Here is a 57,671-nt window from a genome sequence, read left to right as displayed (position 1 = left end):
TGTGTATTAAAGTGATAAAGTCCTTCATCAGTCCCTAACCAAAGATTTCCATCTTCTGTAATTTTCATTTTTTTGACTTCCATCGAAAGCGGAAATACTGCTTCTAATTTTTTTGACTTGTAAGTATAAGTACAAATTCCAACATTACGTACATACACCCAACAGCCTGTTTTTTTTTGGTTTTCCTGAATGGCGGTTGCATCGTAATTATTGACGCTTACATTGTTTGATATTGCTTTTAGCGGAATATGAGTTCCGACAAATGATCCGTTTTCAAAAGCAATTAATCCGAGACTTTGAGAAGCAACCAGAACCAGTTTATTAGATACCGTGCCTATTTGATGTATAATATCTTTTAACACCTGCGGTTTTTTACCAGCGAAAGTATATTCTACAGAATGAAATGCAGCGGCGGTTTTGTCATAAATGCAAACTCCATTTGCTCCTCCTAACCAAATATTTTTTTGAGAGTCGCCTTCGATATTATAAATCGTATTGAACTGTAATGACTTTTTATCATTAATCCTATTCCGGAATACTTTAAAATTATAACCGTCATAGCGGTTTAATCCATCATAAGTTCCAAACCACATAAAGCCTTCCTTATCCTGATATATTGTGGTAACCGAATTGTTAGATAAGCCATCGGATATATCAAGGAATTTAACCGGATCATCTTGTGAATATCCGGAAGCAGGAATACACAGCAGTACGATAAGATATAGGCAGAAATGCTTCAAAATAACTTTTTTTATATTCTTGTAGAAAGTACAATTATAAGGTAATTTTATAAAATTTTAGAAAAATAAGGGTCAAAAGATACATTTTCATTTTCCATCATAAATACCCGAACTTCCCTATCTTTAAGAAAAATGTCCTGCTCAAAAAACAATTAAAACAACGATTTTTTATATCATACAGCCCATCCGGCTATTCTCTGCCTGCTTTCAATTTACAATCTATTTCAATGGTGTTAGGGTATAAGTCATCCCTTTTTGGGTTTCGAATACAGCAGTATAGCCTATAGAAGATTTCTCACTTTTAATATTTAGCTTTTTAATTATAAATGGTGATAAAGCCCTGACGGAACATTTGCCCCCCATATTCGAGCGTATTTTTGCCTGGCTCATTTTGCCATAATTCCATTTTATACCCACGGTAAAATTGCCTTTTGCCGAAATACCTTTTATTTCACCGTCTGTCCAGGAATCGGGAAGAGCCGGAAGCAAATGAATTTCATTATTCTGGCTTTGCATTAACATTTCTATTACACCAGCGGTTCCTGCAAAATTCCCATCTATTTGAAAAGGCGGATGCGCATCAAAGAGATTGGGATAACATCCTCCATGTCTGCTGTACTCCGGATCATTATCTTTTGTAAGTCTTAATTGATTTTTGAATAATCTGTAAGCATGATTCCCGTCTAAAAGTCTCGCCCACATATTGACTTTCCAGGCAAGACTCCATCCTGTACCATCGTCTCCCCTAAGTTCTAATGTTTTCTTTGCGGCTTCAGCCAGTTCCGGTGTTTTCAGGGGTGATATTAAATTGGCAGGATGTAAAGCATATAAATGGGAAGTATGCCTGTGATGCGGGTCTTCATCTTCAAAATCTTTATACCATTCCTGAAGCTGTCCTTTGCTGCCAATTTGAAAAGGAAGTAATTTGTCTGCCGCCTGGCTTACTGTTTGTCTGAATTCTAAATCGGTATTGAGCACTTTAGAGGCTTCTATTGTATTTTCAAATAAATCTTTTATGATTCCAATATCCATCGTCGAAGCAGTGGTGACAACACCTCCTTTTTTTCCATCATAAAAATATTTGTTTTCCGGTGATGTCGAAGGCATAGTTACCAGATAACCGTTCTTGTCTCTTTGAAGCCAGTCTAAACTAAATTCTGCTGCTCCTTTTATGATTGGATATACTTTTTTCAGATATGCTGTATCTCCTGTATATTGGTAATGCTCCCATAAATGTCTGCTCAGCCAGTTGGCTCCCATATACCAGTTGGCCCACATAGGGTCTCCTTTTCCAAAATCGCCTACAGGATTTGTTGTTGCCCATATATCTGAATTATGATGCAATACCCAGCCCTTAGCATGGTAAAAACTTTTGGCCGTTTCGGCTCCTGTTACGGAAACATTTTTAATGAATTCGTCAAGCGGAAAAAACAATTCAGATAAACTTCCTGATTCAACAGGCCAGTAATTCATCTGTAAATTAATATTTGTCGTGTAATTGCTGCTCCAGGGTGCGCGAAGTTTATTGTTCCATATACCCTGCAAGTTAGCTGGCGTATTGTGTGTACGCGAAGACGAAATTAATAAATAGCGTCCATATTGAAAGAACAAAGCCTCCAGCCCGGCATCTTTTTCTCCTTTTGCATATTGTTCTAATCTTGTATCTGTGGGCAGATTAGATTTATTGGTTTCTTTTTCGTTGAGTTTTAATGAAACCCTGTTAAAGAACTGCTGAAAATCTGCAATGTGCTCTTTTAATAAACTATCGTACTTTTGGACAGCCGCTTTTTTAAGAGGACTTTCAGCGAATTGATGTTCGTCTTTTCCCTGACTGTCCGGACATTTATCAAATCCGTTAAAACTGGTTGCCGCTGAAACGAAAAGTAAAATTTCAGATGCTTTTTTAATAATTATTTTATCTCCGTCATAACTGATCTCACCGTCTTTGATCACTGGTTTAATAATTAATTCAAAACGCATTCCCCTACAGCCTGTTACGTCATCATACACAATCGGTTCTTTATTGTAACCTATATAATTAGGGTCGGCATGTGAAGGTGCTTTTCCTTTTAAAACCAGTGATTGATTTTGTATTGATTTTTCATTTCTTAAAAGACTTGCGGCATCAATTACCACAGAAAGTTTTTTTATCTGATCTGCCGAAAGTTTAATGACAATACACTGTGCAGGTGCCGACGCAAATATTTCTCTTTGGTACTTCACGCCGCCAATAGTAAAAGTGGTCACCGCCAATCCGGTTTGTATGTCCAGGCTTCTTTTGTACAGACCGGGTTTCTTTCCATCAAAATCCTGTGTCAGGATCAGATCTCCCAACGGCATAAAACTTTCGCTGTAGGCGCCCTGCATATTCTTGGTCAAATCATAGGCTTTTTCGAAATTTTCATTCGTTAGCGCTTCCCTAATCAAAGCAAGATTTTTAAAAGCATCCGGATTTACATTTTTCTGCACGGGTCCGCCGCTCCACAAAGTAGCTTCATTCAATTGAATTAATTCAGCATCCACTCTTCCAAAAACCATTGCGCCAAGTGTACCGTTTCCTACAGGTAAAGCTTCTGTCCATTCAACAGCCGGCTGGTTGTATTGCAATTTTAAATCCTGTTGGGAATAGGAAGAAAATCCTGCTGTCATCAGCAGTAAAAAAAGACTTTTTTTAAGAGAATTGTACCCCATACATTTTTAATTTAATTTGAAAATAAACTTTTAAACCTATTGAATCCTTAAATCATTTTCATTTTTAAGACGGTTACCGAATAAGCCGGAAGACTTAATTGCTGTTTGCCTTTTGTTATTTTGTATTCCTTTTGTTTTGGAGTTATTTTTTCAGGGTCCGCAAAAGTATTTTCATCCTGAGTACCCGGACTTGCCAATGTTATAATCGTTCCTTTTGACCCTAACTTTGTTCCTTTTAAATCAATACTGGCCTCTTGCGCAGTTGCTGCGGTATTTACTAGTTTTATAATTATTTCTTTGCTGTTTGCGTCTTTTACTGCCGATGCATATAAATCGTTTTGTCCCGTTAAAGGTTTTCCATCTTTGGTAATGCTTAACAAATCTGTTCCTTTATTGGTTGAAAATAATTGCTGCACATAATAATTGGCGGAACCATAGGATTCTAAATTATTGAACCAAATCATGTCGGGAGTCCATTGCCAGGCATCTTCATGAGCCATCAAAGGTGCGTAAGAAGTTAAATGTACTACTTCTGCATTTCGTTCCAGTCCAGTCATAAAAGCAGCTTCTGAGAATGCGCATTCCCAATTGTTTCTGTTGTTCGGATTGGCTCCTGACACACTTTGTGCCGCATATTCTCCTGCAAATATTTTAGGGCCTTTTCTGTCATAATGATCATAACGTCCGGCGTTTTCCCTAAACCATTTTGGACTTTGATAATAATGTTCATCGACAAGTTCTGCATTTAGTTTTTTAAGTTCCTGCATCGCAAAATCAAAATGCTCGCCATCCGGAGAAGGCCCGCTTCCTGAAACAATAATGATATTCGGATATTTTGCTTTTATTGCTTTCTCAAAAACTTTATATCTGTCAATGTAATCCGGTCCCCATTGCTCGTTTCCAACACCTATATATTTTAGATTAAAGGATTTTGGATGTCCCATATCTGACCGGATTTTTCCCCAGCTTGTAGTGACAGCGCCATTTGCAAATTCAATCAGATCTAAAGCATCCTGCACATACGGATCAAGTTCGTTTAATGGCGTCAGTTCTCCTGTATTGTACTGACAGGCCATTCCGCAGCTCAGAATCGGAAGTGGTTCTGCCCCAATATCTTCTGAAAGCTGGAAATATTCAAAAAAGCCCAATCCAAAACTTTGAAAATAATCGGGCGTTAGTTTGTGATTGAATTCTACATTCCAACGGTTCATCATGGTTTTTCTTTCCTCTACATTACCAACTGATTTTTTCCATTGATAACGGTCTGATAAGGTTCTTCCTTCAACAATACAGCCGCCCGGAAAACGCAAAAAACCAGGTTTCATATCGTATAAAAGCTGCACCAGATCTTTACGAAGTCCGTTTTTTCTGTTCTTCCACGTATCTTCAGGAAAAAGTGAAATCATATCTAAATCTATAGTGCCTGTTCCTTCAAAAGTGATTCTAAGCTTTGCTTTTGCTTCGGTTTGGGTGGCTGTAATTTGTGCCGAATAAGTACTCCATTGCTCTGATTTTGGAACAATGCCAGTTTCTCCAATCACTTTTTGATCTTTATCAATAAGCTGAATTATAATCTTTTTAATAGCTGAATTATGATTGGCTGCTTTTAAAGAAAGATTGTATTTTGCATCCCTTTTCACGCCCATTCCCCTGAAACCTTCATTTACTAAAACAAAACCTTTATCATTATTGATTTCTACCCTGCAAAAATTAGTATTACTTGCCGATAAATTGATTGGCGTTGCACTACCTGATTCTTTGTTTAAAGAAGATCTTTTTGTATTGGGCTGATCCCATCCCATTAAAGGTTTATCAAATTCAAAAGATCTGTTTTTAATCATTTCAGCATATAATCCGCCATCTGCCGCAAAATTGATGTCTTCAAAAAACAAACCGAACATAGTAGGCTGGATTTTGGTAATAGTCTTTGTGGCATCAACTTCTAAGGTTGTCTTTTGAGCATTCACACAAAAACTGCCTAGCAGCAGACTGCAAATACTAAATTTGGTAAGGATATTATTTTTCATAGTTTTTGAAATGGAACTGATTATTTTTTTACTGCCTCTAATTTAGCAGGAAAAGCTGATTGTCCGTCTAAATTTGTTATAATTAATTCATCTACATTTTTACTTTCGACTGCATATTTAAAATAGTCGGGTTTATTTTTTCCCCATTGTACGGTACAATTCTGCACTTTAATACGTTCTGCGGAATCAAAATAAAACCCCGAAGTACTTCCTTTTACAAAACCTTCGACATTAGAAGGTCGTCTGTCATATACTCCACCCGGAAAAGAGGTGATTTTATCAATAAAAACACTCACATTATCAAAAACAATATTACTGATTTTATCTTTTGATTCTCCGCTTACAAACACGCCATTTTCTCCTGTGCACTGAATATTGGAAAAATAGATGTTTTTTATTTCGCCTACTTTTCCTTCTGTTGCTCCTTTTGGAAAACGCCAGTTGGCATCTTTATGATTTCCTTTGGCTCTTCTGAAAGCCGTTACATAAATTGGTTCTGCCTTTCCCCACCAGGTATCTGTCGTCAATTTACTTTCAATAATGATATTAGAAAAAATAACATCACTTACTGTTCCTTCATCTCTATTTTGAATTCCCAAAGCGCGATTGCTGTTTTTAATGATACAATTATTGAAAACCACTTGTCTGATTGCATCCATATTTTCGGAACCAATTTTAATTGCGCAGCTGCTGCTGGTCATCGTACAATTGGTCACTGTAATATTTTCGCAGGCACCAAATTCTTCAAACTCTCTTCTGTTTTTTAAACAGATACAATCGTCACCACTTTCGATATAACAATCGCTTATTCTCACATTTTTGGAATGATCCAAATCGATACCGTCACTGTTACGGACTTTTAGACTGTTCAATAAAGTAATGCCGCTTATGACGACATCGTTACAGCCAATCAAATGAATGGTCCAATAGGCCGAATTTCCGATATGAACATCTTTGATTCTTATATTTTTGCCTCCTGTAATTGTCAATACGTGCGGTCGTGGATCGAGCACGCTAAAAGGTTTTAAAACATAGGAATCTTCCAGTTCTTCCCCCATAAATGAAATTCCGTTTCCATCTATTTTTCCGCTTCCGCTAATGGTAAAATCCACTACATTTTCTCCTCCAATCCAAATTGTCCCTTCACCCGGATTGGTTCTGAAAGCGCTTTTTGTATATAGCTTTTCATCGGGACTTGCCAATAATTTAGCACCGGCTTCAATATGCAGCTCTACTTTTGATTTTACCTCAATTGGTCCGGCCAAAAAGGTAAACGGCGCCGGAATTAAAACTCTTCCGCCAGTTTTACTGCAGGCATCAATTGCTTTTTGAATGGCTGCCGCATCATTGGTTTTGCCATCTCCTTTGGCTCCGTATTTTTTAATGTCGTAAACATTCTGTGCCGAAACGGTCAGGGAAAGACAAAAAATCAGGATCGCGATTATAGATTTCTTTTTCATTACTTTTAATTATTTTAATCTCGCCAAAACTTTGATTGAGATGAATATCTAAGTTTCCACGGTTGAAACCGCGGGTTGTCTTATATTATGAAAATTTATTTTACAGTTTCCCATGGTTGAAACCGCGGGCTATCTTATATTGTGAAAATTTATTTTACAGTTTCCTACGGTTGAAACCGAGGGCTGTCTTATATTATGAAAATTTATTTTACAGTTTCCCACGGTTGAAACCGCGGGCTATCTTATATTGTGAAAATTTATTTTACAGGTAACTCAAATTTATTTTGTTCCGGTTCTGTTTTTCTTTTTAAAGATTCACTGTCCAGATTACTTGATAAAACATCTTTAAAAACAATTTGATTGATTTTATCCGAAGGCATATCAATCGCTTTCATCGTGAGATTTTTTACATCATCAAAAACAAAGGCGGGACGAAAATCTTCTTTCTCCAAAATCAGTTTTATATTCTTCATTTCGATTCCGTCGGCGTGACGCACATAAAATCCCCAGGAAGGCAATTCCCCAAACATGGTAAATTCAGGGTAACCGTTTATGTTTTCTTTTACATCTTTCAATCGGCTTAAAGGATGATACGCCATTCCTTTTGAAGCTCTTCCCGGATAGGTAATTTCAATATTTTCTAAAGTTACATTTTCGACAAGATGTCCCGGAATTCCGGCAATAGAAGCCGGAAACGGATTATGGAAATAGTCCACTTCCGGTCCGCGCAAATCATAATCTATATCCGGACGCCCAAAAGGAACCTGCACTTTTACATTTTTAATCGATACATTTTTGATATAACCCGGCTTGTCTCCATTTCTGTGGCCTAAACGGATCAATATTGCATTTCCTGTATTTACAGCCGTAATATTCGAAACTTTAATATTCTCAATCTCGGCTCCGTCTACAGATTCGATCGCGATTGCCGATCTAAAAGTATCATAGACCTCGATGTTTTCAACGGTTACGTTTTTGAAACTGCCATAAGAACCTGTACCAAATTTAACCGCATTGGCACTCGATCTGATCGTGCAGTTGGCGATGTAAATGTTATTATTCTGTAATCCGGGTGACTCCGATTTCAGACAAATACCGTCATCTGCCGCGTTTACATTGCAATTGGTGATCCGGACATTTTCGCATCCGTTAACATCAATTCCATCATTGTTCCAATAAGCCGTACTATTGACTTTCATCGAATCAATGACAATATTTTTGCATTCTGTAAAACACTGCACCCAGCCAGGACTGTTTTTTAATGTGATGTTGATCATGGTTATAGAATCGCATTTTACAAACGAAATCAATTTTCCTCTTCCGTCTTCGGGGCGCATTCTCCTGTAATTGTATTTGGGATCAATTCGAACTCCTGTATGATGCAGACTGTCAATTGCTAATGCCAGTTCTCTTCCCTGTCCATCTATGCTTCCTTTTCCGTTTACAGCAATATTTTTTGCTTCATTGGCTACAATCAATGCCCTTATCCCCTCATATTTCGGATAATCATCCGGATTGGTGCTCCCTAGCAAAACCGCTCCTTCTTCAAAAAACAATTCGACTCCGTTTTTTAAGACGATACTTCCCGATAAAAATCTGCCTTTAGAAAAAACAACTCTTCCTCCCTTATTTTTATTTGCGGCATCAATGGTTTTCTGAATTGCTTTTGTATTTAAAGTTTTGCCGTCTCCTATTGCACCAAAAGAGGTGACCAAATAGTCCTTTCTTTTAAAAGCATACATTTCTGAACTGAAGCTTAACTGTAAAATCAAAAACAAAATGATACAACTCCTGAAAACTTGTTTATGATAAATATCCATGTTTATTTTTTTTAAACTATTAATTTAAAATCACCAAAAAACAGTATATAAAGCGACTAATACTCCACTAATGATAAATGAGCCGACAATAAACTCTGAAGACACTTTAAACATAGCGTTATCTACTTCTATTTCATGGATTTGAGCCTCTTCTTGAGAGACTGGTTTTGCCAGACTAATACCGACCATTATGGATACAATTAAAAAGAAAACCATGGTCATTCTGTCTAAGAAAGGGTAATCCGGAAAAGCTCCATCTGTCCACATTGGAAGAAATTTTAATATTGCAGCGAGAGGAACTGTGAGTAATGCACCGGCAAGACCCGCTGATGGTGTTGTTTTTTTCCAAAACATTCCTAATAAAAAAACTGCTAAAACACCCGGAGAGAAGAATCCTACGTATTCCTGTATAAATTGATACGCCTGATCTAATGATTTTAATGCCGGCGCTACGATGGCGGCAATAATCATACAGACAACCACACACCATCTGCCGGTACGTACCAGCTTTTTTTCTGTTGCCTGAGAATTAAAATATTTTTTATAAATATCTAAAGAAAAAATAGTCGAAATACTATTTGCTTTTCCGGCCAAAGAAGCTACAATCGCTGCTGTAAGAGCCGCTAGAGCTACACCTTTTAATCCGGCAGGAAGCAAATTCATTAAAGTGGGATAGGCATGATCTGGCTTTAAAACTCCTGCTGCATCTGCCATTTCCTGTTGAAACATTCCGTTCGAATGCATTACAAACATTGCAATACCCGGTAAAACAGCAATGATTGGTACTAATAATTTTAGGAAAGCGGCAAATAAAATTCCTTTACGGGCCGTTTTTAAATCGGCTCCCAAAGCTCTCTGAACGATATATTGATTGCATCCCCAATACGCCAGATTATTGATCAACATACCCCCAACCAAAACAGACATCCCCGGCAATTCATTATAATGCGGATTTGTCTTGTCTAATATCATGTGTAAATGTCCTGGCGCTTCATCCCCAATAATGGCAAGTCCCTTTAAAATATCTTTTCCAAAACCAAACTGCTCTGAAAGTAAAGTCAATGCCAGATAAGTTGTTACTAATCCTCCCAGAATTAAAACGATAACCTGAAACATATCGGTGTATCCGATCACCTTCATTCCTCCTAAAGTAACGATCACAGAGAATAAACTCAGTGCAATAACACAAAACTGAAAGCTGACCGGCGCAATAGATGAAATAGCCAGAGCGCCTAAGTAAATTATAGAAGTAAGATTTACAAATACATAAATTAACAGCCAGATAATGGCCATAATAGTACTTACGGTTCCGCTGTATCTTTTGGCCAGAAACTGCGGCATGGTAAATATTTTATTTTTAAGGTAAATCGGCAGGATAAACATCGCCACGATAATTAATGTGGCAGCAGACATCCATTCGTAGGAAGCAATTGCAAGTCCGATAGCGAAACCTGAACCGCTCATGCCAATAAAATGTTCTGCTGAAATATTGGAAGCAATCAATGAAGCTCCAATGGCCCACCAGGTAAGTGATCCTTCGGCTAAAAAATATTCGTTGGAGCTTGTTGCTGCAGTTTTCTTGCTTCTGTAAATATACATTCCATAAGCGGTGACTATGACAAAGTAAATAAAGAAAACAATATAATCTGCGGTTTGTAATACATTCATAATGCGTGGTTATTGTGTGGTTAGTTAGTAAAATGTATTTAAAATTTAATCTCTTAAATTTTAAGAAACCATTTCCTTTTATATAGAAAATAAAGTAAAAGGAGCTGTATGACAGTTACTGATAAAGCGGCAAATACAGGCTGCCAAATGAGCGGCAGAAAATTTATAAGTCCGCCAAAGACATAATCTGCCGTATGTTTAAAATCTACTAAGCCTTCAGCAGCTATATAAATTAAAATAGAATTTGAACCGATTAAGATTAAAGGAAATGCCCATTTATGAAAACCAAAAAGGTCAATTATCAAATAGAAAAAGACAAAAAACAAAATACTGAACCCTCCGACAAAACATACAAATGAACTTGTCCATAAATGTTTATTGATGGGGAAATTAATATCCCAAATCAAGCCTCCAATAATAAGAAGCACAGCCGTTAGAGCCATTAAAAGCAATTTTACTTCTACCGAAAAAAGATATTTTGCTTTTAAAAATGTTCCTGTAAAAACGCCCAATAACGCTGTAGCAATTGCAGGTATGGTAGAAAGTATTCCTTCCGGATCATAAACCGTACTGTGCAGTCTGCCCGGCAAAAACAGACGGTCAATATAGCCTTCCAGTGATCCTTCTTTGGTCAAAACTCCTGCACCAAAATCGGGTACAGGAATCCATTTCATCGCGACATAGTAACCAATCAAAATACCGAAGAACCAGATTAGCTGTTTTTTTAGATCAAAATTTAAATAGAGGATTCCGGCTAAAAACCAGGCCAGACCAATTCTTCCTAAAACACTGGCAAAACGCGTTTGGTCGAAACCATCAAATCGCAGCAATCCATTTACTACAAATCCCAGAACCACTAAAATACAGGTTCTTTTGAGCATTGATACGTATATTTTTCGCTTTTCGTTACGCGGTAAATCTTTTGGAGTTTTTACTCCTGCCAAATGCATTTTCTTTTCAAAAGAATAAGGCATCGATACTCCTGCAACAAACAGAAATACGGGAAAAATCATATCGTAAAATGTAATTCCATTCCATTCCGCATGATGCAGTTGCGATGACATCCATATGAAAACAGGAATTGGAGCCGTTTTTGCCAGAGCATGAATGATATGTTCTCCGCTCATAATCCAAAACATAACAAATCCGCGAAGCGCATCTAAAGAAACTAATCTTCCATTTGTAGTGTTACTCATTTTTTTAATATTCAGTGGTCAGTTGATCGTTTTTTTTAGTATTCAGTCTCGGTTTTCAGTCGCAGTCGTCAGTCCCGGTCTTCAGTCGCAGTCGTCAGTGCAAACTGAGACTGTAAACTGAGACTGCGACTGAAAACTTTAAAAAATTGGTTTTATAACAAATCCGTAGCTGTATTCGTTTTGCGTCAATACATATTGTTCGTGTGGTGGTAATCCCCAGCTGTTGTCTCCTCCTAATCCGCGCTGTGTTAAATCAACACAAACGACAACTTCATTTCGAGGTGTAATGTCGCTGGAATGAATGTTCTTTTTAGAAATTCCCCCGTCAAAATCAGCCGGATAATTATTCAGTGTACTCATGCCTAAAGGCTGCAGACCTTTTATTTCCAGGCCATTTCCTGTATTGCCTGACAATTTAAACCAGCGCACATCTGTTTTGTATCCATTTTCCTGAGGACGTGTGTAAGGCACATACTGGTCTGCAACTTTACTGTTATAAATTCCTTTGAATGCAGCTGTTTTTCTATCGGGATAATTTTCTAAAGGGCCTCTTCCGTAATAATCCAGATTTTCTAATGTATTTTTTAATGTAAAAATCATTCCGAAACGTGGTAATTCCGGTAACGGATTGCTGCCTTTTTTGTAAGACGCCTGTATTTCTAAAGCACCATCATTTCCTAAAGAATATTTGATTGTATAATCAGAAGCAACATCGTTCAGTTTTAATTTGGCAATCACATATTTTTTTCCGTTTTCCTCCGTCAGCTGAATATTTTCCAAAGTGGTATTTTTACCCGCTGTTCTCCATACGTTCGTTCTAATCTGCATTTTATTTCCAATATCATTATCGGTTGGTGCTCTCCAGAAATTGGGTTCAGGATATTGTTTAAAATACTCCTCACCTTTTAAACTATAGAAAGAAATTAATCCTGTTTTTTTACTGATTTTGACCACAACATTGTCTGAAGTCAGTACAAACTGCTCTTTTTCTTCCTGAATTTTAGAAGAACTTTCCTTTTCAGAATTCGCAAAATAATTGGAGTCTTCGATAATAAACTGTTCTTTGGCAATTTCAAAATGCTGAGGCAGTAATTCAGAACCTGTTTTGGTATACGCAAAAACATTCAATACATATTCTGTTCCTTCTTTTGACTCTAATTTTGGTAAATCAAGCTTAAACTGTTTTTTTGTTTTCGGATCTAATACTACATTTATGGTACCTTCTTTGATTACTTTACCGTTCTCTAAAACCTCATAGTTAAAATTGTATTTGCTCAGGTTGGTAAATCCGAAATCATTTATGATTTCAATTACTCCGTTTTTGATATCCACGGCATTAAATAAAATATCCTGATATACTTTTTTTACTTCAAATGCCCCGGGATGTGGTGTTCTGTCAGGAAAAACTAGTCCGTTATGACAAAAATTTTCGTCATTGAGATAATTCTGGCTTCCCATATCACCACCATAAGCCCAGTATTTTCTGCCTGCTTCATCCGTTCTTTCAAATCCCTGATCTACCCAGTCCCAGATAAAACCACCCTGCATATTTTTGCTTGCGCGAATAATGTCCCAGTATTCCTGAAAATTACCGCTGCTGTTTCCCATGGCATGTGAATATTCACACATGATATACGGACGACTTACTTCTTTGCGCGCCGCATACTCTTTCATGTAAGCAATGGTTGGGTACATCGGACATACAATATCTGTGTTTTCGTTTTCTTTTGCCTGCTCAAACTGAACTAATCTTGTATTGTCTCTTTTTTTGATCCATTTATAAGCCTCATGAAATACCGGCCCGTTGGCACTTTCATTGCCTAATGACCAAATAATTACCGATGGCATATTTTTATCTCTTTCTACCAGGCTGTAAATTCGGTCTAAATGTGCTTCTCTCCATTCCGGAAGATAACCCGGATTAGTTTTTGGATTCATCCAAATTAGAGGCTGTCCCTCCACTCCCATTCCATGGCTTTCGATATTGGCTTCATCTACCAGAAACAAACCGTATTTATTACATAGTTTTACCCATAAAATATTGTTTGGATAATGACTGCAGCGTACTGAATTAATGTTCAGCTGCTTCATCATTTTGATGTCTTTCATCATCGTGGCTTCATCCTGATAATGTCCTGTTACCGGATTATGTTCGTGAATATTTACGCCATGAACCATCAGTCTAACTCCGTTTACCAGTAATTGCCCATCTTTTAATTCTACTTTTCTGAATCCGATTTGAGAGGAAACAGTTTCTACAATATCTCCTTTTGCATTTTTTAAAGTCAAAAGCAAAGTGTATAAATTTGGCGTTTCACTACTCCATAATTTAGGATTGGATATATTCTGAGAAAAAGTAATAGTTTCAATTTTAGATGCTTCAAAATTGACATTAAGTTCTTTGCTGAACACATTTTTTCCTGAAGCATCTACCAATTTTGCAGTCAGGTTTTGATTGTTAACAGCCGTTGCAGTCAGGTTTTTTAAACTTACTTCTACATTCAAACTTCCGTTTTTGTACTTCGCATCTAAGTCTGGTCTGGCAAAAAAATCTGAAATGCGAATATTATCTGTGCTATACAAATAAACATTTCTGTCGATTCCGGAAAGTCTCCAGAAATCCTGATCTTCCAGATACGAACCGTCACTCCATCTGTACACTTCTATTGCTAAATCATTTTTCCCGGGTTTTAAATATTTAGAAATATCAAATTCTGCCGGGCTCTTGGTGTTTTCGGTATATCCTACTTTTTCACCATTCACCCAAATATACATGGCGGATGTTCCTGCTTCAAAATGAAGAAAAACATGTCGGTTTTTCCAATTTTCAGGCAGTACAAAATCTTTTTTATAGGATCCGACAGGATTATCCCAATGATTGATAAACGGTGGATTTCTTTCGAAAGGATATGTAATATTGGTATAAATTGGTACACCATAACCATTCAGTTCCCAATTGGATGGCACCTGAAGTTCGTTCCAGTGCAACGTATTGAAATCTGTTTTATAAAAATCCTTTGGCCGCTGATCCGGTGTTGGTGACCAGGAAAATTTCCATTTACCGTTTAAAGAAAAATACCAGGGTGAATTTTCGTATTTATCACTTATAGCCGAAGTTTCATCTGCATAAGGAAGAAAAGCAGCGCGTGCCGGTTCTCTGTTAATTTGAAACACCTGTGGATTTTCCCAATCGTTCCGGTCCTTCTCCTGAGCCAAAACTAAAGTTCCGCAAAGCAGCAGCAGGGGTAACAAAAGTATATTGATTTTGATTTTATGCATTATTTTGGTTTTAGATCGCTTTCAAATGAAATTTTTGATATTCTAGAACTTCAATTTCTCAGGTAAATATTTCGCCACTAATTCTTTATAATAAGGAAGCAATTCTTTTACATCTTGCTTAACGGGAGCTTTAGTATACAAATCGTACGGATTGAATTTTTTAACCCAATCAAACATTTCTATATCTTTTTCATTCATTAAATGGGCATAAGCATTTTCTTTATGCTGTGAATAAAAAGAATGATAACGAATCATGTATAAAGCCGGATCCGGAAGATAATCTTTCATAATCTGATATAAATATTCGTCATGTCCCCAGCTCATTTTCACATTATCCAGTCCGCAGTTTTGGGTGTAAACCCCAAATTTGGTATTGAATCTTTTATCTGTATAATCGGGGTTTTCTTTAAAAAACTCCGAATAAACAATTTTATCTGAATATGCACAGCCCACCGGAAATGTATCGCCGACAACTGCCCACTGAGGCTCTCCAAACAAACATAAAATTTTACCCAGATCGTGAATGAAACCCGTCAGTACAAACCAATCCGGATGACCGTCTGCCCGAATCGCTTCTGAAGTCTGTAAGAGGTGTTGTGTCTGATCTAAATCTATATCCGGGTCACTGTCGTCTACGAGTGTGTTTAAAAAATCAACCGCTTCCCAGATTGACATTTCTTTTTTATTGAATTGTAAAAACTCCTGCTCTTTGCTGCATACAAAATCATAAGTCTGATAGGTATGGTTTATTCTGTAAAACTCCTTAACCGTTTCCAGTCTTTCCGAATCAACATAATTTCTGAATTCTTCTTTTTGCTTCTCCGGTATACTTTCTGAAGGATCAGGATATCGCAATAACAAATCATCTTCCCATTCATCTAAATTATTCAATGGATTGTCTGTGTCTATATGCTTTTTCATAATGCTGAAAAGTTTAAAGTTATAAGACAAAAATAGAATTACCTGTACCGTTCAAAATGGATTAATACATCAAAAACATGGATAATTCTTATTTTTTACAGGATTTTTACAATTGTTTAGGTGGTTATTTTGATGTGTTCCCGTGGTTTCAACCACGGGAACACATCAGAGGAGAAATTAGATTATGGATATACATTACGTTCCCAAGGTTGAAACCGCGGGCAATGTTTTGAATATTGAAATGAAAGATTGGGGAATCGAAGTTCAAATATAGCCCGTGGTTTCAACCACGTGAGAAATAACAGAAGAAATTAGATTATGGATATACATTACGTTCCCACGATTGAAACAGCGGGCAATGTTTTGAATATTTAAATGAAAAATTGGGGAATCGAAGTTCAAATATAACCATGGTTTCAACCACGGGAGACATAACAGGAGAAATTAGATTACAGATATACATTACGTTCCCACGGTAGAAACCGCGGGCAATGTTTTGAATATTGAAATTAAAGATTGAGGAATCGAAGTTCAAATATAGCCCGTGGTTTCAACCACGGGAGACATAACAGAAGAAATTAGGTAACAGATATACATTACGTTCCTATGGTTTCAACCACGGGGAGAAATAACAGAAGAAATTAGATTACAGATATACATTACGTTCCCGGTTGAAACCGCGGGCAATGTTTTGAATATTGAAATGAAAGATTGAGGAATCGAAGTTCAAATATAACAATGCTTTCAACCACGGGAGACATAACAGGAGAAATTAGATTACAGATATACATTACGTTCCTACGGTTTGAAACCGTGGGCAATGTTTTGAATATTGAAATGAAAGATTAAGGAATCGAAGTTCAAATATAGCCCGTGGTTTCAACCACGGGGACATCAGAGGAGAAAATTAGATTATGGTTATATATTACATTCCCACGGTTTGAAACCGTGGGCAATGTTTTGAATATTGAAATGAAAGATTAAGAAATCGAAGTTCAAATATAGCCCGTGGTTTCAACCACGGGGACATCAGAGGAGAAAATTAGATTATGGTTATATATTACATTCCCACGGTTGAAACCGCGGGTTATGTTTTGAATATTGAAATGAAAGATTGAGGAATCGAAGTTCAAATATAGCCCGTGGTTTCAACCACGGGAGAAATAACAGAAGAAATTAGATTACAGATATACATTACATTCCCACAGTTGAAACAGCGGGCAATGTTTATGTTTAGGATATCTTTGTCATGGGTTAAAAACTTTGACAAAGACTGGTTCCGATATTCGAAAAGGAAAATTAATTGATCAGCTTACTTGGCGGGAAACCAAACTGTTTTTTAAAACATCGACTGAAATATAAAGGATCATTAAAGCCAACTAAATTGGTTACTTCAGAAACATTGTACTTTTTACTTTTGAGTAATTCTGCTGACTTTTTTAAACGAATGGTTCTAATAAATTCGTTTGGAGCCAAATCGGTCAGTTCCTTAATTTTTCGATATAATTTTGAAGAACTCACGCCCAATTTATCACATAAAAACTCTGTAGAAAGATCCACTTCACTTAAATTATTATTGATTAAAGTAGTCACTTTTTCCATAAACTCTTCATCAACTGGAGAATGTGTTAGCATGCTAATCTTACCTTCTACTTCTCCGGAGAATTTTTGTTTGAGTTCTAATCTTGACTTGATAATATTTTCAATAACCGTTTTAAGCAATAACGGCTCAAAGGGTTTTACCAGGTAGCCATCGGCTCCCATGTCATATCCTTTTACTTTATCCCTATTTTCAGCAAGTGCCGTGAGCATTACAACCGGAATATGACTGATGAATTCATCATTTTTAAGTTCCCTGCAAAATTCCAGTCCGTCCATAACGGGCATCATGACATCAGCGACGCATAAGACGGGTTTAATTTGCCGGCAGATTTTCAAACCTTCTTCCCCGTTTTCTGCATCGTAAACTTTATAATAATCGGACAAATAGTCCACCAGGTATTTTCTAAGTTCACTGTTGTCTTCAATTACCAATATTTTTTCTTTAAGATCTGTATTCTGAATGATTTTCTTAGCCGCTTTTTCCGGAATAAGCATACTCAGATTGTCATTTTTAAGTGCATATTCAAACACTTCCTTATGCTCGTAAGAATCACGGTCAATAGGAATTTCTACTCTAAATGTACTTCCTTTTCCCGGTGTACTTTCTACAGAAATTATTCCTTTATGAATTGCCACTAAAGATTTTACCAACGACAAACCAATACCCGATCCGGTATTATTGGCTTTACTGTTTGTGGCCTGATAAAATCGCTTAAAAATTTTATCCTGACTTTTTAACGGAATTCCAATTCCATCGTCGGTTACTTCGATCACTAAAATGTCTTCCACTGTAGCTTTCAGCCGGATGTACAAATCGACATTTCCATTTTTATTGGTAAACTTTAAGGCATTTGATAATAGATTGTATAGAATCTTATCATATTTGTCATTATCCAGCCAGCCGTTTATTTCATCATCTTCAGAAATAAAATTGAGCTTAATCTTTTTATCATAAGCCATTTCCTTAAAGGAGTCAAAAATATTTTTCGAATAAGCCAGAATATCGGTTTTAGTCACTTTAAGTTTTAATTCCCCTGATTGTGCTTTTCTAAAATCCAAAACCTGATTTACCAGATTCAGTAGCCTGCTGGCATTTTGATAAATCAGATTGTATCTGCTTTTTTCATAATCGGTTGCATTGTTACTTTCATCCAGCAGCTGTTTGGCCGGACCTAAAATAAGCGTTAACGGCGTTCTTAATTCATGCGAAATATTGGTGAAGAAACGTAATTTTTCATTATTCAGCTTAACATCATGCTCTCGGTTTACTTTCTCTGTAAGCAGTTCCTGTTTTAAACGAATTCTGTTTTTGATTTCTTTTCTGATGAAATAAAAAACACCAAATAAAAGTGCTAAAACCAGTAAAAAAGAGGTCGGAGTCAGCCAAAAAGGCGGCAGGATTTTTATTTTATACGAAACCGTTTTACTCCAGTATCCGTCGCTGTTGCTGGATTTTATTTTAAACACATAATTTCCGGGATAAAGATTGGTATATTGTACTATTCTGGAAGTACTGTTAGCCGTAATCCAGTATTTATCAAAACCTTCCAGCATATATTGAAACTTATTCAGCTTTTCATTTGCAAATGAAGGAGCCGAAAACTGAATCGAAAAATTGCGGTTTTTATGAGTAAGTTCTATCTCTTTTCCATAATTCAGATCTTTTGAGAGCGGAATTTCTCCATTGATTTCCATTTCGGGAAATACTTCTTCGTTCTGAATTTTAAATTCGGAAATAACAGGCAGCGGTGACCATTTATTTCTTTTCATTGCGGGCGGTGAAAAAGAGATAATACCATTTTTGCCTCCCAGAAAAATATTAGAATTATTAAAGTAAAAAAAGCCACTTGAACTGAAAACGTCCAACCTGTTACCACTGTTTACGTGGTAAATACTAATATCTTTTAAATTAGATTTAACGAAAGCAATATTGTTGTTATTGATATTCAGCCATAAATTTCCGTTTGCATCTGATAAGAGATCGGTAATCCATTTACCCGACAGTTCTTTAAGATTCTTTACGGGTTCAAATTCGTTCTTTTCCGGATTGTATAAGCACAGCCCAAAACGCGTTGACGCCCATACTTTTCCTTTTGTATCGACCAAAACATCACTTACATTTTCATCATGAGGCACTCCTTTTTCTTTGATAAAAAGGGAGGAATAGGTTTCTATTTTTCCTGAATTGATATTGTATTTTACAACTCCGGTTTCTGTAGCAAACCAAACATTATTTTTGGCGTCTTTTTCAATCGCATTAATCTGAAAGTCCGGCAAAAGTTTACCCGAAGTTTGTACCTGCAGCGTTTTGGTATTCAAAATTACTGCACCTTCTCCAAAAGAACCCACTATCATCGAATCGTCTCCAATCTTTGTAAAGGCAAAAACAGGCGATTTTTCAAATCCTGTCTTTATTTCCCTGGAAGAATTTGTGCTGTAATTGTAAACTAAAATAGTACCGTCCCAAAGACCACAGTAAAAAATTTTTCCATCATCAGAATAAATACTGGCGATATCTTTTCCAGTATTGTGTAATGGTGTTGAGCCTTTTGTAGTAGAAATAAAAAGCCCGTTGTGATAGGTTGCCACAATCACTTTTTCGTCATACGTTTTAGCAAAACCTCGTATACGCGGCGCCTGATTCCCTATGGAACGCGATATATCTTTGTTTAAAGTAAACTGATTTTCGTAAGGATCGTACTTATCCAATCCGTCTTCTGTTCCAATCCATAAGACTCCGGAAGCATCAAAATAAAGGGCTGAAATTAAATTATCTACCAGTGAGGTGTCATCTGATAAAATGGAATAATACCATTTGTAATTCCCTTTCTGAATGTCTTCTAATTGATTGCAGACGAGTAATCCGCCTAAAGTTCCGACCCAGTATTTTCCATCTGAGGCGCGGGCAACGGATAAAAAATACGGACCTAAAGCCCCCCTAACCTGTTTATTTTCTATATATAAATTAACAAACTGATCCCTGGCCTGATCCAATTTATATAAACCTTCCCGGGTTCCGACAAAAATATCTGATTTGGCGTCTTCGTAAATAAAATTAAGATATGGATTTTTTATATTTGAATATGGAACAGAAAGCGTATAAGTATTAATTCTTACGATTGCTCCTTTTGCATCCATAGTAATTTTTGCTACACCTGCTTTTTCATAACTTCCAATCCAGATATTCCCTTTTTTATCTTCAAAGATTTCTTTTACGTAATCGAAACCTTTAAGCTTAATTTTTTCGAATCGGTTTTCTTTCAAAAAGAACAAATACACTCCTTTGGTTTTGGTACCAACCCAGACTCTTTTGAATTTATCGACATAAACGGATCTCACCTCATCGTCAGGCAGACTATTCGGATCATTATTTTTATGAAAAAAAGTGGTAAAAACATGGGTATCCATTTTGAAAAGAGTCAGTCCTTTTCGGGTACCGATCCATAAATGATCTGATTCTTCATCGAGTTCCAAAGCTGTTATATCATCATTGTACAATTTATTCCTTCCGGCAGTGGAGCCCATGTAGTTTTTGAATTGATAGCCGTCAAAACGATTTAATCCTGAGAATGTTCCAAACCACATGAAGCCTTTTTTATCCTGCACAATATGGCGCACAGAATTATGAGACAATCCATTATTGTCATTATAGTGTGTGAATTTTATATTCTGTGAATAAGAATGATAAAAAAGGACAAAAAACAAGAATAGGATGAAGAATCTTTGTCTCATGGAAATAAATTATAAATGCAATTTAATGTTTTTGATTTAATAAATATCAAAATTATTTAACAGATAAATTATCAATTTTGTTATTTTTCAAATCAATCTTAAAATGGTCCGAAGGCTCTCCATTCATGGTTTTCAAAAATATCGCAGCCCATAAAACCAGTTTTGGATCATTTGATTTTTTTAATTGCCTGCAAACCAAATCATATTGCTTTAATCGCTGATTTCCAATTTCTGAAATGGCCAGTTCATCTGCATTTTTTAAGCGGTAAAAATCGAAAATCATATCAAAACACGTCCATGATTCAAAATCGGAAAGAACCAGGGAATTTGATTTCAAATCTTTATTAGTTTCTGAAGCATTTTTATTTATTTCCAGTAAATCTTTACCTGAAAGATTTACAATTGATTTTAAAAATTCTGCAGGAAAATCTTCCGGCAAAAATCGTAAACGAACCAATTCTTTTAAATGCCAGTTTGTAAATTCTCTATAATCTTTTGCCTTTAAGATTTCTTTATTCCAAATAGCATCATTTTTACTCTTTTGAAGATGCGCATATTCTTCTTCATAAAAAGGGAATAAACTGCTGAAATCTGCCACATTGCCCACCACAACCGTTTCCACTTCAAATTCAGAATGAGAATGAATCGTCAATATTTTATAAGCAGGCAGATAAGCGGCCAGCGAAGGTGTCTGGATATTAAACAATGTATTCCCTTTTGCGGAAGTTCTTACTCCCGTATCGTTGATATGCATATGTCCGCCAAAATGAATCTGAATTCCGGCATCTGCAAATTGCTCCGCTACTGCTTCATCAGGAACTCTTTGCAATTGCATTTTATCGGCTCCAAAAAGCTGTTTTAATTCCGGCGATGCATTGTCATTAAATTCAACCATCGGATAATGGCTAAAAGCAATCAGGATTTTTCCGTTTTTCCTTGCTTCTGCCGACACCTTTTTAACCCAGTTTAACAAATGTCTCTTGTAAATAAGAACGTTATTATAACCGGTATTCGCTCCCGAAAAATCATGCGGATTATCGGATTCTCCGGATAATTTCACATTCGGAAGGTATGCATTCGCATCAATTGCCAAAAGCCAGATTCCTTTAATTGGTTCAACCAGATAGCTCGCATCCGGAAGAAACAGATTCGTATTTTTAACGGCATACGTTCTTTTTTCTAAAACAGATTCTTTTTGTGCTTCTTCAAAATTATAGCCCTCGTAAGTGTAATTAGAAAAAGGTGTTTCCCAATACAAATCAGTCTTTTTTGGAAAAAAACCAAAATCTCTCATTTCGTGAATGGTTTCCTTATAACCCCAGTTTTTTATATCGGCTGTGATAATGGGTTCCAGTTCGCTTTTACTTGTATTAAAATTGTTTCCAGAACTGCTGATAATTTGCTCTTTTCCGTCTTTACCTAAAAAATCAGTTTTAACGGCATCCTGAGAAAATGGCCTTACAACATCATGATTACCCGTAGTTACGAAAAAAGAAAGACCGTGTTTTTGGGAATATTCGTTGAGTATTTTTCGCAAGGCTCTTACGTGAACGGGCTGTCCGTCGTCGCTGAAATCACCCGGAAGAACAACTTGTCTGATGCCTCTTTTTACAATGTCATTTAGGGCTTCTAAAAAGGCAAAATAATTTTCATTGAAAATTCTGGTAGAATGCAGCTGGGAATTCATTGTTCTGATGCTAGCATAGTCGCCGGTCACCGGATTTTTGATTCCCTGATAACTGTTGTCTTCGAATTTGGCAAAAATATCCTGTAAATGAACATCGGCTATAAAAGCGATCTGCACCTTTTTCTCCTTGAAATGTTGTTCTGTTTTACAGGAAACCAGCACTAAAAGAAGCAATAAACCAAAGATATTTTTGAATGACATTATTTATTATTTTGATCGTATAGTACAGACCTGACAGGTTTTAAAAACCTGTCAGGTCTGATATCTCTTCACTATTTCTTTTTTTAATTTACAGTATCCACTACTTTCACTAAAGTAAAATTTATCCCTAAGGGATTCTTTTTTATTTTACAGATTAATGGAAACTCAGGATTTTTTACGATCCACATTTCGGTTTCATCGATTTGTGCGATTACGTGTAAAGCATCTACAAATTTTCCGTCAATTGAAACGCCTTCTTTATCTTCGTTTTTGTCCAGTACATAAGTTGTGTTATTATACACAAAAGAATTGTTTTTGACCAAATCCTGATAAGCGGACTGCGAAATCATAAAAAAAGTTTCTGTTGGTTTTAAGTTTAAAACAGGTGCATATTCTCCCTGATTAAAACTTAAGGCATTACCGTTTTTCAGCGCTTCGGGAAGCATCACTATACTGCTTTTTACCCCCCTTGTTTCCAGTTTAAAAGTCAGCTTATGGTCTGCCGTTTCAGCAGTAAGCTGCAAGGTTCTGGTCTGTCCGTGAAGTTTGCACACATAGTGCAGTTCTGTATTATTTTTTAGTGTTGGAATGTACGTTTGTGCTGTTCCTGTTTCATAAAATGATAAAAACAGAAATACTAAAATTATATTTTTCATCTTGCTCATCATTTTATTTTTTGGGTGGTAAAATTAGGGTTCCCCAGGAAGAAGGTTTCGAATCCATTTCTAAAATCAATTCTCCTCCATTAATAATATCATCATGTAAAATCCATGCTTTATCATACGATTTTCCGTTTAAAAAAGCTTTTTTTATGTAGGTGTTTTTATCACTCCCTTTTTTAGCGGAAATGGTAAACTTTTTGCCGTTTTCCAATTGTATTGTTGTTTCCTTTAGCAAAGGCGAATTAATCAGATAGTACGGCTGTCCGGCATTCGGATAAAGTCCCATCATATGGAAAGCCAGCCACGAAGACATTGCACCCGAATCGTCATTGCCGGGAAGTCCTTCTCTTGATGTGTTAAAATTGTTTTTGATAATCGTTCTGATTCTGTTGCTGCTCAGATAGGGTTTTCCAATCCAGTGATACAGACAAGGCGTTAAAAACGAAGGTTCATTGGCAACATTATACAAATCTGAATTAAAGAAGGTATCGAGTCTTTGCTCAAAAGCTTTTTCTCCTCCCGATTTAATAATGAGTTCCGGAACGTCGTGTGGAATGCTAAATGAATATTCCCATGAATTTCCTTCGTAAAAAAACACGCACCAATGGCAGACATACCACGGCGATTCTGTAATTACAGGAGTATATTTAAAAGTAGGTTTCTGAATTTTTGATTCTCCAAAAACAACATCATCCAGCCATTTTCCGTCTTTGTCTTTCGGCATAATGAATCCTCTTGCACCATTATTTTCATAATCGGAACGCCATAAATTCTGCCAGCTGTCTGCCTGTTTTATGTACTGATTATACAAATCCGTTTTGCCCAATCCTTTAGCGACTATGGCAATATTATAATCGTTGTACGCATAATCAATGGTTCGGTTTCCTGCGCGGTCGGTGCCGTAGGGGACGTATCCTAATTTTAAATAATCCAGTAGTCCGCCTCTTCCTTCTTTTTCTTCATTTCCGCCCGGTGGAACGGTCGCATCTTTCAGCATTGCCTGCAGCGCCAACTCATAATCTATTCCTTTTAAACCCTTTACAAAAGCATCGGCCAAAACAACCTCAGCGTTAGAACCGCCCTGAGTTCTTCCGTTGTCGTTGCCGCTTCTTCCTTCGGGTAAAAAACCTTCACGTTTATAAATGTTGAGCATCGCATTGATAATTTCGACTTTACGTTTACTGTCAATGAGCGTAATTAAAGGACTTGACGTTCTAAATGTATCCCAAATGGTATAAAAATCATCATAATACGGTTCGTCATTTGTCCATAACGGATTTTCTCCTGTGCGGTCAACAGGCATAATCATGGTATGGTACAAACCGGTGTAGAACATTTTTTTATAGTCTTCGGGTGTATCTGAAGAAAGCTGGATTCGGCTTAATAAGGCTTCCCATTTCTTTTCTAAAGTGGATAAAACGGCATTAAAATCCCAATGCGGAATTTCAACTTCAATATTATTTTTCGCTTTTAACTCGCTTAAAAAAGAAATTCCGATTTTGACATTCAGCGCTTCTTTTCCTGTATTTCCGAATGAAAGCAAAGCTGCCGTTTTCTTTCCGGAATCAAACTGTGCTTTTTGATTGTTATAAAATCTACCGTCTTTAAAGGTTACATATTTTGCAATCGGCTGATCAAAAACGGCCCAGAAATAAACGGTGTAAGCACGTCCGTTGTTCCACCCGCCCCGAATTCGGCTGTAGCCCCGAACTTCTGTCTCTGAAACAATTTCGATCTGCGAACCTACAAACTGCTGTGCTTCCCTGGCATCCGGAATCTTTTCTTCTCCGAGAAAAAATCCCGGATCAATTTTTAATTCTCTGGATGCGTTTTTGGGATAAGTTATACGGTAAAAAGATACTTTTTCACCTGTAGTTATTTCGGTTTTAATAGTATTCTCCCTGAAAACAGTTTCATAATACCCCAGTTTTACATTTTCTTCTGTTCTAAATGCGGTTTGATCCATTTTATCCAAAGCACCGGAAAATGGCATAATCTGAATATTTCCGTATTTGGGACCTCCGCCTGTTCCGCTTACATGAACCTGACTGAAGCCTGTTACTTCTTTTGGCATAGGAAGCCAGCCGCTGTTCGGGCTCGCGGTACAGTCCGGACTTGGTTTTACCATTCCGTACGGGCAGGACGGACCAATAAAAACCCTGCCTACTCCTTCTGATCCAATCATCGGGTCTACATATTGATGAACGGACTGCTGGGCATTGCTTGTACCTGCAATAAGAAATGATATTCCTAAAAAAAAGATAACTTTGGTCGATATTTTCATTTTGTATTATTTCTTTAGTCTTTATTTTTTTCTTTTTGAATGTTTTCCAACTGGAATCTTAGGGGTTTGGTTTATTGGACATTTCTAAAATTAGTTCCCCTCCGTTAGTAATATCCTGATGCGAAAGACTAAAATTTTGTACTGTTTTATTATTGAATTTCAGGTCTTTTATGTAAACATTTTCCGTGCTGTTGCCGGCGGCTTTAATTACAAATGTTTTGCCTGAATAATATTTCGGATCTAGGTCAATCGAAATTTTATTGAATAGCGGGCTTCCTATCTGATACACGGCATCTTTGTCGGTGCCCCCATTCATTTGAAATAATCCAAGTTTAAGCAATACATTGAGACTCCCCATTAATCCCTGATCTTCGTCACCGTTATACCCCTTTGCCGGAGATAATCCGCTGAAAGTTTCTTTTACTACGTTTCTTGTCCAGTATTGGGTTAAATCCGGTCTTCCTAACAGGGTGAAAATATTGGATGTCTGCATAGAAGGCTGATTCCCGAAATTGACGGGGATTCTGCTAAATTCCGGATGTAATTCTGCATCGTGTGATGTGCCAGAAGTATATTTTTGGTTTTTAGCCGTTTCAAATTGTGCATTTAATTTTGCAACAGCCTTTTCTTTTCCGCCCATTAAAACTGCCAGACCTTCGATATCATGTGGCACAAACCAGGTTGATTGTGCTCCATTCGATTCTATGAATCCATTTTCATACTGATAGGGATCGTAATTTTCGCGCCATTTTCCTTCTACGTTTTTTGGGCGCATCCATCCTGTACTACTGTCAAATACGTTTTGGTAATTTTTTGATCTTTTCATGAAATAAATGTAATCTTCTTCATGATTTAGTTTTTTCGCCAGTTGTGCCAGAGTCCAATCCTGATAGGCATATTCTAAAGTCTGGCTTGCACCGTCTTCATGGCTTCCGAAATGACCTTCAGGAAGCGGATAAGGAACATATCCTTTTTCTAAATAATATTTTAATCCGCCGCCGATATTGGTATTGTGTTCGTATCCTGCCTTTTCCATAATACCGCCCGGCATATGATTTTTTTTGAGTGCAATATAAATCTCTTCTAAATCTTTTTTCACAATTCCTTTCTGAATGGCGCTTACGATAAAAGGCGTTGCAGAAGCTCCTGTCATTACATAGGTATCATTTCCTCCCGCAGGCCCTCGCGGAATTATACCGCCATCTTTATAATATTGCATTAGAGAATATACAAATTCTTCCATAATTTCAGGATACACCAGTCCCCAAAGATTATTTATCGTCCATTGTGCTCCCCAAAAAGCATCTGAATTATAATGATTGAATTTGGGTTTTCCGTCAGCATCTAAAGGTAAATGTCCGACCCTGAATTTGTCTCCTGTATTATCAGGATAGGTTCCATTTGCATCACTGATCATTTTTCTCCCTTGCAGCGCATGCCAGAGATCGGTATAAAATCTTCTCTGCTCGGTTTCTGTTCCGCCTTCTATTTTTATTCTGCCTAATAAACTGCTCCATTCTTTTCTGGAATCCGCAACTGTTTTATTAAAGTCCCAATGGGCTAATTCGGTTTCAATATTGTTATTGGCACTTTCAATTGAAGTATACGAAATACCGACTTTCATCAGTAGCTGTTCAGTCGTGCTAGTAAAATTAACCAAATAATTACCGCTTACATGATCTCTTTCGACAGCAGTAACAGGTTTATTTGTTTTAATTTTAAAAAATACGGTGAGTGGTTTTGGGCGTCTGAAATTGGTCCCCAAAACTAATGATCCCGACAGTTCGTAATCATTGTTTTTTTCTAATTTTCCATTCGTATTTTCACAAGGCCCCAAAATAGTATTGAGATTAAAAAGAATTGCTTTTTGTGCCTTTACAGGAAAAGTATATTTGTGAAAACCAACTCTAAGCGTGCTGGTTAATTCTGCCGTTATTTGATATCTATCCAATTTTACGGAATGATATCCAGGTGTAATTGTTTCGTTTTTATGACTGAATCCGGAATAAAAATCTTTAAAAATAGTTTGCTTCTCTTTTGCTGCTATTGTTACGGGCATTACGGATACACCGGACATCTGCCATTCATGAACATGGCTAAAACCTTTAATTGTATCTGTAGTATATTTATAGCCTCCTCCCCAATCGCTGCTAATTTCTGTATCGGGACTTAAATTTACCATCCCAAACGGACGGCTTGCTGATGAAAAGTAAAACCATCTTGAATTTTCGGTGTCCAACAACGGATAAACCATATCAGATAACTGTTTCTTTCTTAAAGAAATAGCTGTCTGAGCATTGCATGACACTAAAAAAACAAGCGTTAAACCTATTGCAATGCGTCCTGTTTTATAGATTTTATTTAATTCCATTATTCTGCTGATTGTTGGGGCACTATTGTTTTATACAGTATTTATTACACTGATTTATTACTGAAACGAAAATATAAGGCAAAAGATTTACCTGAGAATTATTGAATTATAATGTATTCTGAAAACAGAAATGGAAAAGAATGGTACAAAGCTTAATCTTTCATTGATTTTTGGAACGGCATTCAATTAAGCTTTGTCTTCATTCAAAAAATGAAACTAAACTGATTCTGAACAGCTGAACAAATCAGCTGTTTTTTTGTTAAAAAGGATGATTTTTTTGATATTTCTCTCCTTTTTATAATTAAAATTATTTTTAATATCCATCGTTCTGAGTCAGGGCCGGATTTAAAATCATAGCATTGGTAGGGATCGGGAAAACACGACGGTAAACATCTGTATTGGTTTTGTACCCCCATTGTCCTTCATATTTCCCAAAACGTATCATATCATTTCTATGCCAGGCTTCCCAGGTAAACTCACGGCTTCTTTCTTTGTAAAGTTCTTCTAAAGTTACACCGCTCAAAGCTGAGGATGTTGTACGATTAGAACGAACCATATTTACCAATGCATCTGCAGTTTGCCCTAAAGTTACTGTTCCTCCACGAAGAATTGATTCTGCTTTCATTAAAAGAATATCTGAATAACGCAGGAAAGGAACGTCGTTATTCTGGTTACGATTTGTTGAAGTTGCATCCGGGTAGAATTTAATGTTTCTATACCCAATGTTCCAGGCAATTTCATCATTTCCAAGATCGAATAAGGTTACACTTTGACGAAGGATAATATCCGGTGTTAAATTTACCTGATAGGTATAGGCCGCACCTCCGTCGGATCCTGTATAAAATTGATCATATCCTTTTTTAGTTGTCGTAACCATTACCGGGGTAACGCCATCATTCATATACTGTAAGCCTGTAAGCCATTGTTTGTTGCGAATATCATTTACATCATTGAAATTAGCATAGAACTCCGGAAGGGTACTTCTTGGTGCACTTGGCGTGTAAGGAAGGCCAAATTTAGTTCTTTCAGAACGTGGCACATCATAACGTGCATGATACATTTGTCCGTTGTAGCCAACTGTAACTGCAGCCGGATCATAAGGAACTGCAAAAATGAATTCCTTCATTTGCGGTCCGTTATTAGGATAAAACATTTGAAGATAAGTCGCTCTTGGTTCAACAGCATATAGGTTAGAATTAATTACCTCATCACAAGCTGCGATACATTCATTATAACGCTGTGTTCCCGTATAGACCTCCGCATTTAAATATAATTTTGCCAGCAAAGCATTAGCCGTCTGTTTGTTTGGTCTGCCATAAGTTGTAATTCCTGATGCAGGATTTAAATTAGGAAGTGCTTTCTTTAATTCTTTTTCAATAAAAACAAAAACCTCTTTTCTTGGCGTTTTGGCGCGAGAACCAAAATCTCCGTAAACTGTATCGAGCGGCACATTTCCATAACTATCCATTAACATAAAATAGGAAATAGCACGCATGGTTTTTAACTCGGAGATTAAAGTTGATTTCTTGGAACCTTCCGGCATAGTCTGGCTCAAAATTGAAATGGCCTGATTACTGGATCCTATTACTTTAGAAGACCAGTCCCAAAGACTTCCTATGATACCATTATCTGCATTCCAGTCATGAAAATGCATTGCAATGTAATTTCTGTTGTCAAACCAGTTTCCTCCTCTTGAAGGTAAGATCGCCTCATCTGTAGATAAAGACTGCGACCACCACCAGGCAAATGAAAACTCGCCACGAAAGGCTGCATAGACAGGTCCTGTTACCTGAATGTATTGTGCATCGTTTTGAGGAAATACTTCAGGTGTAAGCTGTGTTGTAATTGGCACATCAAGATCTTCACAAGACCATAGTATGCCGGCCATAAGCATTGGAAGTGCTATATATTTTACTATCTTTTTCATAATTTTTAGAGTTTAATTTTTAGAATGTCACGTTTAAACCAAACATATACGTTCTGGTTTTTGGATAGAAGTTATTTGAATCTACACCAGGAGCAGTTCCGCCCTGTTCAACTTCCGGATCAATTCCCGAATATTTAGTAATTACAAATACATTATTTATCGTTTGATAAATACGCACGCTGCTTATGTATCTGCCTACTTTTCCAAAATTATACCCCAAAGTCATATTGTCTAATCTTAGGTAACTTCCATCCTCTATAAAACGAGAAGAATACTTGTAAGAGTTAAGGTCGTTTGGCGATTCGTTTGCTGCATCAGCTAAAATATTTGTAGTCATTGCGGTACTCGGCCTAAACAAATCGGCACGGGTAGCATTAAAAATTTTATTACCAAACACTCCTCTGAAGAAAATGCTTAAATCAAATTTTTTGTATTGAAAGTTATTTCCCCAGCCTAATAATAGTTTTGGCTGCGCGCTTCCTACATAATGATAATCTACTCCATTTAAAGGCGTAGTCGTCAGATTTCCGTTTTTGTCGTAATACTGTGAAACTCCATCTGCATTTTTTCCTGCATATTTAAGAGTAAAAAATTGCCCAAGAGGTTTTCCTTCTTTAAAAATCTGTAAAGTGCTTCCTGTTTGTCCGCCTCCGTCAGGCTGTACACGTCGGATTGAATCGCCGCCTATGAAAAAAGGATTGGTTAATTTAACAATCTTATTTTTATTGCTTGCCAGATTCAGATTTGTCGACCAGCTAAAATCTGCTGATTTAATAATAGCTGCACCTAAGCTAAGTTCGATACCTTTATTCGACATTGCTCCACCGTTGGCTACAATTGTCCCTACAGGTACAAGTACCGGATTAACAGAGTAATTAAAAATCATATCTGTTGTTTTCTTATCGTATACATCTACAGAACCTGTTATTTTTCCTTTTAAGATTGAGAAATCAACTCCAATATTTGCTGTAGCTGTTTTTTCCCACTTCAAATCAGGATTAGCTGCCTGATTAGGACCATATGCACCAATTTGCTGTCCGTTATAATAAAAAGTACCTAAACTTCCTGAAATAAACTGAGCGGTATAAGCATTAAATCCTGATGAATTTCCTGTTACTCCATAACTACCGCGGAATTTTAAATCACTGAAAATCTCCTGATTCTTCATAAAACTCTCTTTGTCTACTCTCCATGCCGCGCCTACAGAAGGAAAGTATCCCCAGCGGTTGTTTACGCCAAACATCGAACCTCCATCTCTTCTGATGGTTCCCTGCAAAAGGTATTTGTCTTTGTAATTGTAGTTTAAACGTACAAATTCACCTATCAGACGCGTTTTTTGATATGCTTTACTGTCTCCAAAATTTACTACATAACCATTTACTGAGGTATAATTACTTAATGCAAGGTTGTTATAGCCCACATTGTTTACAGGAAAATTAGTTGTTGTTGCCTGAAATCCGTCGCCTAATGTATTTTCCTGCCAGGAGTAACCCGCCACAGCTTTTATTTTATGCTCTCCTAATGTTTTATCCCAGGTAAGGAAGCTTTCAATGATGTTGTTTCTGGTTTCGTAAGAATTTCTCAATGCAGAACCATTTACACCAAAATTAACCAATGTTTTTGTCAAAGGTGGATCTGGGTTGTTGTAAAAGTTGGCACTGTTGTATTGTGAATAATAACTGTCATAAAATTCTCCATGAGATGCAGTTAATCTTTGGTGTGCAATATTTAAATTATACGTAAATCCAAACGGAAGTTTTACTTCTGCCGTAAGGTTACCTACAAGGTTATCCGTTTTAGTTTCATCAGTACCATGTTCAATTAGAGCTACCGGGTTAAAATATCCCGGACTAGTAAAGTTTTCAAAAAAACTTCCATCAGCATTTCTTACCGGAGAAACAGGAAGATAACTTGCTGCCTGCAAAAGAACAGTATTTCTCTGTGGTACATTTTGATATTTTGTGGTGGAATTAGTAACGTTTAAACCAAATTTAACCTTATCATCAAAAGCAAATTGCTCAACAGATAAACGGGCAATAATACGGGAAAAGTCACTTTTTAACATTACTCCTTCTTTATTAAGAGAAGTAATACTTGCTGTATAGTTGCCATGATCTCCACCACCGCTCATCGATAAGTTATGGCTGCTTGATGCTGCACGTCCTGATCTTAAAATTTCTTTTTGCCAGTTTGTATTAGCACCTTTATCATTTTCCGGAGTAAAATTCAAATTGTTTTTAGTTGTAAAGGCTCTCAGCTGATCTGCATTCATCATGTCAAGATTATTTGAAACTTCTTCCCAACCAACATAACCATTGTATGCAATCTGCGTTTTACCCTTACTTCCTTTTTTTGTGGTTACCATGATAACTCCATTTGCACCACGGTTACCGTAAATAGCAGTTGCCGCAGCATCTTTTAAGACATCGATAGTTGCAATATCATCTGGAGAAATTACAGAGATATCAACTCCAGGAATACCATCTATTACATAAAATGGTCCTTGTGAACTATTTAATGTAGAAGCTCCACGCAAAACTACAGAAGCTGTTTTTGTAGGGTCACCGCTTGATGAAATGTTCAAACCGGAAACTTTACCCTGTAAAAGCTGTCCTACATCACTAATTGCCCCTCTGTTTAAATCTTCGGCTTTTACTGAAGTTACAGAAGTAGTAAGGTTTTTACGTGACCCTTTTCCATAACCTACTACTACAACTTGTTCTAAACTGTTTGTAGTAGGCTGCAATTTAATCGAATAATTTGTTTTTGTTCCTTCTAGTTTTAAAGTCAAATCTTCAAACCCCATATAAGAAACTATTAGTGTCGCATTTTTGTTTGAAGCCGAAAATTTAAATTTTCCATCAAAATCTGTTGTTACTGAATTCGTTGTGCCTTTCTCGAGTACATTTGCGGCAGGCAGTGGAATGCCTTTGTCATCTAAAACTACACCGGACACTTCTGTTTTTTGTGCCCAGGTATTAATTGAGAAGCAAAAACAAAAGGCTAATAATAAAAGTTTAAGTTTTTCCATTTTGATATTGGTTAATTGGTTAATATAGTACTGACGAAATTACTGGTAAAGAAATGTTAAGAAATGGACAGGTTATTCATAAACATGGATAATTCCTTTAAAGTCAATAATAGCAAGGCTTTGCAAGGTTGTCTTTTTAAAAATCTATAGTCAAAAACTTATTAATTAATCGATTTCGTAAAAATTTCATTTCATACATTTCGGATCGCTTATGATAATAGTATAAAGATTCCGTAAAGTTTTGTTTAAATAACTATTAATCAAAGCCTGAGTATTTTTTTATTTGCTTTTTGACCACTTAGTTTCCCAATCTTTGATTGATTCTCTTTCTTTAGTCTCATCAAATGGAGTATTACTAACTGCTGCTTTTTTTAATGCCTCTAAAAACATTTTCCATCTTGGCCAGTAAAATCCTTTATACATTCCGTGCCAGGATCTGGAAGCATAATCATTCAAATGGCCTTCTCCTCCCCAAAGTGTTATCAGTGTTTTTGCATTTTTTACGTACAAATTAGATACTTCAGGTGAACTTCCATAGTCAGAAGCAGATTTTACCCAATAATCCAGACTGTTTAAAGGCTGCTTAGCGATCATAGTATCTACATCTAACGCTTGTTTCTCTATTTTTTTGAATAGCTGATCTCCTTTTGCTATATCTTTTTGCTGGTATGCTTTTACACATTCAATTAAATCTTCATCAATACAAAGTGAATAGTAATGTCTTGAAGCATCGATTAAATCGTAATTAATAAGATTCTTTTTATTGTATTTTTTCGCTTCTTTGACTAAGATATCTAAAGCTTCTTTTAGTTTTTTCTTATCTCCGGGATGCCCTTTAAATTCTGTAACTGTCGCCGTCGGACGTTTAAACAGCAAATACGCTCCAGCCCTATCATTCCACCAACGCGGTTCCCAGTATTTAGTACTGTAAACGGATTCCAGCAACAATTCCCAAGCCTTGAAAACAGTTGCAGAAGTTTTTTGTCCGTATCTGGCATTTAAATATTTGGTTAGCCATTCCTTTACAGGTTCATTTCCCTGGTTCCAGGGAAGATCATAAATATATTCATAAACAATTGAATTCGTATTTAAACCTTCCGGCATTGCCCCGTAACCAACCACATTACCCCTATTTGGATTTTTCAATAAACCCGTCAATTCATTTTTGTAAAAATTTAAATCTCCATAAACAGGATTCGATCCGCCATAATTGTGCACATAACCGTACGTCCATTGTTTTCCATAAAAGGCTTCCTGATTTTCCCATACTTTATATCTGTCATTTGCGTAATCCTGTATCATCAATCGATCATTTGGCACTTTACTTAAAAATGCCCTGGTAGCTTCTTTTGTCCAGAATTCTTTGTTATCTCCAAACAGCCATCCCTGCATCACCCAGACTGCGCCCGGGGCTGCTTCATTAATAGTTTCATAAATTCCGCTTCCGTAATTTGAAAGTTCTTCATATTTAGTATTCTCAGAAACCGGTGGTGTAATTTCATTAAAAGAATCTGCTAAATAAAAATTAGATTTCCCGTACATTTTGGTGTAAATTTCAATAAAACGTTTTCCTATTTTTTTAAATAACGGATCTTTGGAATCCAGAAGAAAAGTACTTTCAAACCCACCTCCGGACCATGATTTTAGTTCGCTTATTTTGGCTTCCGGGTATTTTTCGGCAAAAGCTTTCGGTACATAACCACTAAAAGCAGGCACAACAGGATGCATGTCTAATGCTCTCATTCTATCTAAGATTTTCTTTTGAAGCTCTTCCTTTTTACTGAACCATTCCTGCGGAAGCGGCCCTTCAAGACTGTTAATATTTCCCATACGCTGCCATGGTAAAAAGGCAGGTCCTGCAAAATGGGCTTCTAATTGCGTCTCGGTCAATCCGTATTCTTTCCATAATTCCTGCCAAACGGCTTCCTGACCTTCCATTGCTGTAGGCAGATTAATACCGTGAAGAGCCATCCAGTCAATTTCTTGTTCCCAACGTTTCCAATCCCACCATGGTGTGGTATAACCAAATGTACAGGCATTTAAATACTCCCTGTATTGAAATGGTGTGGTTACTTTTTTTGAATATTCAGGCCAGACTTTAGGAAGATTAATTCTGTTTCCTTCCCAACTTACTAAAACAGACCCAATATCTCTAAGAAAGGTATAAGCCCCATAACAAATTGACGCATTAGATGTTCCTTTAATTTTAATTCTATTTCCTGTTGTTTCCACCTCAAACAAGTCTGAACCAATTTGATCATTACTTGTAATAATATATAAATCGAAATCTTTCGCACGATCACCAATCAGTCTTTCTAACACGGCTATGGAACTTTTTGTGTTCTCTTCATTTTGACAATACCCTTTGGCTACTATTAAAAATAACAGCACAAAAAAAAGGGCTACTGTTTTTGAGGGGTTCCCTTTTTTAATTTTCAAATTCTCTCTTTCCATATCGTTGCACATTTATTTAATTATCATACTTTTTTAGTCTAAAGAAAAAACAAGGGAGATTAATTTTTTTATTAATCTCCCTACAAACAAAAACAAATAAGAAATCTGCTACTTATAACTAACTATTTTATTCATTGAAGTTCAAGCTGCTTTAAAAGGACTATTGAATTGAAAATAAAATTATAGATAATGTATCATTTTAAGATGGACTTATTAATCAAATTCATAGACATATTTTACAGTTTCTTTTGACAGATAGTGCAGAAATCGCCGTAAAAAATGAAATGTACCCTTTTTGCATTATCAGCTTTTTATCATAAAAACACAAACATGTTCCTCTTTCAACGGAAAAAAATTAATAGACAGGAGAACGAGTCTGCAAATCTATTATCATCGTTTAAGTGGTCGGCCGGCAAAAGAGAGTATTAAAATTCATCCATGATAAAGGCAACTAAATATTTTTTGTATTAGTAACCGCTTTAATTTTTGGCCCCATTACATCTAAATTATCTGGAATGCAGTATGGGTTCTAACCTTTAGAAATGGATCTAATAAAAAAGCAAAAGAACTGTCCGGCAAGACAGCTCTTTTCAGTCTACAAATTTAATACTAATTCAAATTCAAAAGAAACATAAGTCTTTCTTTTAGAGACTATTAAAATTAAAACAGAAGAATTGCCGTTCTTATTTTGCGAGAAACACTATCGATAGTCTGACATTTAGTGATCGAATATTACTTAGACGCACTACGATCTCCGTCAGGCTGCATTATAACTTCCACTTTATCCGCTTTCAGTAGTACTTCACCAGCATATTTTTTAATATCTGCTGCTGAAATACTTTTGATAAGCTTCTCATAATTGGTAGTGCTTACGAATTTATCTCCGGTTTTTAACTGATCAACAATGCTATTCATCCAATACGAATTTGACTTACTATTCTGCTGATTGCTTTTTATTAAATCTTCTTTTATATCTGACAAATCTTTTTCGGGTACATCCTTTTTTACAATAATATCAAGCTGTTCATAAACGATCGCAAGCAGTTTGTCCGCTTTTTCAGGATTGCAGTCAAAACTTACGCGCAGAGAAAAAACAGGTGACGGATTTTTAGACAAAGTACTTTCTGTCTGAACACCATAACTTCCCCCTTCATCTTCTCTGATTTTTTCGAGATAGTTTTTGTTTAATAGTTGAGACAGCATGTAGGCCATTACTTGTTTTTTCTCAGAAAAATTCACTTTATTATTTTGCAGATGTACATAAATGCTGGTTTTCGGAACGCTCATTTCGCGGATCACTTTCTCTTTAGAAGTTCCTTTTGCAGGGCGGGTTTTATGATCGCTATAGTGTTCCTGAGTATGGTTTCCGGCTATATTACCTAAATACTTATTAATTAATTCAAGGTCGTTTTCCCCTGTACTTCCAACAAAAACAAATGTAAAATCCGATGCGTTTGAAATTCTTTCCTTGAAAATCTGAGAAGCAGTATCAAATTTTAACTCCCCCAGATTTTCTTTATTCAGGAGAAATGTACGTTTACTGTGATTGCTTTCGAGTAAAGCAATTGTATCTCCAAATATCTTATTATTATTTTCATTTACGTTATCGAGTGCATTATTGTAATAATCGATTATTCTTTTGTAAGCCTGATTTTCAAATCTCGGATGTTTAAAATATAAATACGTTAGCTGCAGTAATGTTTCTAAATCTTTCCTCACCGTAGTTCCGTTAAATCCTTCGTACAGTTCTGACAGGTACGGACTAACTTTTAATGTTTTACCAGCCAGCTGTTTTTGCAGATCTGTTACTTTAAAATCTCCAACTCCTGAATTTTTAGCCAGAACTGTCGCTATCTGAGCCGAAGGTAAATCCTGCTCCGGTATTAAAGAGGTTCCGCCTGCACTAAATGCGGAGAAAAGAATCTGATCTTTTGCCAAAGAGGTGGGGTAAATAACTACTTTGGCTCCATTTTCCAAAACATATCCTCTTGCTTCTTTTATTCCTTTTATTTCAAATTTCTTCACAATTGGCTTTAGCGTAAGTTTATCATTAACAAGTTCTACATTGTTGATGGTTTCTTTATACGGTTCTAACTTTTCCTGATTTACATTTTTAATAATCGTTGTATAATCAGATTCGGAAGGATATTTTGTATTTTCTTTTTCGGGCCCCGAAACGGTCAAAATTTGGTTTTTCTCTGTCGGCAGTGCACGAAATACTTTATTGACCTGTATAACATCAAGTTCAGCTAAAACTGTTTTCACACGCTCGTATTCGTCTTCTGAACTCATTACCGGGGAAGCTTCTAAAAAATAATTCTGCAGTTGCGAAGCCCAATTTTCATTACTGATTTTGTCTTTGTTTTTTAACTGATTTTCATAACCTGAACGCATATTTTCTTTTACACGATCCAGCTCTTCTTTTGTAAATCCGTTTTGAATTGCGCGTTCATATTCTGTATAGGCCTGCTGAAATGCTTCTGATAATTTCCCGTTTTTAGGATTTACGGTCAAAGTAAAAAGAGAAGTCAATCGGGTTAAACCGGAATAACTAATACCTGCAGATAATAAAGCCGTTTCGTTATTTATAGTGTATTCTCTAAAACGATTGTTCATCATTTGAAGTGCCAGTTGTTCTGCAATAGTAGTATCAAACTGTTCAAAATCCTGAACAGCAGGCTTATTCTTTTTAAAATTAAGAGCTATAGATGTTTTCTGCGCTTCTTTATCAACTGCCAGTTTGTATACTAAATAATCATTATCCGGAATACTTTCGTATACCCGCTCTGCAGGATTTAGCGGTTTTGGTATTGCACCCATTATCGTTTTAACCTGCTGTTCCATTTTTACGGGATCAATATCACCTACTATAATTACCGCCTGATGATTTGGCAGGTACCATTTTTTATAATAGTCTCTTAACTGCTTGTACTTAAAATTGTCTATAATATTCATATCGCCCAGAACATCTCTTTTGGCGTATTTCGAATTATTGTAAAGCACAGGCTCAAGCTGGGATCCGATTCTGAGATCGGCATTCCGTCTTGTACGCCATTCTTCGTGTATAACTCCTCTTTCAGCATCTATTTCGGCATCTTTTAAAGATAGAAATCCCGACCAGTCGTGTAAAACATACAAACATGAATCCAGTAAGACCGGATTTTTTACGGGTACATTGCTTAAATTATAAACGGTTTCATCATGTGCCGTGTAGGCATTAATGTCCCGGCCAAAAGTTACACCGTGTTTGGCCAGCATATTAATAATTCCTTTCCCTTTAAAATTCTCGGTTCCGTTAAAAGCCATATGTTCCAGAAAATGCGCTAACCCGTTTTGATTATCATCTTCTAAAATTGCTCCTACGTTCTGAACAAAATAAAAATCGGCTCTCTCTTTAGGCCATTCATTATGCAGAATAAAATACTGCATGCCATTGTTTAAAGTACCATGAATCACCTCTTTCCGAAGCGGAATTGTGGTCTTAAATTGTGCTGATGCCTGAGTCAGACCCAAGATCATAAAATATGTTAAAAATAGATTTATTTTCATTCCGTTGCCCGTTACGTTTTTTTGATTGCTTTTGCTTTGCTTTTTTTACTAAATTTTTGAAAATGAAACATACCGCTGCTACTGTCGATTTGAAGGTCTCATAAGAAACCTTCAAAAAACAGTATGGGGTGTATAAATTTACTGACTCGTATTACATCCAGTCAGGGCGTTCTGCACCTTTTAAGTAATAATCAAAATACTGCTGCATTTTGTTTGTCCAGTCTTTCTTATTTATGGTGTCATCTAAAGTATGGCCTTCTTTTTTATAATTTACCAGCCAGCCGGGTTTTCCTAAACGTCGAAGGGCAAAAAATAGAGACTGCCCTTCCTGATAAGGTACCGCACGATCATTATCATTGTGGAAAATAAGTACCGGCGTTTTAATATTCTTCGCTGAGAACAGTGGTGAATTTTTAATGTAGCCATCGATATTATCATACAAAGAACTTCCCATACGATACTGGTCTGCTTCATATTTAAACATGGTCGACAAACCGTTTGATCTCATTACAGGATAATTAGACGTAAAATTACTTACTCCGGAACCTACAATCGCACAAGTGAAAATAGCTGTTTTTGTGATCAGAAATGAAGTTTCGTACCCTCCAAAACTATGTCCCTGAATCCCGATTTTCCCTTTTTCAGTAATACCGTTAGCAATTAAATATTCAACGCCACTTATCACATCATTGTAAACGCTGTTTCCCGGAGCACCGTATTTGTAATGTACATCCGGCTGGAACACGATATAACCTCTGCTCACATAACTCGGAATATTGATGTTTGCAGTACTCAATTCCGGTAATTGGCAGACGTTAAGTTCTTCAGTATGCTTTTCATAAAAATGCACAATTACCGGATATGTTTTTTTAGGGTCATAATTGTCGGGAAGATAGAGATTGCCTTGATTTTCTTTTCCTTCAAAGTTCGTCCATGTCACCAATTTTGATGTTCCCCATGCATATTCTTTTTGCTGTGGATTGATATCCGTAATTTTTTGCTGTGCTCCAAAACTTGCTGTTCCCCACCATAAATCCGGAAAAACAGTATAGCTTTCTTTAGAAAATAATACACTTGAATTATCTCCGGAAACGGCTTCAATACTCACATTGTATTCAGGATTTGCAAATACTTTTGTAATCGTATTATTGGCAAATTTGTACACTCCTTTAGATTTATGTGTGGTATCAAATCCTATTAAATAGATTGATTTTTTCTGGTCTAAATCGCCTATAAAACCACTTTCGCTATAACGCAGCTCCACTTTGTTTTTTCTTCCGTAGCCCTGAGTGATGCAATAAGGTGCTTTTTGCTGCAAAAGATCTATGGCCCACATATCAAACTGATCGTATACTACCAACGTATTTCCTTTGTTTAGCCAGCCCGCAATTCCGTAAGCAGTATTAGCAGACTGCATATCTACATTATCATCAGAAACGGGAAATGGAATTTGTGAACTACTATTTTTAAACTGTAGCGCAGCAGGGTCAAAAACGGTCCATGCCTTTTGTGCAGTATCATACAGAACCGCAAAAGTTCCCTGCGGATTCCAGGATGGTGCTCCCGTAATTCCAGACAATACTTTAGTTGATTTACCAGTTGCAGCGTCAATCCAAAACAGATCATTACGTTCATTGAATGTCCAGTCTACTTCAACCGCATAAGGTTTTTTGTCGATAGCAAAAATCCCGTTAAAATTGCCCGACTCCGGTATCAGCAACTGATCAAATTCACCTGTTGATGCTACTTTGATACATTTTTTATTTTGAATATCATACAGGTATTTCTGCTCGCTTGGCAGTATTTTTGAATTACGCAGCAGCTCTTGTCGGCGCTCCATTGTGCCTTGGGCAGATTTCCAGATTTCAATGCCGGATTTTGAGATCTGTGTGTTTTCAGTACGCTTATCTGAATTAACCTGCAACAGAATAAAATTGCTTTTTTCATTTAATCCGTATGCCGTTTTTGAAATAGAAAATCCGGGATCGTTTAAGATAATATCATCGTAATTGAATAACTCTTTCACAGAATTGGTCTTCAGATTAAAATAAAAAACCTTATTATAATCGTTGCTGTTAGTGCCTTTCAATGAAAAAGTACCGCCGTCTTCGTTAGCATTTAATTGAAAATCGCCAAAATCAGAAGCTTTTCCGCTGTAAACCGTTTCTTGTTTTCCGCCTGGAATTCCATGTTTTAAAAATATTTTGTCTTTTTCTATCTGAACATATACAATCGATTTATTTTTTAAAAAGCGGTACGTCTTCATATTATTTAGAGATAAACTGTCGTTACTCTCTAAGTTGTAATAAACTAAACGCTGCAGAAAAGAGTCTCCCTTTACTGCTTCAGGCCGCGTAAAGTATAAAATATCTGTTCCTTCAAGAGCATTTGTATAGTGTTTGCTCTTCCACAGTTTCTTTACACCTGATTTTAGGTTTTGTAAAAACGTACTATCGTTTGCATGGTACTGAATCCAGTCTTTTGTCCCGATAAATTTTAAATCGCTTACATTATTCAATACCAAATGTTTTCCTTTTGGAGTTTCCTGAATAATAATTTGTTTTGGGCTTTCCTTTTGTTCATCCTGAAAAGCAGTGCTGTACGACATCCATTTGCCATTATAGGATAAAGATTTACTGTCAATTCTTTTCCATTGGTCGTATGCCGACTGGTCAACCGTTTTTTTCTGTGCAGATAAACTATGTACACTCAGCGCGAGTGTAAACAGTGCAACTATTTTTTTCATATTGTTGGATTTTCAAAGGAAATTTATTCTTTCTTCAAAAGGTTAATGACATCCGTAAGTTCGTCTGTAAGCTGCCCCGGATTTCCGGAATATCCTTCAGATGTAAATCGAATCTGGCCGTTTTTGATTACCACTTTTCTCGGAATTCCGCTTGATTTAAAAATGGCTGCATATTTAGAAAACGATTCATTGTTCGTTCCGCCGCTTTTTTTAACTAAGTCAAAATAAGTATCAAGCTTTAATCCTTTTCCTTTTAAATAAGCCAAAGCGTCTTTTTTGTAGGTTTCCCTTGTTTCCTGTGTACTTATAAAACAAAACTCAACCTGCTTGTCTTCCTTAAAGTTGTTAACCAATTGCTGCATGGCAGGAAATGCCTGTTTACAAGGCCCGCACCAGGTGGCCCAAAAGTCAATTACGATAATTTTCCCACTATCTAACAGCAGTTGCTTAGCCTTTCCGTCTGCTGTCTGTACTTTAATCGCAGGAGCAGAAACCGGATCCATCAAAGCAATTTTGCCTTCGGGATTGTTTTGCTTTTTCAACTCTTCCAGATAAGCCGGAAAATCACTTTCTTTTTTTCCTTCTTTTAAGTAAGCTTCTTTTATTTTACCAGTTAATCCTTCAGATAATGTATTAGTTCTTGCTGCATTTTTTAATACTTCAATAACGGGCTTGTTTAAAGCTTCAAGTGCTCTTACGTGAATATCATTCACACTTGCTTTTTCATAACATTTTTGAAAAGGCAGTAATTCAAAAGTCTCTAAAACTTCTTTGTACTTTTTCAACATATCGTACATGCGAATCTGAATCACTAATTGATCGTTAAGCCTGTCCTTAGCATTTTCATTTGCCTGATTTGATGACCAGTAAATCCCTTGCATGTATGACAAGTCGTTTACTTTTTGCTGCATCTGTTTAATCATTGGCACCGCCATGGTTTCTATTGTTGCCGGATCAACTGCCTTTAAATACAAAGCTTTTGAAATATTCTGATGGTACGCATCATTCAGGTTAGCAAAATTCATGGTTGGAATTAAAGCTAAAACACTGTTATAATCTTTGGTCTCAAAATAATATCCAAATTGCGTTTTTACAAGGTTATCATAGAAATACTTTTGCGAATCCGGTACATCGGAAGTGTATGGAAAATCAGCTAAAAACTGAGTTATAACTTTGTTTTTCTCCGGAGCATCTGCAATTGGCATAATTTTCTGAAACGCTTTAAAACGCATTAAAGCTCCTTTTGGAAATTGTTTTTGAATTACCGTTTCAAGAGAATCTGCTTTTGGTTTATCTTTAAGATCGAATAAATATAAATTGTAAACTTTTAGAAAAACCTCTTCAGGCTGACCGTTTATTTTCTTTGTAAAATCTCCCAAAAAGCGGTGTGCTAATTCATCAAATTTTTCAGGTTTCTGAACTTTTAAAATCTTGATATAAGTATCAATAAATTTCGGAAAATTTTCACCATGATCTGCAACTTCTTTTTTTAACCAATATTCTGAAGCGTCTCCGTTTATTGTAAAATCTTTAAAATAACCGTTAAACTGACTGTTGAAATCTTTGTTTCTAAAAGTTGCCCAGGCCAAATCTGCTCCCGGCATTTTTACTTTTGGCTCTTTAAAAACAACCAGAAGATAGCCGGTGTCCTGTCCGGAATCTGTAACTAAACCATTATCTGTATTTCCATAAAATCTGAAAGCCATAAAACCGCAATTTTTAGGAACAGTGTATTCTACATTCCATACAGCACCGTTTTTCTTCATTTTAAGATCTTCGATTTCCCATCTGTAATCGTTAAAAACATAGGCATAACCGTTGATTTCTCTGATGCTTTCCAGCGGTCCGCCTTTTGCATCATAGCTCATACTTAAAGTTGATCCTGCAAGAGGAACGTCTACCATACCGCTTAATCTTGACTTTGACTGCTGCGCTTTAACTTGTAATATACTGACGCACAGAACCAATACCAATAATTTGATATTTACTATTTTCTTTAACATTGTAGTTTTTTTTATTTACCCAGTTCCGGGCTTAAATCGATATAATTTTGATTGATTGGGAATACATATCCGGCACCGTCAGGCTCTAGCGTATAGGTATTTTGTTTAAAAACTCTGGTGTATGTCTTTCTAAAAGCAGGATCCAGATTTAATCTTCGCTGATCGAACCAACGGAATCCTCTTCCTATTAGTTCTTTTTGCCTTTCTGTCAATGCCAGATTCAACGCTTCTAAATTTGTAGTGGCCGCTACCTGGTACGTGGTAGCTGTTTTATAACGTTTTGCTCTTAAAATATTCAGGTTATCTACTGCTTTTTGCGGCTGTCCTAATCTGGCGTAACACTCTGCAGAGATTAAATACATTTCAGGAACCGAAACTCCAATATTGATTCCGGTAGTCGGACTATAATTTGCAATACCAAAACCTCTGCCTGTGTAGCTTGGAAAAAAATTTGTTCCTGCTATGGTGTAATAATTGTAACGCAGATCATTGCTTTCAAAACTATTTAATAAATCATTTGATAGCGGAGCGCCTCTGTACGCAAGCAATGCTGTTTTAGAAAATATAATCTCAGGATTTTGGATTAAAACCGGGTAGCTAAATCCGGAAGCAAATGTATTTAAATTGATTAAACCGCTTTGCATTTCAAGTGCTTTTTGAGCATTATCCAGACTTAACTGATACGATCCCATATAAAGATACGTTCGGGCAAATAATGCATAAACCGCTCTTTTTGAAGGTAAAACATTAAATTGAGGCGTATCCTGAATATCATTGGCTAAGGCACTTTGCAAATCAGAAATAATCTGATCGTAAACTTGTCCCACTGTACTTCTTTCTAAAGAAGAAAATAAATCCGGTTTTAATAATAACGGAACTGCTTTTTCTGAATTGGCAGAAGCCGGATTAAATTGCGGACCGTAAACATTTACCAATTGTAAATATGCAAACGCTCTGTGTACAAAAGCTTCGGCATAAATTTCTTTTTTTTCGGCATCTGTTCCACCTTGGCTGCTCATTACACCATCGATGATAACGTTGCTGTAATAAATGGCTTTGTACAGACCGATCCAATCTGAATCTCCCTGAGAAGGATCGTATATTTTTTCCTGCCAGGTATAACTGTTACTCCAAATGGTCGAAACACCTGTTTGATAGGTTGTCGGAAATTCTACATCTGCACTGGCTAACAGGTGAATACCTCCAGAAGATGTCATTTCGGTATAATTATTAGCCAAACCTCTGTAATCTGAGGTGTATTTTAAAACTCTGTTGTTTCCAACCTGCTCTACTTCAACATAATCTCTGCAAGAGTTTAATAAAAGTATTGGAAGGAATATATATAAGGTGAATTTTAGTAATTTCATAAAGTCTGTTTTTTAAAATTAAAAACTGCAATTAAATTGTAAAGTATAATTACGTTGAGGGGCAAGTGTATTGTAGTTATTGGTTGACAAATACTGAGGATCAATCCCCAAGTCATTCTTAACCCACAATAACCCTAAATTTCTTGCTGCAAAATTGAAACTTAATGACTTTATAAAAGTCTTTGCCAACCATTCTGACGGAACATTATATCCCAACGAAATTTGCTGCAAACGAATATTATCTGCTGGTAAAATATTGATGTCTGCCATTTGATAACGATTTAAACTATTATAACTAATATTGGCTAAGCCGGGAACATTAGTAAATGCTTCATCTCCGGCTTTTCTCCAGCGATCAGCAACCAATTCGTCTTTCGCTACTGCACCATACTGTACTCCAGAATAGGATGGATAATTTTGTAATACAGTATTTCTAAATACGTGGCCTGCATAATAAGTCATCTGAACACCAACCATGAAATTCTTATACGAGAAATTATTCATAAATCCGCCAAAATAAGGTGCAACCGTGGTTCCCATATATTTTAGATCGTCTTTATCAATCGTCGAAATACCCTGAGATGCATTTACAACCGTACCATCTTTTTTATAAATCGTCGATTGGCCATTAGCATCTAAACCTGCCCAATTGTACGCATACATATATCCTATTGGTTTGCCCTCAACTGTTACTCCTGATAAGTATTGATTTGTTGTTGTAGCTTTAAATCGGGAATCTGTGACTTCATTTGTATTGTATGCAAAAGTTACACTACTGTTCCATTTGAAGCCTGCGTTTACAATAAGTCCTGAAATATTTAAATCAACCCCGTGACCTTTTAGTGTGCCTGTGTTATAGGTTAAATACGACCAGCCATATGTTGGGTTATAAGGCAGATTTGTCAGGATATCGTAAGATTTTTTATAATACAAATCAGCACTTCCGCGAAGGCGATTATTAAAAACGGCATAATCCAAACCAAAATTAAGTGTCTTTGTTGTTTCCCATTTAATCTGAGGATTTTCCGGTAATGTTATAGAAGCTGTTGGTAATTGTGTATTAAAATCAACAGAACCTACAGAAATTAAAGCACTTTGGCTTCCAAAACCACCAGGTGGAGTACTTCCTCCTGCACCATAAGTAACTCTTGCAGATAAATTGCTTAACCAGCTTACTTCTTTTAAGAAAAACTCTTTATTAATATCCCACTTACCGCCTAAAGACCATAATGGTAATACTCTGTCTCTTCTGGAAGCTCCAAGAATATTAGCATCATCAAAACGAACACTTCCTGACACATGATATCTGTTCCTAAAATCATAAGAACCTAATCCATAATAGGATAAGTAACGATCTCTATATTTACTAATCCCGTTATCAGAAGTTCCGATAATATTCTGCCAGCCGTAAATAGTTGTATAATAAACTGTTGGATTTATAGATTGCCCTGAATTTGTATCTATGTTATAACCGTAATATCTTTGGCTTGATCCTTCTCTGCGTTCCTCTCTGATTTCTGAACCTGCTAAAAAGTGTAAGGCATTATCCTCATTAAAATTCTTATTAATATTCATCTGAAAACGCATGCTTTGCGATTCATTCGAAGCATTTGTATTGTACAAATAAGATCCTACAGGTACACCGTAAACTAATTTACCGGCAGTATTTACAGAAGTTGCTTCATTGATCATATTTCTTGCAAAATAGCTGTCTAATTCACTCAAAGATTTGGTTTTGTTCCCAATAGAAGTATACATTCCTGAAGCTTCAAAATTTAGCCAGCTATTTACTGTCGCTGTTAAACTGGCATTCAATCGTATGTTGGCTCCTTTGGTTATCACATTCGAATAATTCAGCTCATCAAGATAATTATAAGTCCACGGTAAATATCCTTTGGCTTCAAATCCTTTGGCAACTTCCGGTCTGAAAATGATATAACGATCAATTCCGTTTCCGTTTTCATCGGCAATCATATCATATGGACGCAGTGCAAAATTTGATACGTTTGATAACGCTTCGTTTACAGTCGTATTGACCTGGTAAGTTGAAGAAACGTAATTTATTCCTGTATTTAATTTTAAAAAACTTTTAAGCTGAAACGAATTATTTAAAGTCACATTGTACGATTGAGATTCGTTACCTCTCATCGCTGCCTCATCTTTATTGTATCCTAAAGACAAATAATAGGTACTTTTATCACTTCCGCCACTAACAGATAAATCATATTGTCTTGTTGCTGAATTTCTTAATAAGTATCTGCTAATTTGATTCAGGTTGTCATTTTGTGCAAGTTTATCTAACAACTGATCTCTTTCTGCCATAGAAATTGTTCCTCTTTTTTGCTGAAACATGATTTCCTGAGCAGTACTAGGATTTTTTGCCTGCCAGTTACCAATATCATCTGCTACAAAGCCACCATTAACAAGATCCTTTTCGTAATCAATATATTGAGCTGTATTCATGACACGCAATTTCCCTAAATCCATTTTATCCCCTATTGTAGTTGTGGTGCTAAAATTAATGGTTGGTTCTCCTTTTTTACCTTTTTTAGTCGTTACCACAATTACTCCATCGGCAGCACGGGATCCCCAGATAGAAGATGCAGCAGCATCTTTTAAAACTGTAATACTCTCTATATCATCTACATTAACATAACTTAAAATTGATGCACCCGAAACCCCCATTTTGGTAAACCCAAAATCGCTTACAGGCTGCGGAAAACCGTCAATAACTATTAATGGTCTGCCAGTACCACTATAATTATTTGTTCCTCTAACTGAAATACTACCCGTTCTCTGATCGACTTTTACTCCAGCCATTTTTCCTTCAATTCTTGAAGCAATATCTACGGTAGGAACCTCTGCAAGTTCTTTGGCTCCCATAACTTCAAAAGACCCGGTTACTCTTTCTTTAGGAATATCAGTATAGCCGTTGGAAGCCACTACGGCTACTCCTGTCAACTCCATTACATCCTGAGTTAAGATAACTTTGATGAATTTTTGGTTATTTACCCCAACAATTTTCGATTTATAACCTAAATAGTCAAAACGAATAGAATCATTGGCCGCAACTCTTATCCTGTAATCTCCTTTGTCGCGTGTAATATCCCAGTTGCTTTGATTGCTTAACAAAACAACATTTACTCCAATTAACGGATTTCCGTTTTTATCGGTAACAACTCCGGTCAAATCATATTGCTCTTGCTGTACTTTTTTAGTTTTCCTTATAACAACCTGTTTATCTATAATACTGTAGGTTAATCCAGTATTAGCCAAAGCTATCTTAAGTATTTGCTCGACTGTTCCATATTGATTTACATTTATTCTTTTAGTGGATGTTATCAAATCATCATTATAAAAAAATACGTAATCACTTTTTTGCTGAATCGTAGAAAAAAGTGACTGCAGTGAAGCATCCTGTACTTTCACAGAGATTTCATTTTGCGCTTTCGCAACATTGGCGTAGATACTGGTTAATCCTAAGTACAGAACTAAAATGAATACTCTCATAAATAAAATAAAAGTAAGGTTGATGATTTTTTTAGGCAATAGAAAGCCTATATCATGATATTTATTCATAATTTTGTTTTAGTTTTTTCAATAATTGCATTAGCAATTAAAAATTTTACATAAGCCAAGAGATGTTAGCGCATCTTTTGGTTTTTTTTTGGTTGGTTTTTCTAGTATTTTTCTTTTGCTTTATCTTATCATAGGCAATAATTTACAGGTCATTCAATAATTTATCTAATCGTTATATTTCTGGTTTCAGGGTCATAAACGAATTCAAAACCTGTTGTTGCTTCTAATGTTTCAACAACTTTATCTAAATCATCATTAAGTTTAAAAGCTCCTGAATACGTTTCCTGCTGACTGATGTCTTTATTCATCACAAAACCAACATTGTAATAGCGTTTTAATTTATCCAGCACCAAAGGCAGTTTTTCTTTCGAGAATTCATAATACCCTTTTCGCCATGAAAACAGGGGTTCAACGTCCTGAACAGTCGTTTTTAGGGTCTGTTGCTTTTTATCTAAGGCTGCAATCATACCTGGTGAAAGAACGCTTTGCAGGGTATCGCTGCTAAAAAATCCTTTTTTAGCATAGGCTACTTTCACTTTTCCACGCAGTAAGGCTGTCGAAATTTTAGCATCACCTGAATAACAGCTTACACTAAATAATGTTCCTAGTACGCGAACGTTGTAATTGTTGGCAGCCCTTACAAAAAAAGGTTTTTCTTTATTGTGTGCTACATCAAAGATTCCTTCGCCTTCTAAATATACCTCTCTGCTTTCCCCGTTAAAGGAAGTGGGATAGATTAACTTTGTTCCCGAATTCAGCCATACTAAAGTTCCGTCTGCTAAACTAAGATGTGCTCTCTTTCCATAAGGAACTAAAATCGTATTATACTGATTGCCAAGAGATGTTTTTTGGTTAATCTGCTTATTATTAACGTTAATTTTATTTCCGGATGCATCATAGGCAATAGTTGCACTGTCGCCTACCATAACAGATTCTTGATTTGATAATATCAATTTAACCTGATTGCTTTTTTCGAAAGAAGCGTCTGTTTTAGAACTATTTGCAAATTGCTCAATAGCACTTGCTTTTACAGAATCTGGTTCTTTTTTAAAGGTAATCGTAAGTCCTAAGAAAATACAGATCACTGCAGCTGTACTCAAAGAAAGTATGCGAAGCTTTTTCCTTCTTCCTCGTTGTTTTTCCAGTGCAATGCTGTTTGAAATTCTCGCTTTTAAGTCAGCTTTGCTTTGTTTAGGTAAAAATTTGAAATTTGGGTACAAAATATTTTTCTTTTAGATTCTATATTAGCTAGGAGAATCAAAAGGCAAAAACATAGACAAAAAAAATAATGTTTTTTTAAAGTTTTTTTAAAGTTTAGATCGAAGTTCTTTTAAAGACCTGTAAATCAATGTTCTGGAAGATTCCAGACTAATTTCTAAAGTAGAAGAAATTTCCTCATAAGACAAATCTTCGCTAAACCTAAGATGTAGTGCGTAACGCTGTTTTTTGGTTAGAGATGCCAAGGCTATAGCTAAGCCAGCACTTTTATTTAAGGTAGTTTCATTGAGAATAAGATCATCTTCTGCAGAATCGGACTTATAAGTACCTTCTGCCAATTTATCCAGGCGAACAATTTTTGTCTGTGATTTTAGTTTTTTGAAAATGTCATTTTGAAGAGATTTAAACAGATAAGATTTAACAACAACATCTGAAGCAACAGTGGTACGGTAACGGTGAAGATCAACAAAAATATCATGTATGGCATCCTGCACCAAAGCTTCATCATTAGTGTACTGCATTCCAAACGTAAAAAGAACATTTATATAGCGATCATATAATTTATGATAAGCCTGAACATCTCCTTTTTTAATTTGATTCCACAGATCAATATCTCTCTTTTCATTCTTCATTGAAGATTTTCTCACTTTAAGAGTTGTTTTATGTACAAAACTAAAGAATTTCAAAAATTATCAATTAATTTTTGAAAAATATTTTAAAAAATATAAAAATTTATTAAAATCGAAAAAACAGTTATTATTTTATTTTTTTAATAAATATAAGCCTCCATATTTATTTTTTATTTAATTCCATAACTACAAAACTTACAAAAAATTTCATTGCTATTTAGGGGAATATTTAGGGTATAATCTGTGAAATCATTTTTTTTCAAACAACAACGTCACATTTGTTCTGATCTTCCCTTCTTTCTTTTTCTGTTTTGTGCCGTAAACGGCTGGATTTAGATCCTTACTAATAGCTAAATGGCAAACCTAAAACCTCCATTTATTTAATGCCACAAAACATGTGTTTTAAATATAAAAAATCTTATTTATATCGATCTGCGTAACATAAAAATATGGAGACAAAACTTTACACAATAGATAATTATTGTACATTTATGGGTATCTTAATTCGATTTTTTTTTATAGATTAATTATTCTTAACTATAAAGTATGAAAGCACTAAACGTCTCTAATAAGTTTTTTGTTTTTTTTAAAGAAAGAAAAGGAATTTCTTTTTTACGTGAAAATGATAAACTTGTCAGGCAGTTTATACTCACTGTTTTTTTTATTGGAATCGGAATCTGGTTTATCAAACATGAAAACTCAGAATTAAAAGAAGTAAAAAGTGTAATTACGGATGCCAGTGCTTTTTGGGTCGTATGCGGCATTGTTCTGGCTGCTGTTTATATAGTACTTCAGGCATTAATGTATTTTGCTTCTTTTAAGGCAATACAAGCCGAAATTTCATTTAAACAGGCTGTTATTTTGTTTCTTAAGCGAAATTTTGTGAGTGTATTTTTGCCTGCAGGAGGAATTTCTTCTTTAGCATTTTTTACCAGGCCTATTGAGAAGAAAGGCGTAAAACCCACTCAAATTCATTTTGCTTCTATTTTATATGGCTTTGTAGGTATTCTTTCCGTAATCATTGTTGCCATACCCGCTTTGATTTATTCTCTGTTTCAGGGAAAAGCCGGATCTGGAGAATGGTATACTATTGGAGCTATAGTGGGCTTAAGTTTTCTTATTTTCGTTCTTTACAGATCGATTTTAAAGAAAGCATATATATACCGTCTCATCATTTCGTTTTTTCCCTCTGTAGAAATATTTTCAGAAGATTTTAGAAACAACAGAATCGTCAAAGAAAAGTTTCTGCAAGTTGTACTTTATTCTATACTTATTGAATTTATTGGAATTGGCCATTTATATATCGCCATGATTGCTTTAGGTTTTACACCATCGCTGTCTGCTGCGGTAATGGGATATATCATTTCGGTTATTTTCTTAATCGTATCTCCTTTTCTTCGTGGGCTTGGAGCGATCGAAATTTCAATGAGTTTTATATTGATACAATTTGGTTTCGAAAATGTAAATGCGATAGCCATTACTTTTTTATATCGTTTTTTTGAATTTTGGATTCCGTTACTGGTCGGGGCATCACTTTTTTTATTCAATGCGAATAAATTACTGATGCGTATTGTGCCTTCTTTTCTGCTTTTTGTTTTAGGATTAATAAATATAATATCCGTTTTAACACCGGCTATTTCAGAACGTTTACATATTTTAGAAAATATTATTCCCGTTTCGGCTATAAAAGCCTCCAATTATTTTGTCATAACCGCTGGTTTATTCATGCTCGTTAATGCAGCATTTATGCTAAAGGGATTACGGACTGCATGGTGGTTTGCGATTCTCTTAACCGGTATTTCTGTCATAGGGCATCTTACAAAAGCTATTGATTATGAAGAGGCAGTAATTGCATTGATTGTTTTAATCAGTTTAATTGTTACGAGAAAAGAATATTATATAAAGAGCAATTCAAAATTGCAAAGTATTGGTTTAAAAACAGTTTTAATAAGTATTGCCGCGGTTTTAGTATATGCCGTTTTAGGCTTTTATTTCCTGGATAAAAAGCATTTTAATATTGAATTTAACTGGCTTGAATCTATAAAATACGCACTGCAGAATTACTTTTTAGTCGGCAGTTCAGACCTGGTACCTTTGGATCATTTTGCCAGACGTTTTTTACTTTCTATAAATATATGCGGTTTTTTATCGTTAGGTTTTTTAGTATTTGCCTTAATTCGCCCGTACACACTAAAAAAAGAAGCAGTCGAGGATGATTTTGCAACTGCTAATGCTATTCTAAATGAGTATGGAACTTCTTCTTTAGATTATTTTAAAACTTATGGGGATAAAATTATTTTTACAGCAAATGGTAAAAAAGCTTTTTTAGCCTATCGCGTAGCTGATAATTTTGCTGTAGTGCTCGAAAATCCCGTTGCAGCATCAGCGGTTGAAATGAAACAATGTATACTGGAATTTGACGCCTATTGCTATAACAATGGATTACGAAGCATTTATTATCGAGTACCTGAAGAAAATTTAGATCTGTTTTCTTCACTACAGAAAAAGAGTTTATTTATTGGTCAGGAAGGAGTTGTAGATTTATCAGCATTTTCTTTGGAAGGCAGTTCTAAAAAATCACTCCGCAATGCCGTAAGCAAAGTAAAAGAGAAAGGTTTTACATCTAAAATTCATACTGCACCTTTAAAAGACGGATTGCTGCAAAAAATAAAAGCAGTAAGTGATGAGTGGCTGATTAGTACCGGAAGAAGTGAAATCGTTTTTTCGCAAGGCCTGTTCGACTGGGAAGAACTCAGGCATCAAACCATTATTACAGTCGAAAACCCTGAAGAAAAAATAGTAGCATTTCTAAATGTTATTCCTGATTATGCCAAAGGTGAAGGTACGTATGATTTAATTCGTAAAACCAATGATGCTCCAAACGGCATTATAGATTTTATTCTTTTAGAACTTTTTTCATATCTCAAATCCCAAAACTGTACCTCTGTAAATTTAGGATTAGCGGCAATGAGCGGGATTGAAGAGGCCAATACGTTTCCTGAAAAATCTATGAAATTTGCCTACGAACGAATCAAATACTTTTCGCATTATAAAGGATTACGTGATTTTAAGGAAAAATTCTCTCCGGTATGGTACAATAAATATTTAGTTTACTCTCATGATTATGATTTGCTGCAAGCTCCGATAGTTTTAAATAAAGTAGTAAAACCATAATCTATAACATGAATATTATGAGAGCAGTACAATTAAACTTGATTCAGATCACAGCTCTAATTTGCATTATTGCCTGCATCGCTGATGTTATTGTACTGTTTTTAGCAGGCAGTTACTATCCCGGATACAGTCAGCTAAAAAACACGATGAGTTCTTTAGGTGAGACCATAAGCCCGGTATCAGAACTCATTTCGATATGGTGGATATGCATTGGAATTATATTTATTTTTTTCGGAATTATTTTTAGAAAAGCGTTTGGCAGTCATCTTAACTCTGTAAAAACTGCTTCGTTCTTAATTCTATTTTACGGATTAGGTGAAGGTATTGGCTCCGGTTTATTTAAAGCCGACAGAATAGGAGGAAAAATGCCCCATTCATTCGTTATACATGATATTGCAGGAGGCATTGGAAGTATCGCTGCCTTACTCCTTCCTTTAGTCATGCTTAGAGTGATTCCAAAAATAAGCAATCCTCATTTTTATTTATTTTCATGGATCGTTTTTGCTTTTGGATTTAGTACAATGCTGTTATTTACGATTCGTTTTTCTCATGACCAAGATAATTTAATTGCCCTTTACAAAGGATTCTGGCAAAGACTTTTTATGCTGAATCTCTATGTTTATTTTATCACAATTTCAATTATAATGTACTGTAAAAAAGTATAGTTTATTATTTCATAATGCTAAAAAATGATCCAGATGAATAAAATTGTAACACTCATTCTATTGATTTTTGTATTTAGTATTAATCTCTTTGCTTCAGAGGTCGATACCATAAAGATTGGGGCATTTGGAAAAGTCACAATATATAAACCTAAAACAAAACCTATTGCAGTTGTTTTGTTTGTGTCAGGAGATGGAGGATGGAACAGCGGCGTTGTACATATGGCCGAAAACATTGCCGATCAGGGTGCTTTGGTTGCAGGCATTGATATCCGGCACTATTTTAAGGAAATAAAAAAATTAAAATCAAAATGCTATTATCCTGCCGGAGATTTTGAAGAACTCAGTATGATCCTGCAAAAAAAGACAAAGATGGATCAGTATTTAAAACCAATACTGACCGGATATTCTTCCGGAGCAACTTTAGTTTACGGCATGCTGGCTCAGGCTCCGGCAAATACTTTTAGTGGTGCGATCGCTTTAGGATTTTGTCCCGATATAGAAACAGACAGAACCTTATGCGACGGATCCGGATTGACTACTCACGTTTTAAAAGAAGGAAAAGCGTATTATCTTGAGAAAACGGAAAAATTAACGGCTCCTTTTATTGTACTGCAGGGTACCACTGATCAGGTTTGTAATTATTCCGATACAAAAAAATATATGGAAGGTATGGCGCAGGCAAAATTAATTACACTGGCCAAAGTTGGTCATGGATTTTCTGTTACTAAAAACTGGCTCCCGGAATTTATTGCTGCGTATAAGGAAATTCTGAATACAGCCAATTATGCAAAACAAAAATCTGAACAAAATCTGTTACTTAAACAGCAACATCTTACGCCATTACCTTTTGAAATACCATTGACTTTAATTCCCGCCAAAATTAAAGATGAAGCTTTACCGATTGCCTTTTTAATTTCAGGTGATGGAGGATGGACAAGTTTTGACCAATCCGTTAGTGATGTCCTTGCCGAGAAAGGAATTGCTGTAGTTGGATTAGATGCCCAAAAATATTTTTGGAATGCAAAAACTCCTCTCGAAACTTCAAATGTCGTATCTAAGGCTGTTGAACATTATTTACAACAATGGGATAAAAAGAACTTCGTACTTGTAGGCTACTCATTTGGTGCTTCTGTAATTCCATTTGTAGCCGGCAATTTATCCGAACCATTAAAAGAGAAGTTAAAAGGAGTTTACGCTTTATCACCAGATATAAAGGCAGATTTTGAAATTCATATTGCAGATATGCTTAGTCTCGAAAGTTCGAGTGATAATTATAATGTGATCTCTGAAATAAAAAAAATTAAAACATGTAATCCAGTTTGTTTTTTTGGTAATGAAGAAGATGCCATAACTCGAAATCATTTTTCAGAATCAGGTATCAAAACCATAGAATTACCCGGCTCGCATCATTATAACAATGATTATAATAAAATAGCAGAAAGTATCTTAAAGGAGATTAAAATAGCCTCGGCAGCGAATTCAGAAAACTTTAAAAAAAAATTTTAAAACTAAGCCGGCGGCTAACCGAAATACAACAGCCTGAAAATAATGTAAAGTTTAGTATCGGTATACCTTTGATAGGAAATAGAACATAAAAGCCAAATAATTGATATTGGGCTCTTATGTTTTTGATAATATACAAATAGAGACGTTAAACATTTCTATCGAAGCAAAAACACAAAGAAGTAATGATTTTCTTTGCAATCCCTAATCCAATTTTAATTTGTATTTTAGTTTCAAAGAAAGTTCAAAAATCTTAAATAATCTTTTAATTTTAAAAATATGCGTTCAATCCTCATCCTAACATTCTCTTTGCTCTTGTTCTCTTGTAAAAATGAAACAAAAACGGAAACTCTTTCAAACTATTTTACATACAAAGAAAACAACCCGGTAGAGTCAGCCGGAGTAAAAATGATCCCAATTAAAACTCCTGTCGGAGAATTCAAAGTCTGGACAAAACGTTTTGGGAGCAATCCAAAAATAAAAGTATTGCTTTTACATGGAGGCCCGGCGATGACACATGAGTACATGGAATGTTTTGAAACCTTTTTTCAGCGTGAAGGATTTGAATTTTACGAATACGATCAACTGGGATCCTATTACAGCGATCAGCCAAAAGACAGCAGTTTATGGACGACAGGAAGATTTGTGGAAGAAGTAGAACAAGTCCGAAAAGCTATCGGAGCTGACAAAAATAATTTTTATGTATTAGGAAATTCATGGGGAGGAATTCTGGCGATGGAATATGCATTAAAATATCAAAATAATCTTAAAGGACTCTTAGTTGCTAATATGGTAGCGAGTGCCCCTGAATATGGTAAATACGCCGACGAAGTTTTGGCCAAACAAATGAAACCAGAGATACTGGCAGAAATCAGAGCTTTGGAAGCTAAAAAAGACTTCAACAATCCACGCTATATGGAACTTTTAATTCCTAATTTCTATAAAGAACATCTGTGCAGATTAAAAGAATGGCCTGATGGATTAAACCGCGCCAGTAAACATGTTAATGGAGAAGTCTATACATTAATGCAGGGCCCAAGTGAATTTGGCATAAGCGGTCGTTTAGCCAAATGGGACATTAAAAATCGCCTGCATGAAATTACAATTCCAACTCTAATGATTGGGGCTAAATATGACACTATGGACCCCAAAGCAATGGAAGAACAAAGTAAATTAGTCCAGAATGGACGGTACTTATACTGTCCAAACGGAAGTCACCTGGCGATGTGGGACGATCAAAAAGTTTTCATGAGCGGTGTTATACAGTTCATAAATGATGTCAACGATAATAAGCTATAAAATCTGAGTAATAAACATAATTAAACAGTTACAAAACTTTTTGTAGCTGTTTTTTTTTGTTACCCACTTACGTTTGAATTTTATTTTGAGAATGCTATTAATTTACTTTGGATCAAAGCATATTGTTGTGGGGAAATATTAAAATCTAGATATTTGTATTTCCAAATTATACCCCAGTGCAAGATT

Annotated in this window: 28 protein-coding genes (1 of these 28 running past the window's edge); 4 read left to right on the top strand and 24 right to left on the bottom strand. The window is 35.9% G+C overall.

All coding sequences use genetic code 11. The annotated features are described in order from the left end of the window. The 24 genes from GJU43_RS17065 to GJU43_RS16950 all read right to left on the bottom strand — a co-directional run. Positions 1 to 740 carry the beginning of a two-component regulator propeller domain-containing protein gene (locus GJU43_RS17065; RefSeq protein ID WP_154342214.1) on the bottom strand. The gene continues 3,313 nt to the left of window position 1, outside the view, so the window shows 740 of its 4,053 coding nt (coding positions 1-740); it begins with the start codon at positions 738 to 740; its stop codon lies beyond the left edge, outside the window. Positions 741 to 959: 219 nt separating this feature from the next. Continuing rightward, entirely contained in the window at positions 960 to 3,431 is a 2,472-nt protein-coding gene (locus tag GJU43_RS17060; protein ID WP_154342212.1) for a glycoside hydrolase N-terminal domain-containing protein, read from the bottom strand. A 47-nt stretch (positions 3,432 to 3,478) separates the two neighbouring features. Continuing rightward, positions 3,479 to 5,458: an alpha-L-arabinofuranosidase C-terminal domain-containing protein gene (locus GJU43_RS17055; RefSeq protein WP_154342210.1), complete on the bottom strand. Its 1,980-nt coding sequence runs from the start codon at positions 5,456 to 5,458 to the stop codon at positions 3,479 to 3,481. Between the two features lie 20 nt (positions 5,459 to 5,478). Further along, positions 5,479 to 6,918, bottom strand: coding sequence for a glycoside hydrolase family 28 protein (locus GJU43_RS17050; RefSeq protein ID WP_154342208.1), 1,440 nt, complete (start codon positions 6,916 to 6,918; stop codon positions 5,479 to 5,481). A 257-nt stretch (positions 6,919 to 7,175) separates the two neighbouring features. Continuing rightward, entirely contained in the window at positions 7,176 to 8,738 is a 1,563-nt protein-coding gene (locus tag GJU43_RS17045) for a glycoside hydrolase family 28 protein (RefSeq protein WP_229655070.1), read from the bottom strand. A 30-nt stretch (positions 8,739 to 8,768) separates the two neighbouring features. Beyond that, complete coding sequence (locus tag GJU43_RS17040; RefSeq protein WP_154342206.1) at positions 8,769 to 10,406, bottom strand: sodium/sugar symporter; 1,638 nt, start codon at positions 10,404 to 10,406, stop codon at positions 8,769 to 8,771. A gap of 53 nt (positions 10,407 to 10,459) precedes the next feature. Then, complete coding sequence (locus tag GJU43_RS17035; RefSeq protein ID WP_154342204.1) at positions 10,460 to 11,602, bottom strand: acyltransferase family protein; 1,143 nt, start codon at positions 11,600 to 11,602, stop codon at positions 10,460 to 10,462. Between the two features lie 138 nt (positions 11,603 to 11,740). After that, positions 11,741 to 14,881 (bottom strand): glycoside hydrolase family 2 TIM barrel-domain containing protein, encoded by a 3,141-nt coding sequence (locus GJU43_RS17030; protein ID WP_154342202.1) that lies wholly within the window; start codon positions 14,879 to 14,881, stop codon positions 11,741 to 11,743. Between the two features lie 42 nt (positions 14,882 to 14,923). Continuing rightward, positions 14,924 to 15,802: an inositol oxygenase family protein gene (locus GJU43_RS17025; RefSeq protein WP_154342200.1), complete on the bottom strand. Its 879-nt coding sequence runs from the start codon at positions 15,800 to 15,802 to the stop codon at positions 14,924 to 14,926. A 1,299-nt stretch (positions 15,803 to 17,101) separates the two neighbouring features. After that, the gene (locus GJU43_RS17020; RefSeq protein ID WP_154342198.1) at positions 17,102 to 21,136 is read right to left on the bottom strand and encodes a two-component regulator propeller domain-containing protein; all 4,035 of its coding nucleotides are present in this window, start codon (positions 21,134 to 21,136) and stop codon (positions 17,102 to 17,104) included. A gap of 52 nt (positions 21,137 to 21,188) precedes the next feature. Next, positions 21,189 to 23,024 (bottom strand): metallophosphoesterase, encoded by a 1,836-nt coding sequence (locus tag GJU43_RS17015; protein ID WP_154342196.1) that lies wholly within the window; start codon positions 23,022 to 23,024, stop codon positions 21,189 to 21,191. Positions 23,025 to 23,107: 83 nt separating this feature from the next. Further along, positions 23,108 to 23,680: a hypothetical protein gene (locus GJU43_RS17010; protein WP_154342194.1), complete on the bottom strand. Its 573-nt coding sequence runs from the start codon at positions 23,678 to 23,680 to the stop codon at positions 23,108 to 23,110. Between the two features lie 13 nt (positions 23,681 to 23,693). Continuing rightward, positions 23,694 to 25,970 (bottom strand): GH92 family glycosyl hydrolase, encoded by a 2,277-nt coding sequence (locus GJU43_RS17005; protein ID WP_154342193.1) that lies wholly within the window; start codon positions 25,968 to 25,970, stop codon positions 23,694 to 23,696. Between the two features lie 58 nt (positions 25,971 to 26,028). Next, positions 26,029 to 28,341, bottom strand: coding sequence for a GH92 family glycosyl hydrolase (locus GJU43_RS17000; RefSeq protein ID WP_154342191.1), 2,313 nt, complete (start codon positions 28,339 to 28,341; stop codon positions 26,029 to 26,031). Positions 28,342 to 28,654: 313 nt separating this feature from the next. Beyond that, on the bottom strand, positions 28,655 to 30,268 hold the full coding sequence (locus GJU43_RS16995; protein WP_154342189.1) for a RagB/SusD family nutrient uptake outer membrane protein: 1,614 nt from the start codon (positions 30,266 to 30,268) through the stop codon (positions 28,655 to 28,657). A 19-nt stretch (positions 30,269 to 30,287) separates the two neighbouring features. Next, positions 30,288 to 33,299: a TonB-dependent receptor gene (locus GJU43_RS16990; protein WP_154342187.1), complete on the bottom strand. Its 3,012-nt coding sequence runs from the start codon at positions 33,297 to 33,299 to the stop codon at positions 30,288 to 30,290. Between the two features lie 279 nt (positions 33,300 to 33,578). Next, positions 33,579 to 35,753 (bottom strand): alpha-N-acetylglucosaminidase, encoded by a 2,175-nt coding sequence (locus GJU43_RS16985; protein ID WP_154342185.1) that lies wholly within the window; start codon positions 35,751 to 35,753, stop codon positions 33,579 to 33,581. 732 nt (positions 35,754 to 36,485) lie between these two features. Further along, positions 36,486 to 39,302 carry a pitrilysin family protein gene (locus GJU43_RS16980; RefSeq protein ID WP_154342183.1) on the bottom strand — a complete coding sequence of 939 codons (2,817 nt, stop codon included), beginning with the start codon at positions 39,300 to 39,302 and terminating at the stop codon, positions 36,486 to 36,488. A 151-nt stretch (positions 39,303 to 39,453) separates the two neighbouring features. Beyond that, a complete protein-coding gene (locus GJU43_RS16975) occupies positions 39,454 to 42,048 on the bottom strand; it encodes a S9 family peptidase (protein WP_154342181.1) in 2,595 nt (864 codons plus the stop codon). Between the two features lie 23 nt (positions 42,049 to 42,071). Further along, positions 42,072 to 44,051, bottom strand: a complete 1,980-nt coding sequence (locus GJU43_RS16970) for a TlpA disulfide reductase family protein (protein ID WP_154342179.1) — start codon at positions 44,049 to 44,051, stop codon at positions 42,072 to 42,074. Positions 44,052 to 44,062: 11 nt separating this feature from the next. Then, the gene (locus GJU43_RS16965) at positions 44,063 to 45,418 is read right to left on the bottom strand and encodes a RagB/SusD family nutrient uptake outer membrane protein (protein WP_154342177.1); all 1,356 of its coding nucleotides are present in this window, start codon (positions 45,416 to 45,418) and stop codon (positions 44,063 to 44,065) included. Between the two features lie 18 nt (positions 45,419 to 45,436). Beyond that, on the bottom strand, positions 45,437 to 48,997 hold the full coding sequence (locus GJU43_RS16960; RefSeq protein WP_154342175.1) for a SusC/RagA family TonB-linked outer membrane protein: 3,561 nt from the start codon (positions 48,995 to 48,997) through the stop codon (positions 45,437 to 45,439). A 161-nt stretch (positions 48,998 to 49,158) separates the two neighbouring features. After that, complete coding sequence (locus GJU43_RS16955) at positions 49,159 to 50,217, bottom strand: FecR family protein (protein ID WP_154342173.1); 1,059 nt, start codon at positions 50,215 to 50,217, stop codon at positions 49,159 to 49,161. Positions 50,218 to 50,304: 87 nt separating this feature from the next. Then, positions 50,305 to 50,862 carry a sigma-70 family RNA polymerase sigma factor gene (locus GJU43_RS16950; RefSeq protein WP_154342171.1) on the bottom strand — a complete coding sequence of 186 codons (558 nt, stop codon included), beginning with the start codon at positions 50,860 to 50,862 and terminating at the stop codon, positions 50,305 to 50,307. Between the two features lie 528 nt (positions 50,863 to 51,390). On the opposite strand from GJU43_RS16950, the gene mprF reads away from it, so the two are divergent. From mprF to GJU43_RS16930, 4 genes are all read left to right on the top strand, one after another. After that, positions 51,391 to 54,018, top strand: coding sequence for a bifunctional lysylphosphatidylglycerol flippase/synthetase MprF (gene mprF, locus GJU43_RS16945; protein WP_154342169.1), 2,628 nt, complete (start codon positions 51,391 to 51,393; stop codon positions 54,016 to 54,018). Between the two features lie 17 nt (positions 54,019 to 54,035). Further along, complete coding sequence (locus tag GJU43_RS16940) at positions 54,036 to 54,683, top strand: DUF998 domain-containing protein (RefSeq protein ID WP_195760058.1); 648 nt, start codon at positions 54,036 to 54,038, stop codon at positions 54,681 to 54,683. 33 nt (positions 54,684 to 54,716) lie between these two features. Continuing rightward, complete coding sequence (locus GJU43_RS16935) at positions 54,717 to 56,189, top strand: AcvB/VirJ family lysyl-phosphatidylglycerol hydrolase (protein ID WP_154342165.1); 1,473 nt, start codon at positions 54,717 to 54,719, stop codon at positions 56,187 to 56,189. A 276-nt stretch (positions 56,190 to 56,465) separates the two neighbouring features. After that, positions 56,466 to 57,485, top strand: a complete 1,020-nt coding sequence (locus GJU43_RS16930; protein WP_154342163.1) for a proline-specific peptidase family protein — start codon at positions 56,466 to 56,468, stop codon at positions 57,483 to 57,485. Positions 57,486 to 57,671 lie beyond the last annotated feature (186 nt).

This window comes from Flavobacterium sp. LC2016-23, assembly GCF_009674775.1.
Lineage (GTDB): Bacteria > Bacteroidota > Bacteroidia > Flavobacteriales > Flavobacteriaceae > Flavobacterium.
The sequence above is the reverse complement of the archived record's forward strand: the minus strand, read 5'-3'. Positions and strand labels throughout refer to the sequence as shown.

What these genes read in the sequence shown, in the direction of transcription:
- GJU43_RS17030 (WP_154342202.1), bottom strand. Translation starts at nt 14,881, where the DNA reads ATGCATAAAATCAAAATCAATATACTTTTGTTACCCCTGCTGCTGCTT.
- GJU43_RS17035 (WP_154342204.1), bottom strand. Translation starts at nt 11,602, where the DNA reads ATGAGTAACACTACAAATGGAAGATTAGTTTCTTTAGATGCGCTTCGC.
- GJU43_RS17055 (WP_154342210.1), bottom strand. Translation starts at nt 5,458, where the DNA reads ATGAAAAATAATATCCTTACCAAATTTAGTATTTGCAGTCTGCTGCTA.
- GJU43_RS16930 (WP_154342163.1), top strand. Translation starts at nt 56,466, where the DNA reads ATGCGTTCAATCCTCATCCTAACATTCTCTTTGCTCTTGTTCTCTTGT.
- GJU43_RS16975 (WP_154342181.1), bottom strand. Translation starts at nt 42,048, where the DNA reads ATGAAAAAAATAGTTGCACTGTTTACACTCGCGCTGAGTGTACATAGT.
- GJU43_RS16965 (WP_154342177.1), bottom strand. Translation starts at nt 45,418, where the DNA reads ATGAAATTACTAAAATTCACCTTATATATATTCCTTCCAATACTTTTA.
- GJU43_RS17005 (WP_154342193.1), bottom strand. Translation starts at nt 25,970, where the DNA reads ATGAAAATATCGACCAAAGTTATCTTTTTTTTAGGAATATCATTTCTT.
- GJU43_RS17060 (WP_154342212.1), bottom strand. Translation starts at nt 3,431, where the DNA reads ATGGGGTACAATTCTCTTAAAAAAAGTCTTTTTTTACTGCTGATGACA.
- GJU43_RS17010 (WP_154342194.1), bottom strand. Translation starts at nt 23,680, where the DNA reads ATGAAAAATATAATTTTAGTATTTCTGTTTTTATCATTTTATGAAACA.
- GJU43_RS17045 (WP_229655070.1), bottom strand. Translation starts at nt 8,738, where the DNA reads ATGGATATTTATCATAAACAAGTTTTCAGGAGTTGTATCATTTTGTTT.
- GJU43_RS17050 (WP_154342208.1), bottom strand. Translation starts at nt 6,918, where the DNA reads ATGAAAAAGAAATCTATAATCGCGATCCTGATTTTTTGTCTTTCCCTG.
- GJU43_RS16970 (WP_154342179.1), bottom strand. Translation starts at nt 44,051, where the DNA reads ATGTTAAAGAAAATAGTAAATATCAAATTATTGGTATTGGTTCTGTGC.
- GJU43_RS17000 (WP_154342191.1), bottom strand. Translation starts at nt 28,341, where the DNA reads ATGGAATTAAATAAAATCTATAAAACAGGACGCATTGCAATAGGTTTA.
- GJU43_RS16995 (WP_154342189.1), bottom strand. Translation starts at nt 30,268, where the DNA reads ATGAAAAAGATAGTAAAATATATAGCACTTCCAATGCTTATGGCCGGC.
- GJU43_RS17020 (WP_154342198.1), bottom strand. Translation starts at nt 21,136, where the DNA reads ATGAGACAAAGATTCTTCATCCTATTCTTGTTTTTTGTCCTTTTTTAT.
- GJU43_RS17015 (WP_154342196.1), bottom strand. Translation starts at nt 23,024, where the DNA reads ATGTCATTCAAAAATATCTTTGGTTTATTGCTTCTTTTAGTGCTGGTT.
- GJU43_RS16985 (WP_154342185.1), bottom strand. Translation starts at nt 35,753, where the DNA reads ATGGAAAGAGAGAATTTGAAAATTAAAAAAGGGAACCCCTCAAAAACA.
- GJU43_RS16940 (WP_195760058.1), top strand. Translation starts at nt 54,036, where the DNA reads ATGAGAGCAGTACAATTAAACTTGATTCAGATCACAGCTCTAATTTGC.
- GJU43_RS16960 (WP_154342175.1), bottom strand. Translation starts at nt 48,997, where the DNA reads ATGAATAAATATCATGATATAGGCTTTCTATTGCCTAAAAAAATCATC.
- GJU43_RS16935 (WP_154342165.1), top strand. Translation starts at nt 54,717, where the DNA reads ATGAATAAAATTGTAACACTCATTCTATTGATTTTTGTATTTAGTATT.
- GJU43_RS17025 (WP_154342200.1), bottom strand. Translation starts at nt 15,802, where the DNA reads ATGAAAAAGCATATAGACACAGACAATCCATTGAATAATTTAGATGAA.
- GJU43_RS16980 (WP_154342183.1), bottom strand. Translation starts at nt 39,302, where the DNA reads ATGAAAATAAATCTATTTTTAACATATTTTATGATCTTGGGTCTGACT.
- GJU43_RS16990 (WP_154342187.1), bottom strand. Translation starts at nt 33,299, where the DNA reads ATGGAAAAACTTAAACTTTTATTATTAGCCTTTTGTTTTTGCTTCTCA.
- mprF (WP_154342169.1), top strand. Translation starts at nt 51,391, where the DNA reads ATGAAAGCACTAAACGTCTCTAATAAGTTTTTTGTTTTTTTTAAAGAA.
- GJU43_RS17040 (WP_154342206.1), bottom strand. Translation starts at nt 10,406, where the DNA reads ATGAATGTATTACAAACCGCAGATTATATTGTTTTCTTTATTTACTTT.